Raw genomic sequence first — 56493 nt, forward strand, 5'->3', positions numbered from 1 at the left:
GCAGCCCGCCGCGCCGGCCCGCCCGGCCGCGAGCGCCCCGGCGCCCGCCAAGGCCGCCCCGGCGAAGGCCGAACCCGCGAAGACCGCCCAGCCCGCTGCCAAGAAGGACGATGTGAAGCCCGACGAGGCGCCCGCAGGCCCGGAACTGGTCACTCTCCGTGGCCCCTCCGCCGCTGTCGCGAAGAACATGAACGCCTCCCTGGAGCTGCCCACGGCCACGTCCGTGCGCGCCGTCCCGGTGAAGCTGCTGTTCGACAACCGCATCGTCATCAACAACCACCTCAAGCGGGCCCGCGGCGGGAAGGTCTCCTTCACCCACCTCATCGGGTACGCGATGGTGCAGGCCCTCAAGGCCATGCCGTCGATGAACTACTCCTTCCAGGAGAAGGACGGCAAGCCGACGCTGGTCAAGCCCGAGCACGTCAACCTGGGCCTGGCCATCGACCTGGTGAAGCCCAACGGTGACCGCCAGCTCGTCGTCGCGGCCATCAAGAAGGCGGAGACGCTCAGCTTCTTCGAGTTCTGGCAGGCGTACGAGGACATCGTCCGCCGCGCCCGCAACAACAAGCTGACGATGGACGACTTCACCGGGGTCACCGCGTCGCTGACGAACCCGGGCGGCATCGGCACCGTCCACTCCGTGCCCCGTCTGATGCCCGGCCAGGGCCTCATCGTCGGCGTCGGCGCGATGGACTACCCGGCGGAGTTCCAGGGCACCTCGCAGGACACCCTGAACAAGCTGGGCATCGCCAAGGTCATGACGCTGACCAGCACCTACGACCACCGCGTGATCCAGGGCGCCGCCTCCGGCGAGTTCCTGCGCGTGATGAACCAGCTGCTGCTCGGCGAGAACGACTTCTTCGACGACATCTTCAAGTCGCTGCGCATCCCCTACGAGCCGGTGCGCTGGCTGCGCGACATCGACGTCAGCCACGACGACGACGTCACCAAGGCGGCCCGGGTCTTCGACCTGATCCACGCCTACCGGGTGCGCGGCCACGTCATGGCCGACACCGACCCGCTGGAGTACGAGCAGCGCAAGCACCCCGACCTCGACATCATCGAGCACGGGCTGACGCTGTGGGACCTGGAGCGGGAGTTCGCCGTCGGCGGCTTCGCCGGCAAGACCATGATGAAGCTGCGCGACATCCTGGGCGTGCTGCGCGACTCGTACTGCCGCACCACCGGCATCGAGTTCATGCACATCCAGGACCCCAAGCAGCGCAAGTGGATCCAGGACCGGGTCGAGCGCGGCCACTCCAAGCCGGAGCGCGAGGAGCAGCTGCGCATCCTGCGCCGTCTGAACTCCGCCGAGGCGTTCGAGACGTTCCTCCAGACGAAGTACGTCGGCCAGAAGCGGTTCTCCCTGGAGGGCGGCGAGTCCGTCATCCCGCTGCTGGACGCGGTCATCGACTCGGCCGCCGAGTCGCGCCTGGACGAGGTCGTCATCGGCATGGCCCACCGCGGCCGGCTGAACGTGCTCGCCAACATCGTCGGCAAGTCGTACGCGCAGATCTTCCGCGAGTTCGAGGGCAACCTCGACCCGAAGTCGATGCACGGCTCCGGAGACGTGAAGTACCACCTGGGCGCCGAGGGCACCTTCACCGGCCTGGACGGCGAGCAGATCAAGGTCTCGCTGGCCGCCAACCCCTCGCACCTCGAAGCGGTCGACCCGATCGTCGAGGGCATCGCCCGCGCCAAGCAGGACATCATCGGCAAGGGCGGCACGGACTTCACCGTCCTGCCGGTCCAGCTGCACGGTGACGCGGCCTTCGCGGGCCAGGGTGTCGTCGCCGAGACGCTGAACATGTCGCAGCTGCGCGGCTACCGCACCGGCGGCACGGTGCACATCGTCATCAACAACCAGGTCGGCTTCACCGCCGCGCCGGAGTCGGCCCGCTCCTCCATGTACGCCACGGACGTGGCCCGCATGATCGAGGCGCCGATCTTCCACGTGAACGGTGACGACCCGGAGGCCGTGGTGCGGGTCGCGCGCCTCGCCTTCGAGTTCCGCCAGGCGTTCAACAAGGACGTCGTCATCGACCTGATCTGCTACCGGCGCCGCGGTCACAACGAGACCGACAACCCGGGCTTCACGCAGCCGCTGATGTACGACCTGATCGACAAGAAGCGCTCGGTGCGCAAGCTCTACACCGAGTCGCTGATCGGCCGCGGCGACATCACGCTGGAGGAGGCCGAGCAGGCCCTCCAGGACTTCCAGGGCCAGCTGGAGAAGGTCTTCACGGAGGTCCGCGAGGCCACCACCGCCCCGGCCGCCCCCGAGGTGCCGGAGCCGCAGGCCGAGTTCCCGGTCACCGTGGAGACCGCGATCTCCCAGGAGGTCGTCAAGCGGATCGCCGAGTCCCAGGTCAACATCCCCGAGCGGGTCACCGTCCACCCGCGCCTGCTGCCGCAGCTGCAGCGCCGCGCGGCCCAGGTGGAGGACGACACCATCGACTGGGGCACCGGTGAGACCCTCGCCTTCGGCTCGCTGCTGATGGAGGGCACCCCGGTCCGCCTGTCGGGCCAGGACTCCCGCCGCGGCACCTTCGGCCAGCGCCACGCGGTGCTGGTGGACCGGGAGACCGGCGAGGACTACACCCCGCTGCTCTACCTGTCCGAGGACCAGGCGCGCTTCAACGTCTACGACTCGCTGCTCAGCGAGTACGCGGCGATGGGCTTCGAGTACGGCTACTCGCTGGCCCGCCCCGAGGCGCTGGTCATGTGGGAGGCGCAGTTCGGTGACTTCGTCAACGGCGCGCAGACCGTCGTCGACGAGTTCATCTCCTCGGCGGAGCAGAAGTGGGGCCAGACCTCCGGCGTCACCCTGCTGCTGCCGCACGGCTACGAGGGCCAGGGCCCGGACCACTCCTCGGCCCGTATCGAGCGCTTCCTCCAGCTGTGCGCGCAGAACAACATGACCGTCGCCATGCCGACGCTCCCGTCGAACTACTTCCACCTGCTGCGCTGGCAGGTGCACAACCCGCACCACAAGCCGCTGGTCGTCTTCACCCCGAAGTCGATGCTGCGTCTGAAGGCCGCGGCGTCGAAGACGGCGGAGTTCACCACGGGCGGCTTCCGGCCGGTGATCTCGGACGAGGCGGCGCAGGCCGCGGACGTCACCAAGGTCATCTTCTGCTCCGGCAAGGTCTACTACGACCTGGAGGCGGAGCGGGTCAAGCGCGGCGCGTTCGACACGGCGCTGGTCCGTATCGAGCGGCTGTACCCGCTGCCCGGCAAGGAGCTCCAGGCGGAGATCGCCAAGTACCCGAACGCGGGCAAGTACCTGTGGGTGCAGGAGGAGCCGGCGAACCAGGGTGCGTGGCCGTTCCTGGGTCTGAACCTGATCGACCACCTGGACCTGTCCGTCGGCGCCGACGTGCCGCACGGTGAGCGGCTGCGCCGCATCTCGCGGCCGCACTCCTCGTCGCCGGCCGTGGGTTCGGCCAAGCGCCACCAGGCCGAGCAGGCCGCGCTGATCGCCGAGGCGTTCGACGCGTAACCCGTAGGCACGGGTGTGACGGCCCGGGGCCCCGCCGCGAACGACCGACGTTCGCTGCGGGGCCCCGGGCCTTTCCGATGGCGCGGCGGGATCAGACCGGCTGGGGTTCGAAGTCCCAGTACGGGCGGCGCCTGCGGCGTGCGGAGAGGGTGTGCGGGTGCTCGGCGCCCAGCGTCTCCGTGAGCTGCTGTACGGCCTGCTGCTCCAGCTTGGAGGCCTCCTGGCCGCGCCGCAGCGCCCGCAGGTCGTCGGCGAGCGCCGTCTTGGCGGAGAGCGTCAGCGGGTGGGTGTCGCCGAGCACCCGCTTGGCGCGCTCCAGGGTCTCCCGGCTCAGCTGTGCGGCGCTCTCCTCGTCGTCGACGCGGTTGCGCGCGCCGGCGGCGTTCAGGGCGCAGCCCAGCGTCCAGGGGTGCTCGGCGCCGACCGCCCGGGTCATGCCCCTGAGCGCTTCTTCGGCGATGGCCAGCGCGTTGTCCCGCTCGCCGAACTCCCAGCACACCAGGCCGGTGTTGCCGAGGGTGCCGACGGCGAACGGGTGGGACTCGCCGACCAGGCTGCGGTACCGGTCGGCGGCCTCCTCGCCCATCGCCCTGGCCTGGCCGAGGTCGCCGTGCTCGCGCAGGAACGTGGCGTAGTTGGCCTGCATCATCAGCGTCTCCGGGTGCCGGGGGCCGTGCACCCGGCGGGAGCGCTCCACGACGTCGCCCATCAGCGCGTCGGCCTGGGTGACGGCGCCGGAGCGGCGCAGGCACAGCGCGAGGTTGTGCTCGGCGCGCAGGGTCAGCGGGGTGTGCTTGCCCATGACCTGGTGGTAGAGCCGTACGTTCAGCTCCTGGCGGGACAGCGCGTCGGTGTAGTGGCCGAGCAGGCGCAGCATCCGGGCGTAGGAGTAGGCGGCGCCGAGGGTGAGGTGGTGGCGGGCGCGCAGTTCGCGCTCCCAGACGAGCAGCACCTCGCCGAAGAGTTCGAGCGCCTCCTGGTAGCGGCCCAGGGCGCTGAGCGCCGAGGCGAGGTTGCTGCGCGATGCGAGGGTGAGCGGGGCGTCGGGTCCGAGGAGTTCCGTACGGCCGCGGACGACCGACTCGAACATCTCCAGCGCCTGCCCGTAGGAGCCCAGCGCCATCAGGGTGCCGGCGAGGCCGTCCTGGGCGCGCAGCAGCGAGCCGTCGCCGGCCTCCCGTTCGGCGGCCAGCTCCTCGACGATGGCGCTGCCGACCGCTTCGGCCTCGCGGTAGCGGCCCAGCCTGCGCAGCATGTTGGCGTGCTGGTGGGTGATCACGAGCATGGTGCGCTGGGTGGGGGCGATGCGGTTGCGCCAGCGGGAGAGGAACTGTTCGCACAGCCGCAGGCCGATGCGGTACTCGCCGCGGACCCGCAGGTACTCGACGCAGTTCAGCAGCAGTTCCTGGACGGCGGTCTCGGGGCTGTCCAGGACGCCGGCCGGCTCCAGGTGCGGGATGAGGGCGGCGTACTGCTCCCAGGTACGGGTGTCGGAAGGGCTCTGCGGGTCGGCGGTGGCCAGCACCCGGCAGGCCGTGGCGGACATCGCGTCCCGCTCGTCCTCCGCCATGTCGCTGCGCAGGAACCGGTGGTAGAGCCGGTGCATCTGCGCGGTCTCGACGGCGGGGTCGGAGGTGGTCTGGGCGACCTGGTAGTCCAGGCGTACGGCGGTGGACTCGGTGAGCCGGCGCAGGGCGGTGTTCCAGGCGATGGGCTCGGCGGCGAGGTCGGCGAGGTATTCGGGCAGGTCGCCGCGGCGGGCGCGGGCGAGCATCGGTACCGGGATCGCGTCGGGCGCGAAGAACGCGAACAGTTTGAGCAGTTCGACGGCGGCGGGGCTGCGCTCGCGCAGCGTGTTCAGTGTTATGGCCCAGCTGGTCTGGAAGGCCATCGGGTAGTCGGTGGAGATGCGGATGCCGACCAGGCTCGGCTCGCCGCGGCGGATCAGCTCGATGTACTCCTTGGGCGCCATCGGGTTGGCGTCTAGCCAGGCGGCGGTCTGGGCGAGCAGCAGCGGCAGGTCCTGCACGGCCTCGGCGAGCAGGTCGGCTTCCATGGTGGTCAGCCGGGGCGCGCGCCGCCGCGCGTAGGCGACGGACTCGATACGGGTGAAGGGCAGCACCTCGATCTCCTGGGCGCTGCCGGAGCCGGACCAGTCGCGGGTGAGGGTGGTGATCAGGACGTGGCCGCGGCCGTCCGGCACCAGGTCCTCGATCTGCTCCATGTCGTCGGCGCTGTCGAAGATCAGCAGCCAGCGACGGTACGGGCGGCCGACCCGCAGTGCCTCGTGGACGGCGCGGATCCGGTCGCCCAGTTCCTGGCCGACCGGCAGCCCGAGGCGGGTGGCCAGCTCGGCGAGCTGTTCGCGGGCCGCGCCCCGGTTGGTGGCGCTGATCCACCACACGACGTCGTAGTCGTTGCCGAAGCGGTGGGCGTACTCGGCGGCGATCTGGCTCTTGCCGACGCCGGAGATGCCGTACAGGGCGATCCGGGTCTCCAGCGGCTGGCCGAGGCCGGGCACCGGGCCCGCCAGCTTGCCGTGCAGCTCCTCCAGCGCGGTGTCGCGGCCGGTGAAGCGGTTGTTGCGGCGGGGGATGTTCCAGATCTCGGGCGGGTCGTTGGGGAAGCGCGGCGCGTTGGCGGCCGGGTCGGCGGGGCGCCGGCCGGCGGCCGGGACGCCGAGGCGGTTCAGGACGCGGCGGTTGGCCTCGACGGCGTCCAGGTCGCGCAGGTCGGCGGGGCGCAGCACGGAGGCGGTGGCGGGCAGCCGCTGGGTGGCGACGCTGACGGCGGCGAACCGGTCGGCGTGGTCCGGCACGACCTCCTGGAGGGCGGTCGTCCACTCGTCGTGCGTCTTGGGGCCGAGTTTGAAGTACCAGTCGTCCAGCACCATCAGCAGGCGGCCCTCGGCCGCGAGCAGACCGGCCAGCTCCTCGGTGAGGGGGCTGTCGGCCGGGGGATCCCAGCGCAGCATGGTGGTGCCGTGGCCGAGCTGTTCCAGCTGGTGCGAAATCCATGCCGCCCACGGCCGGTTGAAGCCCGCATAGCTGATGGTGATGTGCTCTGCGGAGCCGGTGGTACCGGACTGATCGACCATGCGACCGTCTCCTCGGTATGCGGTGGTTCGCGCGGGCGCGAGCTGGCTGTTCGGCACGATAGCCCAAGTATCGCCCCGCACGGCGACGCCACGTCAGGTCTTGTTCGCCGTACGCCAGTTGACGGACACGGCGGCCGACGTGGTGACCGGCCGCGCCGGCCTGCCCGCACGGACCTCGGCGTCCAGCCGGGCGGCGATGTGCCGGATCACCCGTTCCAGGTCGGCGCAGTACACGGACGGGTTACGGAAGCCGCTGCCGCCGGCCCGGTAGCGGTGGGCGTAGTTGCCGCCGCCGCAGACCGTCATCAGCGCGCAGGCGCGGCACCGGTCGCACAGGCCGTCCGCGCCGAGCCGCCGGGCGGTCATCCCGGGGTGGCGGAGCGCCTCGTCGAAGCTGTTGCGGAAGACGTCCAGGCCGGTGGCGGCGGCTCCCTCGTACGCCGATTTGAGGGAGTCGACCTGCTCGATGGCGCCGTCGGTGTCGACGATGAGCGCGACGACGGGCGACAGGCCGACCGCCTCGCTGGTGCTGGGGCGGCCCAGCAGCAGTCCGATGATCTCGGTGAAGAGGCGGACGCGGGGCGCCGGCTCCCGCTCGGCCCACCACAGGTCGAAGACGGTGCACAGCCAGTCGCCGTACGGGGTGGGGCCCGCCGGGCCGGGCGGCAGCGGCGGGCGGCTGGTCCAGTTGGCGTGCGGGAGGAGGAAGTCGAGCATCGGCGGGCCGAGCGCGCGCAGCGAGCCGTAGACCCGGGCGGGGTCGGAGGTCAGGTCGATGGTGCACAGGATGCCGGCGAAGACGCCGGGGCGGCCGGCCAGCAGCCGGGCGGCGCGGGACGCCGCGGGCCAGGAGGCGCGGCCCGCGTGGTCGATGCGGCGGCGGTTGAGGCCGGGGGTGCCGCCGTCCAGGCTGAGGCCGACGCGGAAACCCGCGCCGGCCAGGGTGTCGAGGACCGCCGGGGTGAGGAGGGTGCCGTTGGTCTGTACGCCCAGGTGCGCGCGGCAGCCGGCGGGGAGCTCGGCGCGCAGCGCGGCCGCCTGGTCGAGGAGCGGTCCCGGGCCGGTGAGCAGGGGTTCGCCGCCGTGCAGGTCGATGCGTATCTCGTCCAGGCCGTGGGCGCGTACGTGTTCCGCTATGCGCCGGGCGGTCTGGCGTACGGTGCCGGGCGGGGCGTGCAGGGGGCGGTCGCGCCAGCTGCGGTCCGGGCTCGTGTAGATGTAGCAGTAGGTGCAGGCGAGGTTGCAGCGGCTGTGCGCCTTCAGGACGAACTGCCGGAAAGGGATCACGGCCCGCTCAAGGTTCTGGCCCATCACGACGCCGCCCCCCTGCCCGCGTCCGCCATCCGGGCACCCCGGAGACGGCCCGCTGTCGGCATACATGGCTCGGCCACCGGGGAACATGCACAGGGCATCGACAACTGGCCGGTTACGCGGCCTGGTTGTCCGGATACCGCTGCTCAGGAGCGTCGGCGCGCGACGCTCAGCGGTCGTCCTTGGGGTCCCCCGGGCCGTCGTCGTAGTACGCCACCGCCCGCTCGGCGGGGATCCAGGTACGCAGCAGGAGGGCCGTCACCTCCCCCAGCACCCGGTGGTCCGTCCCTGCGGCCACCTCGGCCACATCGACACCGCCGAAGTCCGGCAGCGGCTCGGCCGACGGGCCGGACGGCTCGGCCGGTGCGGCCGGGGCCGTACCGGTGACGGGGACTGTCGCCACGCTGTTCTCCTCTGGGCCGGGTGGACGGGTGTTTCCCGCGCGCCAGGGCACGGAAACCCCGGGCCGGCCGGGTCAGACGGTCATTCGGACGGGTCCAGGGCGCGCATCCGCTCCCTCGTGCGCCGGGCCTCGGGGCCGTTCTCCTCTGCGGCGCGCTGCCACTGCTCCCAGCTCTCCCGGTACGCCACCAGGGCCGCCTGCGGTCCTGCGGTGTCCTCCAGCACCCCGGCCCGCCGGTGGTGGGCGCGCGCCGCCAGCAGGGGGCTGCCGGCGCGGTCGGCGTCGGCCGCGGCCCGGCGGTAGCAGGCGGCGGCGCGGTCGTGCCGCTCCCGGGAGCCGAAGCGCCGGTCGAGCGCGAGCTGGACGTCGCCGACCTCCAGCCAGGCCTCCGCGGCGACGGCCGGGTCGTGCGAGCTGCGCGCGGCCAGCTCCAGGACCCAGTCGGCCTCGTGCAGGTCGGCGAGCGAGGGCTGCCGGTCGTGGCGCAGCCGCAGGGCACGGCCGAACAGCAGGCGGTGGGCACCCAGTTCGGGATCGTTCGGGGCGACCCGGCCGAGCGCTTCGCGCAGGACGTGCACCGCCTCGTTCGCCAGCCGCCGGCCCTGGTCGCCGGGGGGCTCCAGCCGGGCGCGCAGCAGCAGGGCCGCGCCGCGCTCGGCCAGCAGGGAGCTGTGTTCGGGCGAGTCGGGGGTCGTCAGGCGCAGCGCGGCGGCCAGCGCCTCGATCGCCTTGTCCAGAGCGTCGGCGTCGCCGGTGCGGGTGTGCACGGCGCGGTGCGCGGTGGCCGTACGGCTCAGGCTCTCCGCCTCCAGGGCCGGGTCGCGCAGTTCGCGGGCGAGCGCGCGGGCCCGGGCGAGGACGGGCAGGACGGCGTCCGGCCCGGTGCCCGCGCCGAGCAGCGAACGGGCCTGGGCCAGCTCCAGCAGTGTCTCGCAGACCGTGCGGTCGGCGGGACCGCCCTTGCGGCGCAGCAGGACCGTGGCGGTGTCCAGGTCGGCGGTGGCGCGCAGGGCGAGCGCCCCGGTGTGCGCCTCGGCGCCGGTCTCCGCGTCGGCGGCGCGGCGCGCCTGGTCCAGCAGGACGCCGCCGCGGGCGGCGTAGATCTCGCCGGGCACCTGCTCGCCGCTGGGCCACTGTTCGAGGAGGGTGGTCAGGGCGAGCTCGGCCTCGTCCAGCGGGTCACCGGGGCGGCCGGTGCGGGCTCCGGTGGCCGGGGGCAGCGCGGCCAGCCGCCGCAGCACTTCGGTACGCAGCACCATGCTCTCCAATACGCGGGGGTCCAGCAGGCCCATCAGCCCGCATGCGGTGTGCAGGTGGCGCGCGGCGTCCTCCAGCGCGCCCCGTTCACCGTCCGGGTACCCCGCGGCGCCGCGTTCCTGCGCGGCGGCGTAGCGCACCCGGGCGAGCACGATCAGAGCTCTGACGCGTGCTTCGCCGTCCCCGTCCGGCGACCGGGCCGGGTCGTCGCCGACGGCTTCCGCCGCCGCCCGGACCGACCGTTCCGCCTCCTCCAGGGCGTCCGGCTGCCGCCACTCCGCCCAGCCGTGCAGCAGCGCGCGGGCCAGGTCGGTGCCCGCGGCGGGCAGCTGCCGGGTCGCGGCGCGCAGCAGGCGCACCGCTTCGATCAAGTCGCGTACCGCGCCGTCCTGTTCGTAGCGGTCCAGCAGCGCGGCGCCCTCGGCGGCGGGCCCGTCGGGCGCGTACGGCGGCTGGACGGGAGTTCTGAGCGCCGGTTCGAACCGGCGCAGGACCCGCTCGGAGATCCGCGCGAACGGCTCGGGCACGGCGCGCTGCCCGGTGGCCGGTTCCCGGCCGCTGCCGGAGAGCATGGCGACCGCCACGGCCGGGAAGTTGCGGGCACTGCGGCCGAACGTGCGCTCGATGTACAGGGAACAGTGCTTGAGGACGAGGGCGGCCTCGCCGGCGCTCAGGCGGCTCAGCAGCTCGTCCCGCACGCCGGGCACGAACTCGTACCAGGGGCCGCCGGCCGCGCCCTCCCGGGCGGGACCGCCCGCCGGGTCGGGCAGCTGCTCGACCAGGCCGCTGAGCAGCACCTCCGCCAGTTCGGCGGGGCCGGTCTGGGGCAGCATGGCGCGCTGTACGAGCTGGATGACGGGCAGGGCGAGCGGTACGGCCGACAGATGGACGGCCAGGTGCAGGGCGTCCGGGGAGGCGGTCTGCTCGAACTCACGCACCAGCGCGTCGGGTTCGGGCCGTTCGACGCGGCGGGTGAGGTCCGTACCGAGGCCGTGGTCGCAGCGGACGACGGCGGCGGCGCCGCTCAGCGAGAGGCCCGACTCGGCCGCGGCCAGCCGGGCCCAGGAGCCGAGGGCGGCGGGCGCGGCCGACAGGACCGGCACGGCGCGCTCGCGCACGTCGCCCTGGGGGCGCCCGCTCGCGGACGGCGCGCGGCGGCGGCGCCGGGCGGGCCTGAAGCCGAGGGTGCTGTACGGGCCCTGGCGCCGTACGAGGGTGCCGGCGACGGCCGGGAGCAGGGTACGGGCCCACATCCGCTGCGGCAGCGGCTGCACCACGGCGAGCGGCGCGTCGGCCGCCCAGCGGTACAGCAGCCGCTGGATGCGCCCGTCGCGCCACAGCGGGCCCGCGCAGTCGCTGACGACGAGGGTGAGGTGGTGGCCGGTGGGGTCGTGCAGCTGGTCGGCGGGGCGCAGCGGGGCGTCCCGGCCGGGGCCGGCGGCGACGCCGACCTCGTCGCCGTGCGGGTGGAGGTAGTGGACCGTGACGTCGCGGAAGGCGCCGACCCGTTCGCAGACCTGCCGCAGGTCGTGCAGCATCTGCTCCCACACGGCCATGGAGGAGGAGCCGTCCATCAGCAGGCGCAGGCTCGCCGCGCGGCGGCGGACGCCGCGCAGCACCGGGATGATCAGCTCGGCGTGTGCGGAGAGGTCGGCGGTGGCGTCCTCGTCGAGTTCCTGGCGGGCCGGGGCGACCGGCGGGTGGTAGCGCTGGACCGGCCGCAGGGCGCGTTGCAGCGGCAGCAGTCCGGGGAAGGCGGAGGCGACGGGAATGCCGACCTCGCCCAGCCGCCCCTGGCCGGGGCCGAGGGTGCGGTCGTCCTGCGCGGGCAGCAGGTCCACCTCCGGGCGGCGGGGGCGGTCGCGCGCCGCGGGCTCCGTACGGCTCGGCGTGTCGCGGGCCGGTTCGCGACTGCGGGGGTCCACGGAGAATGTGGCTGGTTTTGGCCTCTGTGCGGTGGCCGGAACGGTCCCGTCGGCGGGTTCCCCGTCGCCCTCGGGGGGCGTGGGGGTGATCCACCGGGCCAGCCACAGGGCGTCCGCCATGGAGCGGGCGTCGGCGGGCAGCCCGGCCGCGCGCAGCCGCGCGACGATCTCACCGAGGGGGCCGAAGCCCGGTCCGCCGGCCGGCACCGCGGGTCACCTGGTCCGATCCAGGGGCCGCAGCAGTTCGGCCGTCAGGCGCCGCCGCGTCTCCTCCTCGTCCTCGTCCGCCCAGCCGGCCTTCTGCGTCAGGTGGATGGCGTTGAGCAGCTGGTCGACGGCGCGTACGTCGCCGGGCTCGCGGTCCAGGAAGCGGTCGATCAGCGACTCGTAGTCGGCGGCCGCGCTCTCGCCGAAGTGCGCCCGGACCATGTCGGCGAGCCGCTCCTTGTCCGGCGTGGGGATGTTCAGGTGGATGCAGCGGCGCAGCAGCGGGGCCGGGAAGTCCCGTTCGCCGTTGCTGGTCAGCACGATGAACGGGAAGGCGCGACAGCGCACCCGGCCGTCGCGGACGGTGACCCGGCCGCCGTCGTCGCCGAGCACCGGCACCTCGGGGGCGGATCCGGCCAGCCGTTCCAGCTCCGGAATCCTGAACTCCCCCTCCTCCAGGACGTTGAGCAGGTCGTTCGGCAGGTCGATGTCGCTCTTGTCCAGCTCGTCGACGAGCAGCACGCGCGGCTTCGCGGCGGGCAGCAGGGCCGTGCCGAGCGGGCCGAGGCGGATGTAGCGGCCGATGCCGCCGCCGGGCTCGTCCGGTGTGCGCGGGCGTCCCTCGGCCGGGCCCGGTCCGGGCTGCGCCTGGGCGGCGCGGGCGATCTGGAGGTCCTGGAGGCGGCCGATGGCGTCGTACTCGTACAGCCCGTCCCGCAGCGAACTGCGGCTGACGATCGACCAGTTCAGCACCCGGCCCAGGCCCAGCTCGTAGGCGACCGAATGCGCGAGGGTGGACTTGCCGCTGCCCGGGGCGCCGGTGACCAGCAGGGGACGGCGCAGGTAGAGCGCGGCGTTGACCAGCTCGCGCTCGGTCTCGCCCGGCCGGTGGTAGCTGGCCTCGCGGCGCTGCACGCCGAGCCTGCGCTCGGAGGCGTGGTCGAGGGCGGCGGGCGGTGCGACCGGCGGGCCGCCGTCGAAATCCCGCCAGGGAGGGGGCGGTGGTAACTGCTCGATGCCGTCGTGCGGAGCCCCCGCGCCACGGTAGATGAGCCAGTCGCTCACGTCGGAACTCCTCGTCGCCGGCCGGCCATCGGGCAGGGGCGAACGGGCCACGGAAGAGCAATCCCGGCAAGCGTCGGCATCCGCTCACCGCCCTCCCCGGACCCGTCTCCCTAGCAATCTCTCACGACGCTAGGACAGTAGCCAGCCGGACGGAAGGATGCGGGGCGTTTTCCGGTCTCCGGGGGCGTCATGGGGGCGACAATCGCGTGGTGCTGGAGAAGAGTTGGGGAATCGGGTTGCCCGGGTCGTCGTAGAGGAGCACGAGGTCGCGGGCCCAGGAGACGCCGCCCTCGGCGGCCTTGGCCCGCAGCTCCCGCACCAGTTCGGGAATCTCGGCGACCGACTTCGGCGCGCCGAGCAGCTGCGCCACCTCCCGGTGGAACTCGTCGCACACCCGGTCGCAGTCCCGCTCGTCGTGGCCCTCCGCGAGCCACAGGGCGACCGGGTGGCCGGTGTCCAGGGTCCAGCCGACGGCCTCCAGCCCCGTCCCGTCCGCGACCGACCGGCACAGCGCCGGCACCGCGCCCTCGTCCGCCTCCTCCAGCTGCCGCGACAGCCCCGCCACCGAGGCGCGGGCACCGGCCGGCACCCGCAGCGCGGTCAGCCGGCCCGCCGCGGCCAGGCCCTGCCAGCGCCGCAGCCAGGCCGGGTCCACCTCCTGGCGGCGCCCCTGGTCGCGCAGCACCACCGCGCGCGCCGGGCCCAGGGCGCGCAGGCGTGCGGCACGGCGCGTCGAGGCCGGTACGCGCCAGCGGTCCGCCGGCGTGTGCCACCGCTCCTCCGGCACCGCGACCTCCAGGCGCACCCGGGCGCCGCCCGCCGCGTCGTCGGCGCGCAGCAGCCGCGGACCGAGCCGTTGCAGCACCTGGTCGCAGGCCTGCTCGAAGGACACGCCGTCGCGCGACTCCTGGATCTCGACGCGCTGCCACCGGCCCTGCCCGTACCCTTCGCTGACCGACCAGTTGAACAGCTGCCGGCCGCCCGCGTCGGCGTAGAACAGCGGCTCGAACTCCACCAGCAGCGCGTCGGGGCGGCGCCGTACCGGGCCGATCCGCTCCCGGTCCCGCGGCAGCAGGACGACCGCCTTGGCCGTCACGAACAGTTCCAGCCGCTCGGCCGCCGCGCGGAGCACGGCGCCCTCGTCGCCGGGGACCTCCCGCGCCTCGTCGGCCGTGCGCTGCGCGACGATGCGCAGGTAGTGCACGAAGGCGCACAGCTCCGTGTACGGGTCGCTGCCCTGGTAGAGCGCGCCGTGCCCGTCCCGCCAGGTGCGCAGCGTCCACGGCCCGGCCCGGCCGGTACGGCCCCGCGGGTCCGCGCGGCCCAGCGCCTCGGCGACCGCGGCGGCCACCACCAGCGGGTCGCGCGGCGCGGGCAGCGACGCCAGCAGGTCGAGCGCCTGCAAGCGCTCCTGCACGCCCCACAGCCGGCCGCGCCCCGACATGATCGCGTGCTGGGCGTCGAACCAGGTGGGACCGCCCGGCCCGCCGAGGTCCTGCCCGGCCCAGTGCCAGCGGTCGTGCAGGCTCGTCAGCGCGTGGTACGGGTCGTCGCCGAGCCCGGCGGCGCCCGGCACCAGGTGGTGCGGCGCCAGTCCGCGCAGCTCGGTGACCGGCACCGCGAGGCCGAGCCGGTCCTCGCGGTGACTGCCCTTGACGATGCCGACGACCTCGCCGCGGTCGCAGTCCAGCAGCGGCCCGCCGGACGCGCCCGGGGTCACCCGGACGTCGGTGCCGAACTGGAGGCCGCGGGCGTCGCGGGCGCCGAAGCGGACGGCGATGAAGGGGTGGACGGGGGCGGCGTCCGGGCCGGGGGCGGGGCCGGCCCCCGGGCCGCCGGGTCCGGCGTCGTACGGGGCGCCTGCCGCGCCGCACGGGTCCTGGTCGTGGCCGCGGAAGATGAACGCGTCCTCCAGGAGCGCGGCCGGCTGGTCGCTGAGCCAGGCGCACGGGTGCCGGACCCCGGGGTCGAGGAGGCGCAGGAGAGCCAGATCCACGCGCGGGCCCGGAGCGGGCGCCGGGCCGCGCCCGGCCGCCTCCCGGCCGGCGCCGAAGGCTCCTGCGGTTTCCGGGACCTCCGGGGCTTCCGGGCCTCCCGGGGCTTCTGATGCTTCCGGGGCTTCCGGTCTCCCCTCCCCGGCCGCCCGCACCGGGGCCGGGCGGCTCAGGTCGTACTCCAGGCGCGCGGCGACCACCCGGCCGTCGAACGCCACGCCGATCTCCCCGTCCGGGCCGGTGGCGCGGCGCCGGCCGTCGCCGCTGGTGAGCACGTGGGCGCAGGTCAGCACCCAGCTGGGGGCGATGAAGACCCCGCTGCCCCACAACGGCGCCGGGGTCACACCGGGCGCCGGACGGATGGCGACGGTCGCCCGGCCCGCGTGCCCGAGGAGGTGCGCGTACTTCTCACGGTCCGCGCGCTCCCCCCGACCGGGCCCGTGGCCGCCTTCCGGGGGCGCCATCACTCACCCGGGTCGTGCGGCCCTCGGCCGTCGGCGCGGCCGCCCTCCACCGGTGCGGGGCCGGCATCGCCCTCAGAGGTCTCCCGCCGCCGCCAGGTGAGCGTCACCGACAGGTTGGCCTTGGCCTCGCCGTCCGCGAGCAGCGCCACCGCCCGGCCGGGCTTGGCCGCCACCTCCACGCCGAAGGTCACGCTGGTCTCGTCCGGCGCCACCCGTTCGGTCGCCTCGCGCAGGCTGGCCGCGACCCCGCCGACCAGGTCCCGCAGCCCCTCGACGCGCGCGCCGAGCGCTTCCCACGCCCCCACGTCGTCGTATTCCTCGTCCGGTCCCCCGGCGACGTCCAGCCGGGAGACCCGGGCCCAGACCGCCGTACCGTCGGGCAGCTCGATGAGATGTGCGCGATCGCGCATCACGGCCTCCTGCTCCCCCTGAGCGGCAGAGTCCCCCTGCCCCAGGGCCGTTGACAGGTGATCAGGTTATCCCCAGGGCGCGAGGGGCGCGAGGGGTCGCGGCGCCTGCCTATCCTGGCCGGGAACGTCCCGAAAACCTGGTGGAGAGCACGTGTATTTCACGGATCGCGGTATCGAGGAGCTGGAGAGCCGGCGCGGCGAGGAGGAGGTCACCCTCGGCTGGGTCGCCGAACAGCTGCGTACCTTCGTCGACCTCAACCCTGACTTCGAGGTCCCCGTCGAGCGGCTGGCCACCTGGCTGGCGCGGCTGGACGACGAGGACGACGACTGACCCTGTGGCGCGCCGCGCGCCCGAGCCCGGCCGTCCGGCGGTTTCCCCGCCGTGGCGGCCGGGCTCTTCCGCGTGCCCGGCGTCCGGCCCTGCCCTTGGACATCCCTCCGAGCGCGATATATCGTGTTGAGAGATACGCGATATGTTGCGTCGCCGTCGCGCCGGGGAGGCCAGAACATGTCAGAACGGGCCGAGTGGTCGGTCTCCGAGCCACGCACACTGGAGATCGAGGGGACCGTCACCACCCTGGAGGTGCGGGTGGTCGGCGGAACCGTCAACGTCGTCGGCACCACGGACGGCGGCACGGCACGGGTGGAGATCGGTGAGGTCTCCGGGCCGCCGCTGACCGTCCGGCGGGAGGCGGGGACGCTCACCGTCACGTACGAGGACCTGCCCTGGAAGGGCCTGCTGAAGATGTTCGGCCGCGGGCCCCGGCAGCGCACCGCGGTCGTCTCGGTCACCGTGCCCGCCGCGACCCGCGTCGAGGTCGGCGCGGTGGGCGCGAGCGTGGTGCTCTCGGGGATCTCCGGGCGTACGGAGCTGCGCGGCGTCACCGGCGACAGCACCCTGGTCGGCCTGACCGGCCCGGTGCGGGCCGAGACCGTGTCGGGCCGGGTCGAGGGGCAGGCCGTCACGGGGGATCTGAGCTTCCACTCCGTCTCCGGCGACCTGACGCTCCTGGAAGGGGCCGGCGGCTCCGTACGGGCCGAGTCGGTCAGCGGCGACATGGCCCTGGACCTCGATCCGGCGGCCGGAGGCACGGACGTGCGGCTGACCACGGTCTCCGGCGAGGTCGCCGTACGGCTGCCCGCGCCGGGTGACACCCGGGTCGACGCGAACACCACCAGCGGCACGGTCGCCAACGCCTTCGAGGACCTGCGCGTCAGCGGCCGGTGGGGGGCCAAGCGGATCACGGGCCGGCTCGGCTCGGGCAACGGCACGCTGAAGGTGACCACGGTCTCCGGAGGCCTGGCCCTGCTGCGCCGCCCACCGTCCGAGACCCCTGACGAAACCCCCGCCGACAGCGCCGGCCAGACCGGCAAGAAGGTGCTCTGAAAGCCATGCCCCCCGTCTTCGCCCACGGCCGTCTCCGCCTCTACCTCCTCAAGCTGCTGGACGAGGCCCCGCGGCACGGTTACGAGATCATCCGGCTCCTGGAGGAGCGCTTCCAGGGGCTCTACGCGCCGTCCGCCGGGACGGTCTACCCGCGGCTGGCCAAGCTGGCGGCCGAGGGCCTGGTCACCCACACCACCGAGGGCGGCCGCAAGGTCTACGCGATCACCGCGGCGGGCCGCGCCGAACTGGCGGACCGGGGCGGTGAACTGGCCGACCTGGAGCTGGAGATCCGGGAGTCCGTCGCGGCGCTGGCCTCCGACATCCGGGAGGACGTGAGCGGCTCCGCGCGGAACCTGCGCCGCGAGATGCGCGAGGCGGCGCAGCAGGCCCGGGAGGGCCGGCGGGGCGCCTCCGAGGGCGGCGGCGCGGAGCACGGGTTCCCCGACGCCGCCGAGTACTTCGAGGACCGCTTCGGCGACAAGGAGGGCTGGCGGCAGGCGAAGGAGGAGTTCCGGCGCGCCAAGGAGGAGTGGAAGGAGCAGGCGCGGCGGGCCAAGGAGGAGAGCCGGCGCGCGAAGCAGGACGCGCAGCGGGCCCGTAAACAGGCCCGGGACGCGCAGTCGTTCGTGCGCGACGAGGTGCAGCAGGCCATCAAGCGCGTACAGGAACAGGCCCAGGAACACGTACGTACCGGGGACTGGGCCGGTGCGCTGCGCGAGGCGCTGTCGGAGGTCTCGCGCGAGATGGGCCGCTTCGGCGCCGGGCCGGGGCCGGCCGAGGGCGGACCGGCGGGCGCGGACCACTCCGGCGGCGCGCGCGGGCAGCGCCCGGCGGACGCGGCAGATGCCGGCCTGACCGAGGAGGACGCCACGGCGGGAGCGGGCGGGACGGACGACTCGCGGACGGCACGGACGGCACGGACGGCGCGGACGGAGACCGGTGACCCTGCGGTCGCCGAGCCCGCGTGGGCGTCCGAGCCCGGCTCCGGCGACCCGGCCCGGGACTTCGACCGGCTGCTGGACCGCTTCCGGGACGACCTGCGGGACGCGGCGCGCGACCACGGCGTCAGCGCCGAGCAGTTGAAGGACGTACGCAGCCGTCTGTCGTCGACCGCCGCGCACGTCGGAGCACTGCTGCGTGACCCGGAGGCATATGCGGCCGGGCAGGAACCCCCGCACTGACCGCTCCGGCTGATCGCCCGTCCGTCACGCACAGTTGTCGGCGAGGGTCTGGATTCACCGCACGTAATCGGGGAACTCAGACCCTCGCACGGCTTTTTGCCCGACGACGGGATCTGCCGTAGGAAATCGCAGACCTGTGGCCGTGTCCGCCTTTACAGTCAACTCTCCTTGTCTGAACGGATCTTGAAGGCCAAGAGGTAAGCGATGTCGGAATACCCTGCCGTGGCCCGCCGGATGTGGCGCCAGCTGGAGCCCGTCCACGCCATTCTCTACTTCGCACCGGAGGCGTTCGAGGAGGCGGCGGCACTCGGCTACGACACCGATTCCCGCTGGCCCAGCTACTTCGCCTGGCGCACGGCGCCGCTCGGTGCGGCGGGTCCCGAGCTGGTGGCCGCGACGTTCTACAGCTTCAGTCCGCGGATGATCGCCCGGTACGTGCCGGCGATCTGGTCGACGGCGGCGCCCGGCAAGGTCCTGGACGCCCGGATGCAGGCGGTGGACCGCATAATGACCGGTCTGACGAGAGCCGCCCGGATGTCCGCCGCGCAGATCGCCGAGGCGGCCCGGCTGGCCCGGCAGGCCGCCGAGAACGCCTCGACGGCCGCCCGCCCGCTGGCCGCCGCCAACCGCGACCTGCCCTGGCCGGACGCCCCGCACCTGGCGCTCTGGCACGCCATCACGGTGCTGCGCGAGCACCGCGGCGACGGGCACGCGGCGGCCCTGCTGACCTACGACCTCGAACCGTGCGAGGCACTGGTGTCGTTCGCCGCGATCGGCGCCGTGCCGAAGGCCAACTTCAAGGGGCGCGGCTGGACGTCGCAGGAGTGGAGCGCCGCGCACGACCGGCTGGCCGCGCGCGGCTGGATCGACCCGGCCGGGCGGCCGACGGACCGGGCGCGCGAGGGCCGGGACGACGTCGAGCGCATGACGGACCGGCTGGCCGCCGCGCCCTGGCGGGCGCTGGGCCGGTCCCGCGCGGAACGGCTCGCCCAACTGCTCAATCCGCTGCTGGGCGCGGTCTCCGAGGCCGGGCTGCTGCCGCGGCACGGTACGTCGGGGATCGGGGCGGTGAAGGTCGCGTACCCGTAGCGGGCGGCGGGCCTTTGTCCGCCCGCCCGCACCCGCCCGCCCCGCACCCGCCCGCCCCGCACCCGTCCGTCACGCCACCGCGGCGGGCCCCTCACCCCGCCGCGGCCCGCTCCCCCAGCGCCCGTACGACATCGGCGTGCTCGACGCCGTGTTCGGCCAGTACGGACGCGGCGAGGCCGGGACTGGACACCATGGCGAGCAGCAGGTGTTCGTCGCCGATGTGCTTGTCGCCGCGGCCGAGCGCGACGCGCAGCGACCGTTCCAGTACCGCCTTGGCCTCCGGGCGGAACGGTCCGCGCAACGAGCGCCCGCGGCGTCCCTTCGGCGCGGAGGCGGAGTCCAGCGCGCCGGCGCCGTGCGCCCGTTCCACCCGGGTGACGACCTCCGCCACGTCGATGCCGAGCCCGGCCAGCGCCTCCGCGTCGGCGGCCGTCAGGCCGCCCCGCCGGCGGGCCTCGTCCAGCGACCGTTCCACGGACGCCCGGCGCTCGCGTACCCCGAGGGCGGCGAGCGCCTCGGCGCCCGGGGAGCCGCGGCCGTCCAGCAGGGCGAGCAGCAGCTCCCCCTCGCCGACCGTGCCGGGGCCCGGCCGTACCGCGTAGGAGGGGGCGCCGCGCACCACGTCGCGGGCGCTCGCCGTGAACCGTTCGAACATCAACGCCTCCCGTGCTTCTTGTGGACCGCCTGCCTGCTGACGCCCAGCTCGGCGGCGATCTCCTGCCACGACCAGCCCTTCACGCGGGCGCTGCGCACCTGTACGGCTTCCAGCTGCTCCAGCAGCCGGCGGAGCGCGGCCACCGCACGCAGGCCGATCCGGGGGTCCTGGTCGCCCGCCCGCTCGGCGAGCTTCGTTGCTTCGCTCATGATGTCAATGTAGGTTGACGCACGCCTCGCGTCAACGGTGGTTGACGGTCGGCCACTGTCGTGGACGGCCGGCGACGCGCACCGGCAACAGGTCCGCCATCGGCATTCCACCGCCGTCACCCATGCCGACGAGTCGATTCCCGGCGTCCGCCGACCCGGAGCGTTTCGAGCCGTCCCGATACGGGCGCCACCGCGGCTACGCCGTCCGGCGGACCCCCGGGCGACACCCCGGCCGGTTCAGGCGAAGATCCGGTCGAGGTGGTAGTCGATGGTGTGCCGGACCTCCGCCATCGTGCGGCGCCCGTGCAGTACGTCGAGGCCCAGCCCGGAGACACCCGACACCAGCAGGTCCGCCTCGCGTGCGGGATCGACGCCGGGCCGTACGCCACCGGCCTCCCGGATCAGGGTGGCGACCAGGGACTCCACCACCTGCTCGCCGTGCAGGAAGACCTCGGCCATCGCCGGATCGGTCAGACTGCGGACGAAGTACGCCGTGAACACCCGCAGCGCCAGCGCGCGTTGCGCGTCCAGCGGGAGGAACTCGACCAGCACGGCGCGCAGTACGGCCCGCAGATCCCCGGCGTCGTGCAGGTCCGCCATGCGCGCGCGGGCCCGCCGGTCGTTCTCTTCGTGCAACATCCGCAGCGACTCGACCAGCAGCCGGTGCTTGCTGCCGAAGTAGTACTGCACCACCCGCAGCGACACCCCGGCCTCCGCCGCGACCTCGCGCATGCTCGCCGACTCCAGGCCACGGGCGGCCGCGATCCGCCAGACGGCCTCGGCGACCTCACGCCGCCGCCGCTCCCGCGCGCCGCCGGCGGGCGGCCGGGTGACCTCTACGGCCTCCACGGGCGCGGAGCGTTCGCGACGGTCCTCCGCAGCCGTACGGGCCGCCTTCTTGCGCCGCCGGTACGCCTTCGCCTGGCAGCTCCGCGAACAGTACGCGGGCGGGCGGCCGCGGACCGCCTCGGGCAGTCCGGCACCGCAGATCCGGCACTCGGCCGTCTTTTCGTCACGCACACGTAGAGCGTACCGCGCCACGAGGAAGCGTGACGAATATCAGACGAGGCAGGGTTAGTCAAGGCAGGGAGGGCGAAACTTTGATACGGTCGTATCCACGAGCGGAGACATACCGGCACGGAACGGGGAGACGACCATGAATGAAGCCTGGTACCGACTGCTGTCCATCCTGGTGTTCACCGCGGGCTTCTGGGAGGGCCCGGCGGCCGTCCTCCACCGGATCATCGGTGACGACCGCGGCCACCCCATGCGGCCCGTCAACTACCTCGACGCGCCATGGAACTTCGTCGCCTCGGGCGCGGCGATCGCCGTCACCGTCGTCCTGCTCGCCGTACTGGACAAGGGGCGCGAGAAGGCACTCGCCCGCGAACGCGGCGCCGGGGACGCCCGCGCGCACGCGGGCGCGCACACGGACTGAGCGCCCGCGTCCGCGCCCGCCTGCGGCCGTCACACCGGCTCGTAGACCTGCCCGGTCTGTCCGCCCTCGACCGACCGCACGTACGCCGCGGCCACCTGCGCCAGGTCGACCGGCTTGACGCCGGGGAAGAAGTCCCCGTACTCCGCGAGGGATTCGGTGAACACGGTCGGACCGACGGCGTTCACCCGCTGCGGGGCGATGTCGAGCGCGGCGGCCCGCACGAACGCCTCCACCGCACCGTTGGCCATCGCCGCGGCGCTGCCGGTGGGGATGGGATCGCGGGAGCTCACCCCGGTGATCAGGGTGAAGGAGCCGCGCCCGGCGATCCGGGCGGTGCCCTGGCGCACCAGCTCGATCTGGCCGAGCACCTTGCCGCGGAAGCCCGCCGCGTAGTCCTCCGCGGTCATCGCGGCGACCGGCTTGTACGGGGTGTCGCCGGCCGCGCTCACCACGGCGTCCAGGGTGCCGGCCCGTTCGGCGGCCCGGTCGTACGCCTCGGTGACCTGCGCCGGATCGGAGATGTCCAGCCGCAGGTCGCCGCCGCGGCGGCCGACCGTGATGATCTCGTGGCCGCGTCCGGCCAGCGTCTCGTGTACGGCGGCGCCCAGCTTGCCGGTCGCGCCGATCAGCAGAATCCTCATGCCGCCGACGCTAGGCCGGGCCGTCCGGGAGAGGGAAATACCTTCCGTACGGGATTTATGCTCGGGGGACATGAAGGGTGGGCGGCCCCTGGCGGGCGGCCCGGCCGGGGCGCGGACGGAGGCGTGCGGTGAACGTGGAGTTGCGGCATCTGCGGGCGCTGGCCGCCATCGGGGACGAGGGCACGATCACCGGCGCGGCGGCGGTCCTGCGCGTCAGTCAGCCCGCGCTCTCGCGCACCCTGGAGCAGTTGGAGAGCCGTCTGGGCACCTCGCTGGTCGAGCGGACCACCCGCCGGCTGCGGCTCACCCCGGCGGGGCGGCGGCTGCACGAGCACGCCCACCGCATCCTCACCCAGCTCGACGACGCGCTGGCCGAGGCGGTGGCCGGGCCGCGCCCGCTGCGCGTCGGCTTCGCCTGGGCCGCGCTCGGACGGCACACCGTGCCGCTGCTGCGCGAGTGGCGGGACGGTCATCCCGGCGAGCCCGTCGAGGTGCACCGGCTCGACGACGCGGAGGCCGCGCTGCGGCGCGGCACCGTCGATCTCGCCTTCCTGCGGACCGTCCCGGCGGACGACGGGGCGCTGGACACCGTGGCGCTGTACCGCGAGCCCCGGTTCGCCGCCCTGTGCGAGAGCGACCCGCTGGCCGAGGAGGCGGCGGTCTCGCTGGCCGGCCTGACGCACCACGCCATCGCCCTGTGCGCCACCGCGTGCACCACCAGCGCCGCGCTGTGGCCTGCCGGCCGGCGTCCACGCAGCACCTTCGAGGTCGCCAACGTCGACGAGTGGCTGACCATGATCGCGACGGGGGCGGCGGCCGGGGTGACGGCCGAGGCCACCGTGCACAGCCATCCGCACCCGGGGGTCCGTTACGTACCGGTCACCGACGCCGGCCCGGTCACGGTCCTGCTGGCCCGCCCCCGGACGGCCACGCACCCCGCCACCGACGCCTTCACCACCCACGCGCGGCACACCCTGCGCTGTGCCGGCGCGACCGGCACCCCGGGTACGGACGCTACGCGGACGCCTCCGGCCGCCGGGCGTCCGGATCCGCCGTCCGTACGGTGAGGGTGACGACGGCCGTGACCCCGTCGGCGTGCAGCGAGACGCCCGCGTCCGCGGGCATCAGCGCGGCGTCGTACCGCTCCAGCGTCGTGCGGGTGTGACCGGAGCCGGCCCCGGACAGCCGCGTACGGCCGGAGTCCGGTCCGTCCAGCCACGTACGCCCGGACAGCGCGACCACCAGCCGCGCCCGCCGCTCCCCGGACGTGTCCCCCACGTCTCCCACGTCCCCCGGCCGCGACTCGGCGGCGCAGCGGACATAGCTCCCCCGTGCCACCTCCACGATCGCCGTCGCACGCCCACGCCGCAGCATGACATTGAAGTTGACGACCGGCCCGTCCAGGAGGCGGCAGCCGGTCGGTGCGTCGCCGGGGAAGGCGAACGGGCAGTACGGGCCGGGCAGTACGTGGCGGGTGCCGTCGACGGTCAGTTCCAGTCCGGCGCCCTCGGCCACCGTCAGGACGCGGTCCACGCCGGGCAGCGCGGAGTACGGGCCGTCGCGGCCCACCTCGGCCAGGCTCACCCGCCAGTCGAAGGCGTCCCAGCCCGCGCCGGGCGGTGCGGCGGCGATCTCCCGCGTCACCCCGCCGCCGTTGCTCCAGGCCGTCGCCGTCCGCCCGGCCGCACGCAGCACCCGCACCCGTCCCGCCTCTCCCGGTCTCTCCCCCGCCTCAGACCGTCAGGACGACCTTGCCGAACATCTCGCCCTCGGCCAGCTTCGCGAAGCCCTCGCGGGCCCGGTCCAGCGGCAGGGTGGTGTCGATGACGGGCCGGACGCCCTTGGCCGCGCAGAAGTTCAGCAGCGAGGCCAGCTCGTCCTTGCTGCCCATGGTCGAGCCGACGACCTTCAGCTCCAGGAAGAAGATGCGGTTGAGTTCGGTGCGCTCGGGGTGGAAGCCGCTGGTGGCGCCGGAAATGACGAGCGTGCCGCCGGGCTTGAGCGACTTCACCGAGTGCGACCAGGTGGCGGCGCCGACCGTCTCGATCACCGCGTCCACCCGCTCGGGCAGCCGCTCGCCGCTGGGCAGCGCGGCCTCGGCGCCCAGCTCCACGGCGCGCTTGCGCTTGTCCTCGCTGCGGCTGGTGGCGAAGACCCGCAGCCCGGCCGCCGCGCCCAGCACGATGGCCGCGGTGGCCACGCCGCCGCCGGCGCCCTGGACGAGCACGCTGTCCCCGGGCCGTACCCCGGCGTTGGTGAACAGCATCCGGTACGCGGTCAGCCAGGCGGTCGGCAGGCACGCGGCCTCGGCGAAGGACAGCTCCTTCGGCTTGGGCAGCACGTTCCAGGCGGGGACGGTGACCTGTTCGGCGAAGGTGCCCTGGTAGCGCTCGGTGAGGATGGAGCGCGGCTCGTCCGGGCCGACGCCGTGGCCGCTCTGGCCGATCACCGAGTGCAGCACGACCTCGTTGCCGTCCTCGTCGGTGCCGGCCGCGTCACAGCCGAGGATCATGGGCAGCGCCTCCTCGCCCAGGCCCACGCCGCGCAGCGACCACAGGTCGTGGTGGTTGAGGGAGGCGGCCTTGACGTTGACGGTCGTCCAGCCGGGGCGCGCGCCGGGGGCGGGGCGTTCCCCCAGTTCGAGGCCGTTCAGCGGCTGGTCGCGGTCGATGCGGGCGGCGTAGGCAGCAAACATGATCCCAACGTAGGGCGCACGGGGGCCGGGCGGTACCGGACCGCGGTGTGACACGCGCCGCGCCGCGGTCAGTCCCTCGCCGGCGCCGGCGCAGTGAAAAGGCCCCGCCCGGAGGCGAGGCCTTCCCACGGACGCGGGGTCAGCGGCGCGCGACGCCCTCCGCGCGGGCGGCGGCCGCGACCGCCGAGGTGACCGCCGGGGCGACCCGCTCGTCGAAGGGCGACGGGATGACGCACTCGGCGCTCAGGTCGTCGGCGACCACCGAGGCCAGCGCCTCGGCGGCGGCCAGCTTCATGCCCTCGGTGATCCGGCTGGCGCGGACCTGGAGGGCGCCGGCGAAGATGCCGGGGAAGGCCAGCACGTTGTTGATCTGGTTCGGGTAGTCGCTGCGGCCGGTGGCGACGACGGCCGCGTACTTGTGCGCGACATCCGGGTGGATCTCCGGGTTGGGGTTGGCCATGGCGAAGATCAGCGCGTCCTTCGCCATCTTGGCGACCGCCTCCTCCGGCACCGTGCCGCCGGAGACGCCGATGAAGACGTCCGCGCCGTCCAGGGCCGTCTCCAGGGAGCCGCTCAGTCCGGCCTTGTTGGTGAAGGAGGCCAGCTCGCGCTTGACGTCGGTCATGTGCTCGTCGCGGCCGGCGGTGACGATGCCCTTGCGGTCGCACACCGCGACGTCACCGATGCCCGCCTCGACGAGGATCTTGGCGATGGCGAACCCGGCCGCGCCGGCGCCGGAGATGACGGCGCGCAGCTGTCCGAGCGAACGGTTCGTCAGCTGGGCGGCGTTGCGCAGCGCGGCCAGCGTGACCACGGCGGTGCCGTGCTGGTCGTCGTGGAAGACCGGGATGTCCAGGCGCTCCTGGAGCTTGCGCTCGATCTCGAAGCAGCGGGGCGCGGAGATGTCCTCCAGGTTGACGCCGCCGAAGGACGGCGCCATCCGCACGACGGTCTCGACGATCTCGTCGGCGTCGGTCGTCGCCAGGGCGATCGGCACCGCGTCCACGCCGCCGAACTGCTTGAAGAGGATGGCCTTGCCCTCCATCACGGGCAGCGACGCCTCGGCCCCGATGTCACCGAGGCCCAGCACCGCGGTGCCGTCCGTGACGACGGCCACGACCTGGGACTTCCAGGTGTAGTCGTGCACCAGCTCGGGTTCTTCGGCGATGGCGCTGCACACCTTGGCGACGCCGGGCGTGTAGGCGAGGGAGAGGTCCTCGCTGTCGCGCACCGGGACGGTCGCCTGGATCGCCATCTTGCCGCCGCGGTGCAGGAGGAAGGCGGGGTCCTGGCACTGCCGCTGCCCGCCGTCCGGTCCGGAGCCGGGCGCACCCTTGGCGTCCGTGTCCGCGTGCGTGTTGCCGCCGTCATGGGCCTGGGCGGTCTTGGCTGTCACTGGTTCAACCCCTTTGTTCGTCAATCAGTTGAGGGTGTCCACTCCCTGGTCAAGGGGTGGGCGGGCACCGCGTCCGTGCCCTGCGCGACGGATGGCCGTCCCGCGGGGGGAGGTACGGACGCCGGGCGCGCCGCACGCGCGCCCTGAGCCCCGGATGAGGGGTGTAACGAACCTTTCTACCGGACGGGCGCGGGCCCCGACGAGTCGGATTCGTTACCCATGGGTCACCTCTGGGGTCACAACTTCGGCATTAGGGGTGAACACCGCGAACCATAGGAAGTTCCCCGCGCTCTGTCCGTACTGCGAGACGCGGACCCGTACGGCCGGGCCCTTCGCCCTCCAGTTGGCGCGCACCACCCTAGGGACACCTGGGTTGTACGGCTTCGTCCCCCTCCGTTATCCGATTTTGACCTGGACGGCAGTCCGGATAGCGGTGTCCGGATGGCAAGATTCCGTCACCGAACGAGGTCGCGACGCCCGAAGGTGTGTGCCCGGCCCCTGCTCAGTCGGCATCTCCCTCATCCGCAGGAGGATCAGCATGACCGCACGCCCCACCCGTCGCCCGGCCCCCGGCAGGTCTCGTTCAGCCGTGGCCGCCGCGACCGCGGTCGCGGCCTCGCTGCTGCTGCTCAGCGCCTGCGGCGACCAGACCGACGCGGCGATCGCCAAGCGCGAGGCGGCCAAGAACCGCAACCCCGACGCCCCGCTGTACAAGCTCCTGCCCAAGGAGATCCAGGACAAGGCAATGATCCAGGTCGGTTCGGACATCACCTACAAGCCGGTGGAGTTCCGTACCGACGGCAAGGTCACCGGCATCGACCCGGACCTCGCCGCCGCGCTGGGCGAGGAGTTGGGGGTCAAGCTCAACTTCAACAACGCCACCTTCGACACCCTCATGGGCGGCATGAAGTCCAAGCGGTACGACATCGCCATGTCGGCGATGACCGACACCAAGGCCCGCCAGCAGGGCGTGGACAGCACCACCGGCAAGAAGGTCAGCGACGGCGTCGACTTCATCGACTACCTCGACGTCGGCGTCTCGATCTACACGCAGAAGGGCAAGACCCAGGGGATCGACGGCTGGGAAGCGCTGTGCGGCAAGAAGATCGCGGTGCAGCGCGGCACCGTCTCGCACGACCTGGCCAAGGACCAGTCCAAGAAGTGCGAGGAGTCCGGTACGGACGCGATCTCCATCGAGGCGTTCGACAACGACACCGAGGCGCAGACGCGGTTGCGCACCGGCGGCGTGGACGCGGTCTCCAGCGACTACCCGGTCGCGGCGTACGCGGTCAAGACCTCCGGCGGCGGCAACGACTTCCAGCTGGTCGGCGGCGCGCCGGTCAAGGCCGCCCCGTACGGCATCGCGGTGCCCAAGGACAGCCCGAAGCTGCGCGACGCCCTGAAGGCGGCCATGGAGGCCATCGTCAAGAAGGGCAGCTACGCGCAGGTGCTCAAGAAGTGGAACGTCACGGACGCCGCGGTCAAGGAAGTGAAGCTCAACGGCGGCAGCTGAGCGCCTGCCCGAGCCCCGCCCGCCCGCGTGCCCGCCCGGCCGCGCACGGCCCGTCCCTCCCGCCGAACGCTGAAAGGCAACACCCGTGTCAGTTGACGTCGACAAGCCGGCCCAGCCGCCGGCGGACGCCCCGCCGCCCGCTCCCGAGCCGATCAAGGCCATTCCCGTCCGGCACTACGGGCGCTGGGTCGCGGCGCTGGTCGTCCTCGTGCTGCTCGCCCTGCTCGTGCGGGCCTTCGCCGCCGGCAAGGTCAACTGGGGCGCGATACCCGAGTACATGTTCAACGCGGACATCCTGCGGGGTCTGCGCAACACCCTGATCATCACGGTGCTGTCGATGGTCATCGGCATCGTCCTCGGCGTGGTCCTGGCCGTGATGCGGCAGTCGAAGAACCCGGTGACCTCGACGGTCGCGTGGTTCTACGTCTGGTTCTTCCGCGGTACGCCGGTCTACGTCCAGCTGTTCCTCTGGTTCAACCTGGGCCTGGTCTTCCAGTACATCGACATCATGCCGATCTACAAGGACGAGTGGTCGGACTTCATGACCCCGTTCCTGTGCGCGCTGCTGGGCCTCGGGCTCAACGAGGCCGCGTACATGGCGGAGATCTGCCGCGGCGGCCTGCTCGCCGTCGACGAGGGACAGACCGAGGCGGCGCACGCGCTGGGCATGAGCCACGGCAGGACGCTGCGCCGGATCATCGTGCCGCAGGCGATGCGGGTGATCGTGCCGCCGACCGGCAACGAGGTCATCAACATGCTCAAGACCTCCTCGCTGGTCATCGCGGTGCAGTACTACGACCTGCTGCAGTCGGCGCAGAACGTGGGCCGCGACGCCGGTCCCGTGGTGGAGATGCTCGTCCTGGCCGCGGTCTGGTACCTGATCGCCACCTCGGTGCTCAGCGTCGGCCAGTACTACCTGGAGCGCTACTACGCCCGCGGCGCCAGCCGCCAGCTGCCGCCCACGCCGGTCCAGCGGCTGCGGGCCAGGCTGTCCGGCGGTGCCAACCGTTCGTCGGCCGGAGGTGCCGCATGACCAGCAAGTCCACCCCCATGGTCAAGGCCGAGGGCGTCCACAAGTCCTTCGGCACGGCCCACATCCTCAAGGGCATCGACCTGGAGGTCGCGCCCCGTGAGGTGTTCTGCCTGATCGGCCCGTCCGGCTCCGGCAAGTCGACGTTCCTGCGCTGCATCAACCACCTGGAGAAGATCAACGCCGGGCGGCTGTCGGTCGACGGCGAGCTGGTCGGCTACCGGGAGGCCAACGGCAAGCTGTACGAGCTGCGCGACCGCGAGGTGGCCGCGCGCCGCCGTGACATCGGCATGGTCTTCCAGCGCTTCAACCTCTTCCCGCACATGACGGCGCTGGAGAACATCATGGAGGCGCCGGTCCAGGTCAAGGGCGAGTCCAAGGCGACCGCCCGGGAGCGCGCGGGCAAGCTGCTGGACCGGGTCGGCCTGGCCGACAAGGCCGGCAACTACCCCTCGCAGCTCTCCGGCGGCCAGCAGCAGCGCGTCGCGATCGCCCGCGCGCTGGCGATGGAGCCGAAGCTGATGCTCTTCGACGAGCCGACCTCGGCGCTCGACCCGGAGCTGGTCGGCGATGTGCTGGACGTGATGAAGGACCTCGCGTCGGACGGCATGACGATGATCGTCGTGACGCACGAGATGGGCTTCGCGCGCGAGGTCGGCGACTCGCTGGTCTTCATGGACGACGGTGTGGTGGTCGAGTCCGGGCACCCGCGCGACGTGCTGGGCAAGCCGCAGCACGAGCGCACCAAGTCGTTCCTGTCGAAGGTGCTCTGACCCGGCGGGCAGGGCCGTACGCCCCACGCGACGGGCGGTACGTACGGGCGCGGCAGGCGCTCCGGTACGTACCGCCCGATCGCCGGACGAACCGTACGCGCGCTACTTCAGCCCGAGGACCAGTGCGTCCGAGGGCGAGCGCCACACCGCGCGTGCCTCACCGAAACCGGACTCGCGCAGCACCTCGCAGTGCCATGCCACCGAAGGGGTGTCACCGTCGGCGTGCTCGCCGTAGATCTCGAAGCGCTCGGCGGTCGGCCCGGCGAGCACCGGGTCGGCGGCCGCCTTGTCCCACCAGGCACGCCAGTCCAGGGCGCCCGCCGCCTTGGCCTCCTCCTGCCGCGCGTGCCGGAAGGCGCGCTCGGCCGCGTCGATGCGCGGAGTGTCCCCTTCGGGCATGTGGTCGGCGTTCATGAAGACGCCGCCTTCCCTGACCAGCCCGCCGAGCTGCCCGTACAGCCCGCGCAGCGGCCCGGTGTGCATCCAGTGAAGGGCCGTGGCGGTGAGTACGGCGTCGTACGAGTCGTGGGGCAGGGCGTCGGTCCACCGAGGGTTCTTGAGGTCCGCGCGGACGAACGTCACCCGGTCGTCACCCGCGAAGTGTCCGCCGGCGATGGCCAGCAGGGCCGGGTCGAGGTCCACCCCCACGCTGACCGCCTTGGGGAAACGCTTGAGCAGCCGGTCGGAGATACTGCCCGTGCCGCAGGCCAGGTCCAGCACCCGCGGCTCGGTGCCCACCAGGGCCTCGACCATGTCCAGCATCACGCGGAACCGCTCCTCGCGGTCCGGCATGTACCACTCCTGCTGGCGGTCCCAACTGTCCTGCCACCCCTGCCAGTCAGTACCGACGACGGTCTCGGTCATACCGTTACCTCCAGGCCGTAATACCCTCGTAGCAACAACACCTCTTACGAACACTAGACCGCGCCCGTAAGGACTACAAGTGGAACTGGCCTATTACTCGGACTATGCCGTTCGCCTGGTCAACACCGAGCAGCCCGAGCGCGGCGGCGACACCCTGACCTCGGTCGAGGCCGTCCGCGAGCTGTTCGGGCCCGCCCAGCAGATGGCCCGCCGGGCGAACGAGAGCGACGTGACCCGCCTGCGCGGTGTACGGGCCCGGCTGCGCGCCGTCTTCGAGGCGGCGGACGAGGGGGACGAGGTACGGGCGGTGGACCTGCTCAACGCGCTGATGATGGAGTTCCCGGTCAGTCCGCAGGTCTCCGGGCACGAGTTCCGCGACGAGGACGGCCGCCCCAAGTGGCACCTGCACATCGCCGACCACGCGGCCAACGCCACCGCCGGCTACACCGCTACCGCCTCCATGGGCCTGGCCTTCCAGCTCACCGAGCTGGGCGTCGACCGGCTCGGCATCTGCCAGGCACGCCCGTGCCGCAACGCCTACCTCGACACCTCGACCAACCGCTCCCGGCGCTACTGCTCGGACCGCTGCGCGACCCGCGCCAACGTCGCCGCCTACCGGGCCCGCAAGCGCCTGGACAGCGAGCGGTCGGCCCGTACCGGGCGCACCGCCGAGACCACCCAGGACAGCGCGCCCGACAGCGAGCGCTGAACACCGCGCGGCGGCCGCACCCGCACCCAGGCACGCGCGATCACCAGCTCGTCGGGCACCACCCCGAACTCGCGGCTGTCGTTCTCCACGAACGGATTGTCCCCCTGGACCCACCAGCCGCCGTCGCGCCGCTCGACGGCCCGTTTGACGATCAGCAGGTCCTGCCGGAACGGGTGCCGCAGGACGACCACGTCACCCGCCCGCACCACCGCCCCGTACTGCACCACCAGCTGGTCGCCGGGCCGCAGCGTCGGCACCATCGACGGGTTGTAGACCTCGGCCAGGCCGAAGGCCCGCAGCAGTCCGCCGCGCTCCCGCCCGTGCTCCTCCCCCTGCTCCGGCCCGCGCTCTTCCACCCGCTCCGGCATCCCCGTCACACCTCCCGGTCCCAGCCCGGCGACCACCACGGCCCGGACGCCCGTCACCGGTCCCATCCTCCATCAGACCCGGCCCGGAACCGGCCTTTTGCCCTAAGACCCCGAGCCACCCGAGAAAAGCCTTCCCGCGGCGAGTAATCTCGCACCTGAGAAGACGATCACGAGGAAGGACTGAACATGCTTTCCCGCCTGTTCGCCCCCAAGGTGAAGGTCAGCGCCCACTGCGACCTGCCGTGCGGCGTGTACGACCCGGCCCAGGCCCGTATCGAGGCCGAGTCGGTCAAGGCCGTCCAGGAGAAGTACCAGGCCAACGAGGACGCGGACTTCCGTACCCGCGCCGTCCTCATCAAGGAGCAGCGCGCGGAGCTGGCCAAGCACCACGTCTCGGTGCTGTGGAGCGACTACTTCAAGCCGCCGCACTTCGAGAAGTACCCGGAGCTGCACCAGCTGGTCAACGACACCCTCAAGGCGCTGAGCGCCGCCAAGGGCTCCAACGACCCGGCGACCGGTCAGAAGGCCCTGGATTACATCGCCCAGATCGACAAGATCTTCTGGGAGACCAAGCAGGGCTGACCCGCCCCGCGCCACGGCGGCCGCCCGTCCCGGCACCGGGATGCGCGGCCCCCGTGGTCCGCACCAGCACCGCACCCGGTCCGCGGGGCGCCCACCACAGGCGCCCGCGCGGGCCGGGTGCGGCTGTTTCCGTGTTTCCGCACGTTGGCACGTCCGCGTACCCGCCGCCCGGCCCGGCTTTCGATAGGCTCGGAACGTGACGACAGACCGCAGCGCAGCGGACCATTTCGAGGTCGTGGCCCTCGCGTCGTCCGCGGGCGGCATCAAGGCCCTGACCGCAGTCCTCGGCGGCCTGGGACCGGACCTGCCGGTTCCGGTCCTGGTGGTGCAGCACCTCGACCCACGGCACCGCACCATCATCGCCGAGGTGCTCACCCGGCGTACCGCGCTGCGGGTCAAGCTGGCCGAGGCCGAGGAGCGGGCCCGGCCCGGCACGGTCTACATCGCACCCCCCGACCGGCACCTCCTGGTGGGCCCCGGGGGTACGCTGACGCTCTCCGGGAGCGAACTGGTCCACTTCCTGCGTCCCTCCGCCGACCTGCTCTTCGAGTCGGTCGCCGGGGCCTACGGGGCGCAGGCGGTCGGCTGTGTGCTGACCGGGACCGGCAGCGACGGCGCCATGGGGGTGGACGCCATCAAGTCACGCGGCGGCACGGTGATCGCGGAAGATCCCCGTACGGCCGAGTTCAAAGGAATGCCAGAGGCAGCGGTGGGTACGGGATCGGTCGACTTCGTGCTGCCCCTGGAAGAGATCGCCGCGGTGATCCGCGGTCTTGTCGAGACCAAGAGGCAGTGATGGGTCAAGCTCGGGATGTCGAGACGGACGAGGAACTGGAGCAGCTGCTCGGGTTTCTGAGGGACGCCCGCGGATTCGACTTCACCGGCTACAAGCGCTCGTCGCTGGGCCGGCGCATCCGCAAGCGGATGGCGGACGTCGAGACCGAGTCCTACGCGGACTACCGCGACCGCCTGGAGACGAACGCCGACGAGTTCAACGCGCTCTTCAACACCATCCTGATCAATGTGACGTCCTTCTTCCGCGACCCGGACGCCTGGACCTTCCTGCAACGCGAGGTCGTACCCGAGCTGCTCGCGGACACCCCCGCCGACGAGGAGATCCGGGTCTGGAGCGCGGGCTGCTCCAGCGGCGAGGAGGCCTACTCCCTCGTCATCATGTTCGCCGAGGCACTCGGCGTCGAGGAGACGCTGAACCGGGTCAAGATCTACGCCACCGACGTGGACGAGGAAGCGCTGCGCGACGCCCGCTCCGGCCTGTACACGGCGAAGGCGCTGGAACCCCTCTCCCCGGAGCTGCGCGACACCTACTTCGAGCAGAACGGCACCCGTTTCAACTTCCGCACCGACCTGCGGCGCCGGGTCATCTTCGGGCGGCACGACATCACCCGGGACGCCCCGATCTCCCGGCTGGACCTGCTGGTCTGCCGCAACGCCCTGATGTACTTCAACGTCGAGGCGCAGCGGCAGATCATCGACCGGTTCCACTTCGCCCTGCGCGAGCGCGGCTTCCTCTTCCTCGGCAAGGCGGAGATGCTGCTGAACGACGCCGAGCGGTTCGAAGTGCTCAGCATGCGTCAGCGAGCCTTCCGCCGGCGCCCCGGGGACGCCGGTCCGCCGTACCACTCGTCACCGGCGAAGGTCCGGGTGGGGGTGGGCCCCGAGAAGCTGACCACCGCGGCCCGCAGCCGGCAGCTGCGCGACCTGATCCTGGACGCCAACCCCGCCCCGGCCATCGCGGTCGACGGCGAGGGCACCGCCGTACTGATCAACAGCCAGGCGCGGGCCCAGTTCGGTCTGACCTCCAACGACATCGGCCGGCCCTTCCAGGATCTGGAGATCTCCTACCGCCCCGTCGAGCTGCGCTCACTGATCGAGCAGGCCACCCACGAGCGCCGCACCCTGCGGGTCAACGGCGCCGAGCGGCGGGTCGGCGAGGAGATCCAGTACTTCGACATCCTCATCCAGCCGCTGATGGGCTCCAACGGTCTGCTGGCCGCCACCAACATCACCTTCTCCGACGTCACCGTCGCCACCCAGCTGAAGTCGGAGAACAAGCGGGTACGCGAAGACCTGGAGACGGCGTACGAGGAGCTCCAGTCCACCAACGAGGAACTGGAGACCACCAACGAGGAACTCCAGTCGAGCATCGAGGAGCTGGAGACGACCAACGAAGAGCTCCAGTCCACCAACGAGGAGCTGGAAACCACCAACGAGGAACTCCAGTCGGGCAATGAAGAGCTGGAGACGATGAACGAGGAGATGCGCACCCGCACCGAGGAACTGGACGAGGCCCGTGCCTTCCTCGAAGGGGTCGTCACCTCCATCGCCGCGGGCGTGGTCGTCCTCGACAAGGAGCTGAAGGTCAAGAGCTGGAACCGCGGCGCGGTGGACATGTGGGGCCTGCGCCCGGACGAGGTGATCGACGAACCGTTCTTCTCGCTGGACTTCGGGCTGCCCACCGAGATGCTGCGCCCGGCCGTGGAGAAGTGCCTGGAGTCCGGCAAGCGGACGTCGCCCTCGCGGGTCTCGGCCGTCAACCGGATCGGACGGCCCATCACCTGCAACGTGCTCTGCTCCCCGTTCGACCGGCACAACGGCGGGGTCGTCCTGCTGCTGGAGGCGGACCGCGGCGATAGCGGCGACTGAGCGCCACCATGGGCGTACGCTGAGAACATGGTTTGGGGCCACCGCAGGGACGTCCAGGCACAGCTGGCGCGTCGCCGTGCGGCCAGGGCACGCCAGCGCGCTGAGCATGCCGTGGTCTGCGCCGAACAGCAGGAGATCCTGGCCGCCTCGGCCGGCGGGGACCTCCACCTCCATCTGGCGGACGCCTACCGGCGGTCGGCGGAGTGCCACCTGTCCTCGGCGCGCCTCCAGGACGCCTACGCCGACCGCTTGTCCGCGTGGCACGGGGACGAGACCAGCCGCCCGCGCTTCATGACCGGCGTCGCGGAGGCGTGCGGGACGACGAGCGCGGCGCTCACCCTGATGGGCTCCGACCACGACCAGCTCTCCGTCGCCTCGTCGGACGCGTCCGCCCGGGCCGCGCAGGACCTGGAATTCGTGCTCGGCGAAGGTCCGGCGCACGACGCCTCGGTGGGCGGCTGCCTGGTCTCGGCGGCCGGCCGGGCCATCGAGAGCCGCTGGCCCGCCTACGGACCCGCGCTGGCCTCCCTGGGCATCCGCGAGGTGCTCACGGCTCCGTTGCGGGCCGAAGGCAGCTGCATCGGCGCGCTCGCGGTCTTCGACCCGGGCGGCGGCACGGCCGCCGCCGACACGCTCACGGTGATCGCCGACGCACTGACCCGTACGGTGCTCCTCGGCCCCGACGCCGACCCCGAGCTGTACGAGGACGCCGACCACCGGGACTGCATCCAGCAGGCCGCCGGAATACTCTCCGTCCAGGCCGGCTGCCGGGTACAGGACGCGCTCGCCATGATCAAAGCGCGCGCTTTCGCCGACGGGCAGCCCCCGGACGCCATCGCCGAGCAAATCGTACGCGGCACGCTGAAACTCGCCCAGGGCAGCTGAACCCACCGAGGGGACCCCAACCCATGACCCCAGCTCCGCTCCACCTCGCCTCCGTCTTCGTGGAGCTGGCGGGCGGCGGAGGGCAGGGGGCGCCCGGCGTCCCCTCGCTGCTGAACCGGCTCACCGACCGCAGCAAGGAACTCCTCGCGGTCCGGGCGACGGCCGTGACCTTCTCCCCCCGGGCCCGTGCCGCCCCCTGGGTGGCGGCCTCCGACGCCGACGTACGCCGCCTCGAAACGGACGCGGTCGCCTGGGGCGAAGGCCCCGGCCCCGCCTGCCACCGCACCGGCCGGGCGCTCGGCGGTACGGCCCTGAGCGGAGCGGTGGCCCGGCAGCGCTGGCCCCGCTACGCGCCCCGCGCGCTCGCACTGGGCTGCACCCACACCGCCGCCCTGCCGATACGGGGTCATACCGGCCCGGTCGGCGCCCTGGTCCTGCTCGCCACCCGCCAGACCGCGCTGACCGGTGACCTGATGGCACTGGGCCAGTCGCTCGCCGACTTCGCCGCCGTGACGCTGCTGCGCGAGCACGAGGTGGAGGCGAGCCGCACCCTCGCCGCCCAGTTGGAACACGCCCTGACCACCCGGGTCGTCATCGAACAGGCCAAAGGAGCGCTCACCGCGCGGCACGACCTCTCCCCCGACGCCGCCTTCACCGTCCTGCGCGGCTACGCCCGTTCCCACCGGCGGCTGCTGACCGACGTGGCCCGCGAGGTGGTCGAGGGCGGGCTCGACCCGGAGTAGCGTCGCGCGCGCTCCGGGCAGGCCGTCCCGCCTGACCCAGCCCGGCGGGCACGCCCGCCGTCGTCCTCCAGGAGACGGCCGTACGCACCGGGTCGGGTCCGGCCTTCGCCTCACGTCCCGATCGGCAACGGCCCGTCGTGCCGTACGAGCCACTCGCGGTACGCGGTGCTCTCCCAGGCCACTTCCATGTAGGAGGCGGTCAGGTCGGCGAAGAGGGCGTCGGCGGGGACGGCCGGGGCGGCGCCGGGACGGTGGGCCATGAAGAGCCGGACGGCCAGCGGGTCGCCGCGCAGCGGGCGGACGACCATGCCGTGCCGGGGCCGGGAGGTCGGCTGGCAGGGGGCGACCACCTCGCCGGCCGCGACCAGGTCGGCCGCCGTGAGGTAGTCCCCGTGCACCACCCGGGGGTCCAGGCCCGCGGCCGCGAAGACCCGGCGCAGCCCCGTCCACTCGCCGTCCACCGACGGGTCGACCATCCACTGGTCACCGGCCAGCTCGGCGAGTTCGACCACCGGGTGGCGGGCCGCCGGGTGGTCGGCCGACAGGGCGACGAACTGCGGCTCCCGGGCGATCAGTTCCCGCTCGACGAGCCCGTCGGGCCGGCGCAGCGGCGCTCCCTCCACCTCGTGCACGAAGGCGACGTCGAGCTGGCCCATCGCCACCATCTGCAACAGCGCGTTGGCGGACACGTCGATACGGATGGCGGTGTCCGTGTCCGGCAGCCTGGCCCGCAGCCGTCGCAGCCAGCCCGCCACCGCCCGGCTGCTGGTGCTGCCGATGCACAGCCGGGATCCGCCGGCCCGCAGGGAGGCGGAGGCGATCTCGTCGACCAGTGCGCGCATGTCGGCCACTATCGGCCGGGCCCGGCTCAGCACCGAGTGCCCCAACGGCGTCGGCCGGCTGCCGGTCCGCTCGCGGAAGAACAACTGGCCGCCCAGGGCGTTCTCGATGCGGCGGAGCTGGGTCGTCAGGGAAGGCTGGGTCATGCCCAGCTGCCGCGCGGCCTTGCGTACGCTGCCCGCGTCGGCGATCGCGCACAGCGCACGAAGGTGCCTCACTTCGAGCTCCACGACCGGAGCATAACGACGTTTGCGCACGTCACACCAGACTCTTCGGGCACGCTCGGTCCGGCTTCCCCCTGGGGGTATCACCTGGTGCTATCACCACATGGCATCTCCGCGCCCTGGGTGATCTCGAACAGACTCTCCGGCACCAAGAGTTCATCCGCAGGGCCCCGGCCGCCGCCCCACACGGCGGCCGTACGGCCCCACGGACGATAAGGAGTCCCCCCCACATGAGATCTCCCAAGACGGCTCTGTCGGCAGCACTGGGCCTGGGCCTCGCCGCCACGCTGGCCGCCGCGGCCCCCGCGACGGCGACCACCGTCTCCGCCGCCCCCCAGACCCACCGGGTCACCGCCGCCGCGTACGCCGGTTCGGCCGCCGAGCAGGCCGACACCAAGGCGTTCTTCCAGGCCGTCATGAAGTCGGTCAAGGCCAAGCAGGCGGCCCACCCGAACCTGAAGGCCGTCACCGTCACCTACGACGCGAGCGCGGCCCCCACGTTCAAGAGCCAGATAGCGAAGAGCGCCCAGATCTGGAACGGCGCGGTGCAGAACGTCAAGCTCCAGGAAGGCAGCGGCGGCGACTTCCAGTACCGCGAGGGCGACGACGCGCGCGGCTCCTACGCCAGCACCGACGGCCACGGCAAGGGCTTCGTCTTCCTGGACTACAAGCAGAACCAGGAGTACGACTCGACCCGCGTGACCACGCACGAGACCGGCCACGTGCTGGGCCTGCCGGACCACTACGAGGGTCCGTGCAGCGAGCTGATGTCCGGCGGCGGCCCCGGCCCGTCCTGCACGAACTCCCAGCCGGACCAGACCGAGCGGGCCAAGGTGGACCAGCTCTGGGCCAACGGCCTCCAGGGCATACGTCCCTGACGGTCCGCGCCCCCGGCAGGTCCGGTAAGGCGTGACAACGCCACGGCCCCCGGAAACTACGGCGCGCGAGCGCCGCGGTCCGACAACGTCTACGCGCGCGGCGGGCTCCCCGGAGCCCTGCCGCGCGCGTACGCGTTCCGCGCCGCGCGCCCGGCGGTGTTCGTACCGTTGCGCCGTGCCTCAGTGCGCCAGCTCCCTGCTCCACGCCTCCAGTTCCGGTTCTCCGTCGTCTGACCGGCGCAGCCGGCCCGTGGGCTGCCACCCCCACGCCCGTACCGCGGAGCGCGCCGCACCGTTCGCCGTCTCGACGAGGGTGACGACCGCCGTCGCGTTGCTGCGGATCAGCAGGGTCTCCTGGAGCCGGGTGGCGACGTGGCCGCGCCGGTGCGCGGGCAGCACCATCAGCTCGGCGACGACGAACACCCGCCCCGACGCGGTCAGTTCCTCCAGCTCACGCGGTACCTGTCCGTTGAAGCCGTGCCACCACCGGCCGTCCCGCTCGGCGGGGAAACCGTAGGCACAGCCGACCAGCGCCGGGTCGCTGGCGATCACCATCTCGAAGCCGGGGCGCTGGATGTGCTCCGCGAACCGCTGCAGAAAGGCCCCCCGTCCGCGGAACTCCTCGCCCGAGGGGCCGCGGTACGCCTCGACGTACAGGTCGGCGACGGCCTCGCGTTGTGCCTCGGCCTGCCACCTGGTCAGGCGCCGTAAGAAGACTTCTGCCATCCGGTCCTCCACAGGGTCCAGGAAATCACCTTCGGTTGAGGAAGTACTCCATGACGAGGCCGCTGTCGAGCGTGCCGTCGACGACCTGGCGGGCCAGGTCCGGCAGCCGTCGGCGGTGGGCCCGGGCATAGGCCCGGAAGACCGTGAACGCCTCGTCCACGGTCGTCGTCCAGCGTTCGGCGAGCATGCCTTTGGCCTGTTCGATGACGACACGGGAGCTGAGCGCGTGCTGCAGCTGGGTCCGCTCGGCGTGGCTGCGCTCCAGGCTCTTGCACTGGACGGCGGTGACGGCCAGCAGGTCGGCCAGGGAGCGGACGAAGGCGCCGTCCTGCTCGCCGAGCGGTGCGGCGGTGCCGGAGAAGAGCGCCAGGACGCCGACGGTCCGGGAGCGCAGGCGCATCGGCAGGGCGTGTGCCGTCACATGGCCCCGTTCCCGCGCGAGGGCGGTGAAGTGCGGCCAGCGCGCGGCGGTGCGCGGGTCGGACAGGGCGATGTCCGTCTCGGCGGTGCCGCTGCGGTAGCAGTCGTCGTACGGGTCGCAGGCGTCCTGCGGGCCGTCCGGGCCGAGCAGCCGGGCGGTGTCGCCGGACTCGGCGACCACCCGCAGCCGGTGGTGCGCGTCGGCGAGGAGCACGGCGGCCGCGTCGGTGCCGAACAGGGCGGCGCAGTGCGCGCACAGACGGCTCAGCAGTTCCCCGCAGTCGACGTCGCCGACGAGTCCCTCGGGTAAGTCCGCCCACACCTGTGTCAGGGGTTCTTCACGGGCCATGGAAACCATCCCTTCCGCCTTCGACCGGTCGTGGCCCGTGTCCATCGTCTCTCGGATCGAAGCCGCACGGCTACTATGCCTCCGGCAAGCCTCCGGCGGGAGACCGCCTGCACCGTGGACCTCGGGTTCTGTGGCCGAGCCCCCGGTGGGGGCGCCGGACACGCGGGCTACGGCGAGCAGTTCGCCATCTGGTCGCAGCGTGCGTCCCGCACGCTCGCGTAGCGGGGGAAGCGGCCGGTCAGCCGGGTCGCCCTGAGCAGGATGGCGATGCCGCGGTGGGCGTGCACGACGCGCAGCCAGCCGCCCTGCTCGACGGCCCAGCTCTGCGCGGCGCACAGTTCCCGTAGCCCGGAGCAGTCCATGAAGGTCACCGCCCCGAGGTCGACGATCACCCGGGGCGGGCCGGTGGCGCGACTGTGCCCGCGCCGCAGCAGGGTGCGCAGGCGCGGGGCCGTCATGAGGTCCAATTCCCCTTCGGGCCGTACGACGTTGATTTTGTTGACACCGATCCGGTGGTGAAGGTCCATAGCGATCCCGCCCCTGAAATCAAACATGCCGCACTGACTGTTCTTCGTGCGAACCGGGGTCCGGGGCACCGCGCCATCAGCGTATTCCGGCTGGGCGTCGGGCGGCGGTGAAGAAAGGTTCCGTTCGAAACTCGGCCTCATTCGTTCACTCGCACGGGGGCCGCGTCGCACGGGCGAGCGCCATCCGGCCCACCCGGCCCGCCCGGTCACCCCCGTACCACTCCGGGCCCGCACAGACCTGCTCGAACCTGTTCAGACCTGCGCAGGGCCGCTCAGCCCCACAGCGCTTCGGCGAGAGCCGCACCGGCGGACACCGCGGCGAGGCCGGCGGCCACACTCGCCGCCACATTGGCGGCAGCCCGCCACCGCGCCCCGTCGGCGGCCAGCCGCAGCGTCTCGTACGAGAAGGTCGAGTACGTCGTCAGCGCTCCGCACAGGCCCGTCCCGAGCAGGAGGTACAGGTCCGAGGAGGCGGCGCCCGCCGCCACGGCACCGGTGACCAGGCCCAGCACCAGCGAACCCGCGACATTGACCGTGAACGTCCCCCAGGGGAAGGCCGTGCCGAGCCGGGACTGCACGAAACGGTCCGTCAGGAAGCGCAGCGGCGCACCGGCCATCCCGCCGGCCACCACGAGCAGCCAGTTCACCGCGCACCTCCGCGCCGGGTCAGGGCGTACCGGGTGCCCGCGTGCGCGGCCCACACCGCCGCCAGCGCGGCGAGCAGGGTGGCCGCCAGGTAGGCCAGGCCGAGCGGGAGCCGTCCGGTGTCGGTCAGATGCCGGACGTCCGCGGTGTACGTGGAGAAGGTCGTGAACCCGCCGAGGACGCCGGTGCCGAGGAACGGGCGCAGCAGCGGGTGGGGCGCGCCCCGCTCGGTGATCAGCGCCATCAGGACGCCCATCAGCGCGCAGCCGACGGCGTTGACCAGGAGGATCGTCGCGGGGAACGTCCCGGGGGCGGTGGGCCACAGCAGCGTGGCCCCGTACCGGAGGGCCGCGCCGACGCCGCCGCCGAGCGCGATTGCGCCGACGGCCGGCCATTGGCCCTGCCAGGGGGGCTGTGTACGGGAGTGGGCCGGGGCCGGGCGCTCTGCGGACGGCTCGGAAGCGCCGGTATGCGGGGAAGGCCGACCGGCGACGTGCGGGTCGGCGGCGTGCGCACCGGCAGGGTGCGGGGCGGATGAGCCGGGTGTGGCGTCGGTCGTCGCCGGGCGGGGGGCTCCGGTGGTCATACGTCTCCTACTCGCGCGGTGCGTGCAAGCAGGGACCGTTGGCGGCCTCGGACGGCCGCGGTTGGGGTCCGGCGGGCCCCACCGCCGGGCGGTGATCCGCGGATCACCGGCGCTTTCAGAGTAAACCCGGCTGTTTGACACCGCCAAACATGGGATGTTCCCATCACCGGTGGAATCGAGGGAGAGGACGGCGACCATGCCGTTGCGCAGCACCGCCCGCACCAGCCTGGTGGACCTGGTCATCGAGCAGATGGAACAGCTCATCACCGACGGCGAATGGCAGGTCGGCGGAAAGATCCCCGCCGAACCCGTCCTCGTCGAGACGCTCGACGTGGGCCGCAACACCGTCCGCGAGGCGGTCCGCGCCCTTGTGCACACCGGGATGCTGGAGCCGCGGCAGGGCGACGGTACGTACGTACGCGCCAACAGCGACTTCGGCGCGGCCGTGCAACGCAGACTGCGCCGGGCCGCCGACCTGGAGGCGTACGAGGTCCGGGCCTCCCTGGAACGCGACGCGGCCCGCTACGCGGCGCTGCGCCGCACCGACGACGACCTCGCGGCGCTGCGGGCCGCCCTCGCCGAACGCGACCGCGCCTGGGAGAACAGCGACGTCACCGCGTTCATCGACGCGGACATGCACTTCCACCGGACCGTCGCGGCCGCGGCCCACAACAGCGTCCTCGCGGAGCTGTACGAGCACCTCAGCGACGCCCTGCGCGCCGCCCTCCAGGCCGTCGTCCGCAGGCCGCTGCCCGATTCCGTCCGCCACCAGTTCGACGCGCACACCGCCATCGTCGACGCCATCGAGGCCCAGGACCCGGACGCCGCCGAACAGGCCGCGCTGGCCCACCTGACCGAGGCCATGGACGCGCTGCGCGCCACCCGGCCCGACGACGAGGCCCCAGCGGCTCCCCGCGCACGCGAAGCAAGCCCAGGAGAAGAAGACCATGCATGACGACGGACCGGCCGCCACCGTGAGCGCCGCCGGCACCGGCACCAGCACCGGCGGTGCCGCGCGGCCGGACGCACCCGCCGACGGACCCACCGACGGACCCGCCGACGCACGTGCCGACGCACCTGCCGGGGGTGCCGCACCGCCCGCCCCCGCGCCGGGCGCCACCGGACGCCGCGCCCTCTACCTGGGCGCCGGCGTCATCCTGCTCGCCCTCAACCTGCGCCCCGCCCTCGTCGCCGTGTCCCCGCTGGCCGGCACCATCCGCGACGCGAGCGGCATGTCGGCCGCGGCCACCAGCCTGCTGACCGCGCTGCCGCTGCTCTGCTTCGGCCTGCTCGCCCCGATCGCGCCGCGGCTCGGCCGCCGCTTCGGCATGGAACGCTCGCTGCTCGGCACCATGGCGCTGATCTGCGCGGGTACGGCGCTGCGGCTACTGGACTCGGTGGTGGCGCTGTTCGCCGGCACGATCGTCATCGGCGCGGGCATCGCCGTCGCCAACGTCCTGCTGCCCGGCCTGATCAAGCGCGACTTCGCGGCCAGGTCCGGGCTGATGACCGGGCTCTACTCCATGTCGCTGTTCGGCGGTGCGGCCCTGGCGGCCGGTGTCACCGTGCCGGTGCAGCGCGCGGCCGGACTGAGCTGGCAGGCCACACTGGCGTGCTGGGGCTCGCTGGCGGTGATCGCGCTGGTGGTGTGGCTGCCGCAGACCCGCAGCCGTACGCGGACCTCCGCCTCCGCCGCCCGTGAGGCGGCCCACCCCGTACGCGGCCTGTGGCGCTCCCCGCTGGCCTGGCAGGTCACCGCGTACATGGGCCTCCAGTCGCTCAGCTACTACGCGGCGGCCGCCTGGCTGCCGACCATGCTCACCGACGCCGGGCTGAGCGCGGGCGACGCGGGCTGGATGCTGTCGTTCTCCTCGCTGCTGGGCATCGTGGGCTCCTTCCTCGCCCCGGTGATCGTCGGCCGACGGCTGCCGGCCGGTGCGCTGGCCACGGTCGGCGCGGTGCTGTGCGCGGCCGGTTTCGCCGGGATGCTGGCCGCCCCGGCCGGCGGCGCGTACGTGTGGATGACGCTGCTGGGCCTCGGCCAGGGCGCGGCGATCAGCCTGGCCCTGCTCTTCATCGTCCAGCGCGCCCCGGACATCCGGCACACCGCGCAGCTGTCCAGCATGGCCCAGTGCTTCGGCTACATCCTGGCGGCCACCGGCCCCGCGGTCCTCGGCGCCGTGCACGACGCCTCGGGCGGCTGGACGGTACCGGTGGCCGTACTCCTGGCACTGCTCGTCCCCCAGGTAGTCATGGGCCTCGGCGCCGCACGCCCGCGGCATGTGGCCGGGCGGTGAGCCGGTGGGGCGCCGGGGGCCGGGGGGCGGGGCCCGGGGGCGGGCGGTGCCTCCGGTAGGTCGCCGGGCTCCGGGACGTCGAGGGGCGGTGACCCGGTATGTCGCTGGGCCCCGGGATGTCGAGGGGCGGCGACCCGGTACCTTGCTGGACCCCGGAATGTCGGGCGGGCGGTGACCCCGGTACGTCGCCGGGCCCCGGAATGTCGAGGGGCGGTAACCGGGTACGTCGCTGGGCCCCGGAATGTCGGGCGGGCGGCGACCCCGGTACGTCGCCGGGCCCGGGCGGGGACAAGGCCGGACGCTGACCCGGCCCTCGCCGGACGCCGACCCGGCCCTCGGCGGACGCCGACCCGATACGTCGCCGGGGTCGGTACGTCGCCGAGCGGTAGCCCGGTACGTCGCCGGGCCTCGGTACGTCGCCGGGACACAGGCTGTCGCCGGACGCTGCCCCGCTACTCGCCGGGAGCTGCCTCCGGTAAGTTGCCGGGCCCCGGCACATCGTCGAACGCCGCCCCAGCACTGGCCGGACCCCGTGTGCCGCCAGGGCGCCGCCCCGGCGCTCACCGCACCCGGAATGCCATCGGATGCCGCTCGGGCTCCCACCGGCCCCCGGTGTGCCGCCGGGCGTCGCCCCGGCGCCTCACCGCGCGCCGCCTCCCGTACGGACGCGCCGGAGTGGGCCGGTCCGTACGGGCGGGAGGTGTGCGGAGCCGCCGTCATGCCTCCCGCCTCGCCGTACGGCCGGTCCATACTGGTGCGGTGTCGGTGATCAGCAACCTTCGTAAAGCGGTCCGGCTGCCGCAGCAGCAGCGCCGTGGTGTCGACCTCAGCCACCCCGCGCGGTCACCGCTGGGCACCGCCGTGGTGAACTGCGCCGTCTACGAGAACGGGGTCCGCCAGCCCGGCGACCACCCGGCCGAGGACGCCGTCCGCCGGGTCCGCGGCTCCGGCGACGGCTTCGTGTGGATCGGACTGCACGAGCCGTCGGAGAAGGAGTTCGCCGGCGTCGCCGACCTGTTCGGACTGCACCCGCTGGCCGTCGAGGACGCGGTGCACGCGCACCAGCGGCCGAAGCTGGAGCGCTACGACGACTCGCTGTTCACCGTGTTCAAGACGGTCTGTTACGTGGACCACGACCGGCTCACCGAGTCCAGCGAGGTGGTGGACACCGGCGAGATCATGGTCTTCACCGGCGCCGACTTCGTCATCACCGTCCGGCACGGTGGCCACGGCTCGCTCGGGCCGCTGCGCGAACAGCTGGAGGCGGACCCGGAGCAGCTGGCCATCGGCCCCTCCGCGGTGCTGCACGCCATCGCGGACCTGGTCGTGGACGACTACCTGGACGTCGCCGCCGCCGTGCAGGACGACATCGACGACGTCGAGAGCGAGGTCTTCGCCGAGAGCCCGCGCCGCACCCGCGACGAGGAACGGCGCGGCGGCACCAAGGGCCCCGGCACCGGCGCGGGCCGCATCTACCAGCTCAAGCGGGAACTGCTGGAGCTGAAACGGGCCGTGGCGCCGCTGGCCCGCCCGATGCAGGCCCTGGCCACCCAGCCGATGGCGCTGGTGGACCCGCACATCACCACGTACTTCCGCGACGTGTCGGACCACCTGGAGCGGGTCACCGAGCAGATCAACGCCTTCGACGAACTGCTCAACTCCATACTCCAGGCGCACCTCGCGCAGATCACCGTGGCCCAGAACGAGGACATGCGGCGAATCAGCGCCTGGGTCGCGATCCTCGCCGTCCCGACGATGGTGTGCGGCATCTACGGCATGAACTTTGAGTACATGCCGGAGAAGCACTGGACCTTCGGCTACCCCCTGGTCATGGCCGCGACGGTCACGCTCTGCTTCCTCATCCACCGGGGCTTCAAGCGGAACGGGTGGCTGTAGGGCGCCTGACGCCTCCTCTCCTGACACGGGCTCCTCAGGCCAGATATCCGTCCGGGCGGACCAGGAAGGTGTCGCCGGGCTTCGCCGCATAGCCCGCGAAGGCGTGGCCCTCGGCATCGACGACATACCGTCCGCGGCCGCGCCGTCCACCGTCGGATATCTCGCGGCTGGGCTCCTCGCCGGGTCGCAGTACGGCGTAGGCGTGCTCCTCCTCCGGAGCGGGCGCGCCGAAGACCAGCCGGGTGAAGTGCGGGCCGCGGAAGAGGTCGAAGAGGCGGACATGCTTGCCGTCCGCGTCGAGCAGCGGGGCGTCCGGGGCGCGGTCGCCGGTGACGAGGACACCGGTGGCGTCCGGGGCCCGGTAGGTGATGTCGAGGCCGTAGCCCTCCTCGCCGCGCTTGTGGGCGTCGGCGCTGCCCTCGACGTACTTGTCCAGCAGGTCGGTGCTGAGGCCGAGGACGCGGGCCGCGACGGCCCGCCGCTCGGTCTCGTAGCTGTCCAGGGCGGTCTCCGCGGCCAGCTTCCAGCCCAGGTTGTAGGCGTCCTGCACGCCGGTGTTCAGGCCCTGTCCGCCGGTCGGCGGGTGGACGTGCGCGGCGTCGCCGGCCAGGAAGACGCGCCCGACCCTGTACCGCTCGGCCAGCCGTACATTCGGCCGCCACACCGTCGACCAACCGTGTCCGGTCAGGCGCACACCGGCCGAGAACCGGTCGAGGGCGGCCTGCATCGTCTCCAGGGAGGCGTCGTCGCCCTCGACCAGCGGCGAGATGAACTGGAACTGCCCGGTGCCGGGCAGCGGGGTCAGCGCGACACCCGCCACGGGGTGGTCCTCCGCGGCGAACCAGTGGCCGGACGTGAGGTCGAGGTCCGGCGCCGTCACATCGCCGACCAGCGCGCGGAAGGTCTCGTCGGTGGTGCCGGGGAAGGCCACACCGATGGCCTTGCGGACGGAGCTGGCGCCGCCGTCGGCGCCCACGAGGTAGTCGAAGCGGGCCGCCTCACCGGTGGCCAGCCGCGCGGTCACCCCGTCCGCGTCCTGTTCCAGGCCGGTCAGTGCGGTGTCCAGCTCGACGCGGACGCCGAACTCCCGCAGCCGCGCCCGCAGTATCCCCTCGGTCTGCGACTGGCCGAGCACCCACGGATTCGGACACGGCACGCCGGGCCGGGGCTCGCGCAACTCGGCCATCCAGTGCTCGCCCACGAACCGGCCGCCGAGGTGCACGCGCAGCGGCGCCGGCGGCGCCCCGGCGGCCCGTACGGCGTCCAGCACACCGAGGTCGTCGAAGACCTCCAGCGTGCGCGGCTGAAGGCTGTCACCGCGCGATCCGTCGAAGTACGCGGTCGCCTTGTCGACGACCCGCACCCCGACGCCGCGCCGGGCCAGTTCGATCCCCAGGGTCAGCCCGGTCGGGCCGCCGCCCACCACCAGCACTCGCATGATGAATCTCCATTCGCTGAATGTGCATTCATCGTGAGGCTGCTAGCGTGCGATGTCAAGAGAGCTGGAGGAGACGTGAAGCGCGCGGAGCAGGCGGTCGAGACGAGGGCGGCGCTGATCGAGGCGGCCAAGCGCCTGTTCGCCGACCGCGGCTACCTGAACACCAAGATCACTGACATCACGACGGAGGCCGGCCGGGCCGCCGGCTCCTTCTACCGCCACTTCACGAGCAAGGAAGACCTGCTCAGGGCGCTGCTGGACGAACTGTCCGCGGCGAGCGACGCCTACGCCGGAACCGACCAGCACAAGTCGGACTTCACCGACCCGGAAGCGATCCGCTACCACGTGGCCAGCTGCTGGCGCGTGCACCAGGAGCACGCGGCGACCATGGTCGCACTGCGCCAGGCGGCGCTGGTCAGCGAGGACTTCACCCGCACCTTCGACCAGTTCCGCCGCGCCCAGCTCGAAGACCTGGCCGACCACCTGGAACACGTACAGAACCTGCCGGCCTCCCCCGAGACCACCCTGCTGATGATGAGCGCGATGCTGGACGCACCCGCGCAGCTGCTGCCCGGGATGACCGAGGACGAGGCCATCGAGGCGACCACCCGCTTCCTCTACCGCGCGCTGAACGGCAGGGACTACACGCCGTAGGTACGGGCGCGCGGTCCCTGCCGATGAAGGGCCGGCAGGCCGAGTGGGAGCCGGTGAAGGGCTGATGGGGCCGGCGGGAGGCCGTCCGGGTCAGTGGACCAGCGTGCGCTCGGCGTCAGAGGTCCGGCGCCCGTCCTCGGGCCCGGCCCCGGCGGGCAGCTCCGCTCCCCCGCCCGTACCCGTACCGGGCTCGTCCGCCGTACCGGGGTCCTCCGCCGTACCGGGCCGGCCGGCCGTTCCGGACCGACCCGCCGTACCGGACTCGTCCGCCGTACCGGATCCACCCGCCATACGGGTCTCCCCGCCCGTACGCGGCTTCCCCGGCAGCAGGAACAGCAGCAGGAAGATGACCACCAGTCCGGCCGCCACCCACCACAGCGAGGTGACCGTCGCGTCGACGACCGCCGCCCTCGGGTCCCGGCCGGCCGCTCCGTCGAGGACACCGAAGAAGGCCACCGACGACAGACCGAGCCCGAACGCCATGCCCAGCTGACTCGTGGTGTTGAAGACCCCGGACGCCGATCCGGAGTGTTCGGACGGCACCTCGGAAAGGGCCGCGTCGGTGATCGGCGCGACGATCAGGCCCATGCCGCCGCCCATCAACAGCAGGGCCGGAGCCATCTGCCAGGACGTCAGGTCCGTGCCGTACCGCGAGGCCCCGGCGATGTAGAGCAGCACACCGCAGAGCATGATCAGCGCGCCGGCCTGCATCACCTTGCGTCCGAAGCGCGGTATCAGCTTCTGTACGGAGACACCGGCCGCCGCCGAGCAGGCGACCGAGAACGGCACTCCGGTCAGCCCGGAACGCAGCGGGCTCCAGCCCAGGCCGAGCTGCATGCACAGGGTCCAGACGAGGAAGAACAGCCCCGAGAGCGCCCCGAACGTGAGCTGCACCCCGGCACCCGCGACGAACGTCCGGAGCCTGAAGAGGGAGAGTTCGACGAGCGGCGAGCCGTCCTTGCGGGCCTTGGCGCGCTCGTACCGTACGAAGGCGGCGAAGACGAGCGGACTCGCAGCCATCGACACGAAACCCCATGCGGGCCAGCCCATTTCGCGGCCCTGGGTGAGCGGATAGAGCACCATCAGGAGGGCGAGCGCGGCGAGGACCATGCCGCCGAGGTCCAGACGCAGCGCCTTGGGAGCGCGGGACTCGGCGATGAAGCGGCGCCCCAGGAGGATGCCGGCGACGCCGACCGGCAGGTTGATCAGGAAGATCGGCCGCCACTGGAGACCGAGGATGTCCCACTGCGTCAGCAGCGCGCCGATCAGCGGACCGCAGACCGCGCCCAGCCCTATGACGGCGCCGAACATGCCGAAGACCTTGCCGCGTTCGTGCGGAGGGAAGGTGACGTGGATGATCGCCAGCACCTGCGGCACCATCAGCGCGGCCATCGCGCCCTGGAGGACGCGGGCGGCGATCAGCATCCCCGGGTCGGCGGCGATGCCGCACAGCGCGGAGGCGACGGTGAAGCCGCCCATACCGAGCAGGAAGAGCCGGCGGCGGCCGTGGATGTCGCCCAGCCGGCCGCCGGTGATCAGGCCGACGGCGAAGGCCAGCGCGTAGCCGGCGGTGATCCACTGGACGGCGCCGAACGTGGCGCCGGTGTCCCGCTGGATGCTGGGCACGGCGATGTTGACGATGGTCGCGTCCACCAGGTCCATGAACGCGGCGGTCAGCACGACGGCGAGCGCGATCCAGCGCCTGCGGCCGGTGGCGTCGGCCGGGCCGGACGTGCCGGGTACACCGGCCGGGCCGCTCGCGCCGGGCGTACCGGAGGTATCAGCCGGATCGCCCACACCGGGCGGATCGCTCGCACCAGGCATACCAGGCGGGTCGGACGCACCGGGCATGCCGGGGGCGGTCGTGGGCGGGGTGGGCATGCGGTGACTCCTGGGGTTTTCAGGACGGGAGCGGAGCCCGGGGGCCCGGACACCCGGGTCTTCCGGGGCAGGCCTCGACGGGCAGACCTCGACTTTACGGTCCGTATAGGACAGCTCCGGTCCTACTGAACCCGGCATCATCGACGGCATGAGCGAGACCTCGGCACGCCTGCTGAACCTCCTGTCCCTTCTCCAGACACCCCGCGAATGGCCCGGCAGCGAACTGGCCGGCCGCCTACGGGTCACCACCCGCACCATCCGCCGCGACATCGAGCGGCTGCGCGACCTCGGCTACCCGGTGCACGCCACGATGGGCGCGGAAGGCGGTTACCGGCTCGCGGCGGGCACCGCGATGCCCCCGCTGCTGCTGGACGACGAGGAGGCGGTGGCCATCGCCGTCGGGCTGCGCTCGGCGGCCGGCCACACCGTCGACGGCATCGAGGAGGCGTCCGTACGGGCCCTCGCCAAGCTGGAACAGGTCCTGCCGTCCCGGCTGCGGCGGCGGGTGGGCACACTGGGGACCGCCACCGTACCGATGCCCGCCGGGGACGGCCCGACCGTCGACCCCGCGCACCTGACCGCGCTCGCCGCGGCCGTCGCCAACCGGGAGCGGCTGCGCTTCACCTACCGGGCGGGCGACGGTGTCCGCTCCAAGCGCCTGGTGGAGCCGCACCGGCTGGTCGCGGCCGGGCGCCGCTGGTACCTGGTGGCGTACGACAACGAGCGCGAGGACTGGCGGATCTTCCGCGTGGACCGGCTGAGCGAGCCGTACCCCACGGGGGTACGCACGCCCCCGCGCGAGCTGCCCGCCGAGGACGCCGCCGCGTTCGTCACGGAGCGGATGCAGGGCATGGGGCCCGGTCGCGCCGCGGTGGTCACGGTGCGCGCGCCCGCCGCCGAGGTGTGTGACCGGCTGGGGCGCGCGGTGGCCTCGGTGGAGCCGCTGGGCGAGGGGGTGTGCCGGGTGCGCACCCGGCCCGATTCCCTGGAGTGGACGGCGTTCCGGCTGGCGATGCTCGGCAGCGAGTTCACGGTGCACGAGCCACCGGAGCTGGCGGAGTACCTACGGCGGCTGGGCGGGCGGGTACTGCGGGCGGCCGACGGGGAGGGTGATGCGGGGTCAGGTGGGACGAAAGGGAACACCAGGCCCTCCGAGGCTGTCGAGGCCGATGAGGCAGCCGAAGCGGGTGAGGCAGTCGAAGCCGGCGAGTTCCCCGTCTCCCGCGAGAGTGCACCCCCGCATACCCGGGAGGGGTAGCACTCATACCCCCTAGGGGTATACAGTCCAGACAGTGGACGACGGCGACCCTCCGCCGTCACCCCCGCCCCCCAAGGAGCAGCCATGACCACCACCGTCGGCGAGCACGGCATCGAGCTGGAGATCGGCGGCATGACCTGCGCCTCCTGCGCCGCCCGTGTCGAGAAGAAGCTCAACCGGATGGACGGCGTCACCGCCACCGTCAACTACGCGACGGAGAAGGCGAAGGTCACGTACGAGGACGGCGCCGGGATCGAAGTCGCCGATCTGATCGCCACCGTCGAGAAGACCGGCTACACGGCCGCCGTCCCGGAGCCCCCGGCCCCCGCCCCGCCGCCACCGGATCCCGACGCGGGGCCGGTACCGGCCCCGGCCCCCGAAGCGGGCGCCGACCCGCTCGCGTCGCTGCGGCAGCGCCTGACCGTCTCGGTGCTCCTGGCCGTACCGGTGATCCTCATGGCGATGGTCCCGGCGCTGCAGTTCACCAACTGGCAGTGGCTGTCGCTGACCCTGGCGGCGCCGGTGGTGGCGTACGGCGCCTGGCCGTTCCACAAGGCCGCCTGGACCAACCTGCGGCACGGTACGGCCACCATGGACACCCTGGTCTCCATGGGCACGCTCGCCGCGCTCGGCTGGTCGCTGTGGGCCCTGTTCTTCGGCCACGCCGGGATGCCCGGCATGACCCACCCGTTCACGCTGACCATCGAACGCGGCGACGGCGGCAGCAACATCTACCTGGAGGCCGCGGCCGGGGTCACCGCCTTCATCCTGGCCGGACGCTACTTCGAGGCCCGCTCCAAGCGGCGGGCCGGGGCCGCGCTGAAGGCGCTGCTGGAGCTGGGCGCCAAGGACGTCGCGGTGCTGCGGGACGGGCGCGAGGTGCGCGTACCGGTCGGTGAACTGGCGGTCGGCGACCGCTTCGTGGTCCGTCCGGGCGAGAAGATCGCCACCGACGGCACGGTCGTGGACGGGTCCTCCGCCGTGGACGCCTCGATGCTCACCGGTGAGTCCGTTCCCGTCGAGGTCTCCCCCGGCGCCCCGGTCACCGGCGCCACCGTCAACGCGGGCGGCCGGATCGTCGTCGAGGCGGCCCGGATCGGCGCCGACACCCAGCTGGCCCGGATGGCGCGGCTGGTCGAGGACGCGCAGAACGGCAAGGCCGCCGCCCAGCGCCTGGCCGACCGGATCTCCGCCGTCTTCGTCCCGGTCGTCATCGCCCTGGCCCTCGGCACCCTGGGCTACTGGCTGGCCACCGGTGCGGGCGCGGTCGCCGCGTTCACCGCCGCGGTCGCCGTACTGATCATCGCCTGCCCGTGCGCCCTGGGGCTGGCCACGCCGACCGCGCTCATGGTCGGCACCGGCCGAGGCGCCCAGCTCGGCATCCTGATCAAGGGGCCCGAGGTCCTGGAGACCACCCGCCGCGTCGACACCGTCGTCCTGGACAAGACCGGCACGGTCACCACCGGCGCGATGACCCTCACCGGCGTCCACCTGGCCGAGGGGGTGGCCGAGGCCGAGGCGCTGCGGCTGGCCGGCGCCCTGGAGCACTCCTCCGAGCACCCCATCGCGCGGGCCATCGCCGCCGCGGCGGCCGAGCGTACGGGTGAGCTGCCCGCCCCCGAGGACTTCGCGAACGTACCCGGGCTCGGCGTCCAGGGCGTCGTCGACGGCCACGCCGTCCTCGTCGGCCGTACCTCGCTGCTCGCCGAGTGGGCCGTCGAACTGCCCGCCACCCTGGCGGACGCCAAGACCGCCGCCGAGGAGGCCGGGCACACCGCGGTCGCCGTCGCGTGGGACGGGGAGGCGCGCGCCGTGCTCGTCGTCGCCGACGCGGTCAAGCCCACCAGCGCCGAGGCGGTCCGGCGGCTGCGCGCCCTCGGCCTCACTCCGGTGCTGCTGACCGGCGACAACGCGGCCGTCGCCCGCTCGGTCGCCGCCGAGGTCGGCATCGACGCGGAACAGGTGATCGCCGATGTGCTGCCCGAGGACAAGGTCGCGGTCGTCCAGCGCCTCCAGAAGGAGGGCAGGTCGGTGGCCATGGTCGGCGACGGCGTCAACGACGCGGCCGCCCTCGCCCAGGCCGACCTGGGCCTGGCGATGGGCACCGGCACGGACGCCGCCATCGAGGCGGGCGATCTGACGCTGGTACGGGGCGACCTGCGCGCCGCGGCGGACGCCATCCGCCTCGCCCGCCGCACCCTCGGCACCATCAAGGCCAACCTCTTCTGGGCCTTCGGCTACAACGTCGCCGCGCTGCCGCTGGCCGCCGCCGGGCTGCTCAACCCGATGATCGCCGGAGCCGCGATGGCCTTCTCCTCGGTCTTCGTGGTGGCCAACAGCCTCCGGCTGCGCCGGTTCGCACCGCTCGGCTGAGCGACGGACGACGGGAGAACCGAAAGCGGGGCCTCCGGCCGGCCCGTACAGCGGAGCGAGCGCTGTACGGGCCGGCCGTCGTCGTGCGCGGGATCACGGTCCCGGCCCGGAGCCGCCGGAAGCGTCCGCCGCACGCCGTCCGTGGCTTCCCTCCAGTTCTCGCCCCCGAAGATTGGCGGTTCTCGCTACGTCCTCAGCAGCCGCACCCCCAACACTGGACGGAAACCGTCCGCACACGCTCAGGGGATCCCATGACGGGCTCACGCGTCCTGTCTCTCGGCCACTACCAGCCCTCCGAGGTGCTCACCAACGACGACCTCGCGAAGATCGTCGACACCGACGACGCCTGGATCAGCAGCCGTGTCGGCATCCGCACCCGGCATGTCGCGGCCCCCGACGAGAGCGTGGACGCGATGGCGGCCGCCGCGGCGGCCAAGGCGCTCGCCGCCAGCGGCCTGTCCTCCCAGGACATCGACCTCGTCCTGGTGGCCACCTGCACGGCCGTCGACCGCAGCCCCAACACCGCGGCGCGGGTCGCCGCCCGGCTCGGCCTGCCGGCCCCCGCCGCCATGGACCTCAACGTCGTCTGCGCGGGCTTCACCCACGCGCTGGCCACCGCCGACCACGCCATCCGGGCCGGTTCCGCCGTCAACGCGCTGGTCATCGGCGCCGAGAAGTTCACCGACGTGGTCGACTGGACGGACCGTTCGACCTGCGTGCTCGTCGGGGACGGCGCGGGTGCCGCGGTCGTCACGGCGGCGGCGGAGCCGGAGATCGGCCCGGTGCTGTGGGGTTCGGTCCCGGAGATGGGCGGCGCGGTGCGCATCGAGGGCAGCCCGGCCCGGTTCTCCCAGGAGGGCCAGGCCGTCTACCGCTGGGCCACCACCCGGCTTCCGGCCATCGCCCGTCAGGTGTGCGAGCGCTCCGGCATCGAGCCGGAAGACCTGGCCGGAGTCGTGCTCCACCAGGCCAATCTGCGGCTGATCGAGCCGCTCGCGGAACGTATCGGCGCGGTCAACGCCGTGATCGCCCGCGATGTCGTCGAGTCCGGCAACACCTCGGCCGCCTCCGTGCCGCTGGCCCTGTCCAAGCTGGTGGAGCGGCGGGAGATCCAGTCCGGCGCCCCGGTGCTGCTCTTCGGGTTCGGCGGCAACCTGTCGTACGCGGGGCAGGTCATCCGGTGCCCGTGACACCCGTAGCGGTAGCTGTCCCGCGCCCGTAGCGGCGCCCGTACCGTACCGGTGTCCGATTCGTTCAAGACCGGGCCGTCCGGTGCTCCCTACGCTCCCCGTATGAGCAACGAAACGCACCCTTTCCCCGGTTCCACCACACCGCGTCTGGCGGCGATCGGCATCGTCGTCGCCGACATGGCGGCCTCGCTCGCCTTCTACCGCCGTCTGGGCCTGCCGGTCCCAACGGAGGCCGACACCGCCCCGCACGCCGAGGCGACGCTGCCCGGCGGTCTGCGTCTGATGTGGGACACGTACGCCGTCGCGCGCTCCATCGATCCCGGGTGGACACCGCCGGGTTCCGGCACCCCTACGGCGCTGGCCTTCGAGTGCGCGGGCCCGGCCGAGGTCGACAAGGTGTACGCGGAGCTGACCGCCTCCGGGTACGTCGGCGAGAAGGAACCGTGGGACGCGCCCTGGGGGCAGCGGTACGCGGTGGTCCAGGACCCGGACGGGCACGGAGTGGACCTGTTCGCCGCGCTGGCTTAGGCGCGGGCCTACGGGACAGCACGCGAGTACGGAGCGCCCCGGGCCGGCCGCCGCGAGTACGGGCCCCCGGAGCCCGCCACCGCGAGTGCGGAGTACCCCGGAGCCCGCTGCCTCGGCTACACCACCTCGCGCAGGTACAGCGCCCCGCAGGAGTGGCAGAAAGGTTCGCCCGCAGCCGTGCCCCAGGCGTCCGAGGGCTGCACCGCCGCATCCGGTCGCAGTTCGCGTCCGCACATCGACTGGGTACCGTCCAGCCGCACCATGTGCCACAGCTTCACCGGGGCGTCCGTCTGCGGCGAACCGGCCTCCGCGCCCGCGGTGTCCTCGGCGTACTCGGCGTACTCGGCGCGCATCTCGTGCTCCATGGCGACGCACCTCCTCGCCCCCACGATGCGCCCGGGGCGGCGCCGCCCGCCACCGGGCGGCCGGCTCAGAACACCGACCAGCCGGTCAGCGACGTGAAGTGGTCCAGCGCCGCCGCGCCCGCGACCGAGTTGCCGCGGCTGTCCAGGCCGGGGCTCCACACGCACAGCGTGCAGCGTCCCGGTACGACCGCGACGATCCCGCCGCCGACACCGCTCTTGGCGGGCAGTCCCACCCGGTACGCGAACTCCCCGGCCGCGTCGTAGGTGCCGCAGGTCAGCATCACCGCGTTGATCCGCTTGGCCTCGCGGGCCTCCAGCAGGCGGCTGCCGTCGGCGCGCAGGCCGTGCCGGGCCAGGAACCCGCCGGCCGCCGCCAGGTCGCGGCAGCTCATCTCGATCGAGCACTGCCAGAAGTAGTGCTCGATGACGCTGGGGACGGGGTTCTCCAGGTTGCCGAAGCTGGCCATGAAGTGGGCGAGTGCCGCGTTGCGGTCGCCGTGTTCCGCCTCGGAGTCCGCCACGGCCTGGTCGAAGGCGAGATCCGGGTTGCCGCTCTCCTCGCGCAGGAAGTGCAGCATCGTGGTGCTGGCGTCGCCGGTCAGCGTCTGCAGCCGGTCGGTGACGACGAGCGCGCCCGCGTTGATGAAGGGGTTGCGCGGTACGCCGTTCTCCCACTCCAGTTGCACCAGCGAATTGAACGGCGTGCCCGACGGCTCGCGGCCGACCCGCTTCCAGATGTCCTCGTTGTCGTTGGCCATGACCAGCGCCAGCGAGAAGGTCTTCGATATGGACTGGACGGAGAACGGGACCTCCCAGTCCCCCACCCCGTACACCTCGCCGTTGATGTCGGCCACCGCTATGCCGAAGCGGTCCGTCGGCACCTTTTCCAGTGCCGGTATGTAATCGGCAACCTGCCCATGTCCGACATACGGCCTCGCAAAGGCCGCTACCTCCTCAAGAA

At 73.0% G+C, this 56493-nt stretch carries 51 protein-coding genes (1 of these 51 only partly in view); 25 read left to right on the forward strand and 26 right to left on the reverse strand.

The window, feature by feature from the left end; all coding sequences use genetic code 11:
• On the forward strand, nt 1-3502 hold a 3502-nt coding region (locus JXZ78_RS33425; protein ID WP_238783541.1), incomplete at its 5' end, for a multifunctional oxoglutarate decarboxylase/oxoglutarate dehydrogenase thiamine pyrophosphate-binding subunit/dihydrolipoyllysine-residue succinyltransferase subunit.
• Between the two features lie 91 nt (nt 3503-3593).
• Here JXZ78_RS33425 and fxsT read toward each other — a convergent pair.
• From fxsT to JXZ78_RS33460, 7 genes are all read right to left on the reverse strand, one after another.
• Nucleotides 3594-6599, reverse strand: a complete 3006-nt coding sequence (gene fxsT, locus JXZ78_RS33430) for an FxSxx-COOH system tetratricopeptide repeat protein (protein WP_030017197.1) — start codon at nt 6597-6599, stop codon at nt 3594-3596.
• A 93-nt stretch (nt 6600-6692) separates the two neighbouring features.
• Nucleotides 6693-7910, reverse strand: a complete 1218-nt coding sequence (locus JXZ78_RS33435; RefSeq protein ID WP_238783542.1) for an FxsB family cyclophane-forming radical SAM/SPASM peptide maturase — start codon at nt 7908-7910, stop codon at nt 6693-6695.
• 169 nt (nt 7911-8079) lie between these two features.
• On the reverse strand, nt 8080-8313 hold the full coding sequence (locus JXZ78_RS33440) for a YxD-tail cyclophane-containing RiPP peptide (RefSeq protein WP_030017199.1): 234 nt from the start codon (nt 8311-8313) through the stop codon (nt 8080-8082).
• Between the two features lie 80 nt (nt 8314-8393).
• Nucleotides 8394-11702 (reverse strand): SAV_2336 N-terminal domain-related protein, encoded by a 3309-nt coding sequence (locus JXZ78_RS33445; protein WP_030017200.1) that lies wholly within the window; start codon nt 11700-11702, stop codon nt 8394-8396.
• 6 nt (nt 11703-11708) lie between these two features.
• Nucleotides 11709-12767: an AAA family ATPase gene (locus JXZ78_RS33450; protein ID WP_030017201.1), complete on the reverse strand. Its 1059-nt coding sequence runs from the start codon at nt 12765-12767 to the stop codon at nt 11709-11711.
• 187 nt (nt 12768-12954) lie between these two features.
• Complete coding sequence (locus JXZ78_RS33455; protein ID WP_050501966.1) at nt 12955-15225, reverse strand: VMAP-C domain-containing protein; 2271 nt, start codon at nt 15223-15225, stop codon at nt 12955-12957.
• Entirely contained in the window at nt 15225-15635 is a 411-nt protein-coding gene (locus JXZ78_RS33460) for a CU044_2847 family protein (protein WP_030017203.1), read from the reverse strand. The genes JXZ78_RS33455 and JXZ78_RS33460 overlap by 1 nt, the downstream gene beginning before the upstream one ends.
• 151 nt (nt 15636-15786) lie before the next feature.
• Between JXZ78_RS33460 and JXZ78_RS33465 the strand changes: the two genes are divergently transcribed.
• From JXZ78_RS33465 to JXZ78_RS33480, 4 genes are all read left to right on the forward strand, one after another.
• Nucleotides 15787-15966, forward strand: a complete 180-nt coding sequence (locus JXZ78_RS33465) for a DUF6104 family protein (RefSeq protein WP_030017204.1) — start codon at nt 15787-15789, stop codon at nt 15964-15966.
• Between the two features lie 177 nt (nt 15967-16143).
• Nucleotides 16144-17022: a DUF4097 family beta strand repeat-containing protein gene (locus tag JXZ78_RS33470; protein ID WP_030017205.1), complete on the forward strand. Its 879-nt coding sequence runs from the start codon at nt 16144-16146 to the stop codon at nt 17020-17022.
• Nucleotides 17023-17027: 5 nt separating this feature from the next.
• Nucleotides 17028-18203 (forward strand): PadR family transcriptional regulator, encoded by a 1176-nt coding sequence (locus JXZ78_RS33475; RefSeq protein ID WP_030017206.1) that lies wholly within the window; start codon nt 17028-17030, stop codon nt 18201-18203.
• 204 nt (nt 18204-18407) lie between these two features.
• Nucleotides 18408-19292 carry an SCO6745 family protein gene (locus JXZ78_RS33480; protein ID WP_030017207.1) on the forward strand — a complete coding sequence of 295 codons (885 nt, stop codon included), beginning with the start codon at nt 18408-18410 and terminating at the stop codon, nt 19290-19292.
• Nucleotides 19293-19383: 91 nt separating this feature from the next.
• Here JXZ78_RS33480 and JXZ78_RS33485 read toward each other — a convergent pair whose 3' ends face one another.
• From JXZ78_RS33485 to JXZ78_RS33495, 3 genes are all read right to left on the reverse strand, one after another.
• On the reverse strand, nt 19384-19947 hold the full coding sequence (locus JXZ78_RS33485; RefSeq protein ID WP_030017208.1) for a Clp protease N-terminal domain-containing protein: 564 nt from the start codon (nt 19945-19947) through the stop codon (nt 19384-19386).
• The gene (locus tag JXZ78_RS33490; protein ID WP_030017209.1) at nt 19947-20156 is read right to left on the reverse strand and encodes a helix-turn-helix domain-containing protein; all 210 of its coding nucleotides are present in this window, start codon (nt 20154-20156) and stop codon (nt 19947-19949) included. The genes JXZ78_RS33485 and JXZ78_RS33490 overlap by 1 nt, the downstream gene beginning before the upstream one ends.
• 237 nt (nt 20157-20393) lie before the next feature.
• Nucleotides 20394-21176: a TetR/AcrR family transcriptional regulator gene (locus JXZ78_RS33495; RefSeq protein ID WP_238783543.1), complete on the reverse strand. Its 783-nt coding sequence runs from the start codon at nt 21174-21176 to the stop codon at nt 20394-20396.
• Nucleotides 21177-21312: 136 nt separating this feature from the next.
• Between JXZ78_RS33495 and JXZ78_RS33500 the strand changes: the two genes are divergently transcribed.
• Entirely contained in the window at nt 21313-21594 is a 282-nt protein-coding gene (locus JXZ78_RS33500; protein ID WP_030017211.1) for a hypothetical protein, read from the forward strand.
• 29 nt (nt 21595-21623) lie between these two features.
• Here JXZ78_RS33500 and JXZ78_RS33505 read toward each other — a convergent pair whose 3' ends face one another.
• Entirely contained in the window at nt 21624-22235 is a 612-nt protein-coding gene (locus JXZ78_RS33505; protein ID WP_030017212.1) for a short chain dehydrogenase, read from the reverse strand.
• Nucleotides 22236-22363: 128 nt separating this feature from the next.
• On the opposite strand from JXZ78_RS33505, the gene JXZ78_RS33510 reads away from it, so the two are divergent.
• Nucleotides 22364-23302, forward strand: coding sequence for a LysR family transcriptional regulator (locus tag JXZ78_RS33510; RefSeq protein WP_050501967.1), 939 nt, complete (start codon nt 22364-22366; stop codon nt 23300-23302).
• Here JXZ78_RS33510 and JXZ78_RS33515 read toward each other — a convergent pair.
• The 3 genes from JXZ78_RS33515 to JXZ78_RS33525 form a co-directional block, all read right to left on the reverse strand.
• Nucleotides 23250-23936 carry a HutD/Ves family protein gene (locus tag JXZ78_RS33515; RefSeq protein WP_030017214.1) on the reverse strand — a complete coding sequence of 229 codons (687 nt, stop codon included), beginning with the start codon at nt 23934-23936 and terminating at the stop codon, nt 23250-23252. The genes JXZ78_RS33510 and JXZ78_RS33515 overlap by 53 nt on opposite strands.
• A 31-nt stretch (nt 23937-23967) precedes the next feature.
• The gene (locus JXZ78_RS33520) at nt 23968-24930 is read right to left on the reverse strand and encodes a zinc-binding dehydrogenase (RefSeq protein WP_030017215.1); all 963 of its coding nucleotides are present in this window, start codon (nt 24928-24930) and stop codon (nt 23968-23970) included.
• 139 nt (nt 24931-25069) lie between these two features.
• Entirely contained in the window at nt 25070-26326 is a 1257-nt protein-coding gene (locus tag JXZ78_RS33525; RefSeq protein WP_030017217.1) for an NAD(P)-dependent malic enzyme, read from the reverse strand.
• A gap of 538 nt (nt 26327-26864) precedes the next feature.
• On the opposite strand from JXZ78_RS33525, the gene JXZ78_RS33530 reads away from it, so the two are divergent.
• The 3 genes from JXZ78_RS33530 (at nt 26865) to JXZ78_RS33540 (ending at nt 29642) form a co-directional block, all read left to right on the forward strand.
• A complete protein-coding gene (locus JXZ78_RS33530) occupies nt 26865-27839 on the forward strand; it encodes an ABC transporter substrate-binding protein (protein WP_030017219.1) in 975 nt (324 codons plus the stop codon).
• Nucleotides 27840-27924: 85 nt separating this feature from the next.
• On the forward strand, nt 27925-28872 hold the full coding sequence (locus JXZ78_RS33535; protein ID WP_030017220.1) for an amino acid ABC transporter permease: 948 nt from the start codon (nt 27925-27927) through the stop codon (nt 28870-28872).
• A 17-nt stretch (nt 28873-28889) separates the two neighbouring features.
• Nucleotides 28890-29642 (forward strand): amino acid ABC transporter ATP-binding protein, encoded by a 753-nt coding sequence (locus JXZ78_RS33540; RefSeq protein WP_078623906.1) that lies wholly within the window; start codon nt 28890-28892, stop codon nt 29640-29642.
• A gap of 102 nt (nt 29643-29744) precedes the next feature.
• Here the strand turns inward: JXZ78_RS33540 and JXZ78_RS33545 are convergent, their stop codons facing one another.
• A complete protein-coding gene (locus JXZ78_RS33545; protein ID WP_030017223.1) occupies nt 29745-30506 on the reverse strand; it encodes a class I SAM-dependent methyltransferase in 762 nt (253 codons plus the stop codon).
• A 79-nt stretch (nt 30507-30585) separates the two neighbouring features.
• Here JXZ78_RS33545 and JXZ78_RS33550 point away from each other — a divergent pair, with 79 nt between their 5' ends.
• Nucleotides 30586-31215, forward strand: a complete 630-nt coding sequence (locus JXZ78_RS33550) for a CGNR zinc finger domain-containing protein (RefSeq protein WP_030017224.1) — start codon at nt 30586-30588, stop codon at nt 31213-31215.
• Here the strand turns inward: JXZ78_RS33550 and sodX are convergent.
• Entirely contained in the window at nt 31119-31583 is a 465-nt protein-coding gene (gene sodX / locus JXZ78_RS33555; RefSeq protein WP_033036972.1) for a nickel-type superoxide dismutase maturation protease, read from the reverse strand. The genes JXZ78_RS33550 and sodX overlap by 97 nt on opposite strands.
• A 186-nt stretch (nt 31584-31769) precedes the next feature.
• Between sodX and sodN the strand changes: the two genes are divergently transcribed.
• The 5 genes from sodN (at nt 31770) to JXZ78_RS33580 (ending at nt 36457) form a co-directional block, all read left to right on the forward strand.
• Nucleotides 31770-32165, forward strand: coding sequence for a superoxide dismutase, Ni (gene sodN, locus JXZ78_RS33560; RefSeq protein ID WP_030017226.1), 396 nt, complete (start codon nt 31770-31772; stop codon nt 32163-32165).
• 196 nt (nt 32166-32361) lie between these two features.
• On the forward strand, nt 32362-32961 hold the full coding sequence (locus JXZ78_RS33565; protein WP_030017227.1) for a chemotaxis protein CheB: 600 nt from the start codon (nt 32362-32364) through the stop codon (nt 32959-32961).
• Entirely contained in the window at nt 32961-34829 is a 1869-nt protein-coding gene (locus JXZ78_RS33570; protein WP_238783544.1) for a CheR family methyltransferase, read from the forward strand. The genes JXZ78_RS33565 and JXZ78_RS33570 overlap by 1 nt, the downstream gene beginning before the upstream one ends.
• A gap of 27 nt (nt 34830-34856) precedes the next feature.
• Complete coding sequence (locus JXZ78_RS33575) at nt 34857-35714, forward strand: ANTAR domain-containing protein (protein WP_030017230.1); 858 nt, start codon at nt 34857-34859, stop codon at nt 35712-35714.
• Between the two features lie 23 nt (nt 35715-35737).
• Entirely contained in the window at nt 35738-36457 is a 720-nt protein-coding gene (locus JXZ78_RS33580; protein ID WP_030017232.1) for an ANTAR domain-containing protein, read from the forward strand.
• Nucleotides 36458-36567: 110 nt separating this feature from the next.
• On the opposite strand, the gene JXZ78_RS33585 is transcribed toward JXZ78_RS33580, so the two are convergent.
• A complete protein-coding gene (locus tag JXZ78_RS33585) occupies nt 36568-37527 on the reverse strand; it encodes a LysR family transcriptional regulator (RefSeq protein WP_238783545.1) in 960 nt (319 codons plus the stop codon).
• Between the two features lie 224 nt (nt 37528-37751).
• Between JXZ78_RS33585 and snpA the strand changes: the two genes are divergently transcribed.
• Nucleotides 37752-38399, forward strand: coding sequence for a snapalysin (gene snpA / locus JXZ78_RS33590; RefSeq protein ID WP_030017234.1), 648 nt, complete (start codon nt 37752-37754; stop codon nt 38397-38399).
• A 180-nt stretch (nt 38400-38579) separates the two neighbouring features.
• On the opposite strand, the gene JXZ78_RS33595 is transcribed toward snpA, so the two are convergent.
• The 5 genes from JXZ78_RS33595 to JXZ78_RS41190 form a co-directional block, all read right to left on the reverse strand.
• Nucleotides 38580-39125, reverse strand: coding sequence for a GNAT family N-acetyltransferase (locus tag JXZ78_RS33595; protein WP_238783546.1), 546 nt, complete (start codon nt 39123-39125; stop codon nt 38580-38582).
• A 25-nt stretch (nt 39126-39150) separates the two neighbouring features.
• The gene (locus JXZ78_RS33600; protein WP_030017236.1) at nt 39151-39894 is read right to left on the reverse strand and encodes a GAF and ANTAR domain-containing protein; all 744 of its coding nucleotides are present in this window, start codon (nt 39892-39894) and stop codon (nt 39151-39153) included.
• Nucleotides 39895-40061: 167 nt separating this feature from the next.
• Nucleotides 40062-40421, reverse strand: a complete 360-nt coding sequence (locus tag JXZ78_RS33605; RefSeq protein ID WP_030017237.1) for an STAS domain-containing protein — start codon at nt 40419-40421, stop codon at nt 40062-40064.
• A gap of 272 nt (nt 40422-40693) precedes the next feature.
• Nucleotides 40694-41068, reverse strand: coding sequence for a fluoride efflux transporter CrcB (gene crcB / locus JXZ78_RS33610; protein ID WP_030017238.1), 375 nt, complete (start codon nt 41066-41068; stop codon nt 40694-40696).
• Entirely contained in the window at nt 41065-41652 is a 588-nt protein-coding gene (locus JXZ78_RS41190) for a fluoride efflux transporter FluC (RefSeq protein WP_078623902.1), read from the reverse strand. The genes crcB and JXZ78_RS41190 overlap by 4 nt, the downstream gene beginning before the upstream one ends.
• Before the next feature lie 196 nt (nt 41653-41848).
• Here JXZ78_RS41190 and JXZ78_RS33620 point away from each other — a divergent pair, with 196 nt between their 5' ends.
• The 3 genes from JXZ78_RS33620 (at nt 41849) to JXZ78_RS33630 (ending at nt 45845) form a co-directional block, all read left to right on the forward strand.
• On the forward strand, nt 41849-42607 hold the full coding sequence (locus tag JXZ78_RS33620; protein ID WP_050501969.1) for a FadR/GntR family transcriptional regulator: 759 nt from the start codon (nt 41849-41851) through the stop codon (nt 42605-42607).
• Nucleotides 42600-43949, forward strand: a complete 1350-nt coding sequence (locus JXZ78_RS33625) for a CynX/NimT family MFS transporter (protein WP_030017241.1) — start codon at nt 42600-42602, stop codon at nt 43947-43949. Before JXZ78_RS33620 ends, JXZ78_RS33625 begins: the two co-directional genes overlap by 8 nt.
• Nucleotides 43950-44714: 765 nt before the next feature.
• Entirely contained in the window at nt 44715-45845 is a 1131-nt protein-coding gene (locus JXZ78_RS33630) for a magnesium and cobalt transport protein CorA (protein ID WP_033036976.1), read from the forward strand.
• Between the two features lie 34 nt (nt 45846-45879).
• Here the strand turns inward: JXZ78_RS33630 and JXZ78_RS33635 are convergent, their stop codons facing one another.
• On the reverse strand, nt 45880-47283 hold the full coding sequence (locus tag JXZ78_RS33635) for an FAD-dependent monooxygenase (RefSeq protein WP_030017243.1): 1404 nt from the start codon (nt 47281-47283) through the stop codon (nt 45880-45882).
• A 75-nt stretch (nt 47284-47358) separates the two neighbouring features.
• Between JXZ78_RS33635 and JXZ78_RS33640 the strand changes: the two genes are divergently transcribed.
• On the forward strand, nt 47359-47937 hold the full coding sequence (locus JXZ78_RS33640; protein ID WP_030017244.1) for a TetR/AcrR family transcriptional regulator: 579 nt from the start codon (nt 47359-47361) through the stop codon (nt 47935-47937).
• A gap of 90 nt (nt 47938-48027) precedes the next feature.
• Here JXZ78_RS33640 and JXZ78_RS33645 read toward each other — a convergent pair whose 3' ends face one another.
• A complete protein-coding gene (locus JXZ78_RS33645) occupies nt 48028-49761 on the reverse strand; it encodes an MFS transporter (protein WP_078623907.1) in 1734 nt (577 codons plus the stop codon).
• 205 nt (nt 49762-49966) lie between these two features.
• On the opposite strand from JXZ78_RS33645, the gene JXZ78_RS33650 reads away from it, so the two are divergent.
• The 4 genes from JXZ78_RS33650 (at nt 49967) to JXZ78_RS33665 (ending at nt 55167) form a co-directional block, all read left to right on the forward strand.
• Nucleotides 49967-51076, forward strand: coding sequence for a helix-turn-helix transcriptional regulator (locus JXZ78_RS33650; RefSeq protein ID WP_078623903.1), 1110 nt, complete (start codon nt 49967-49969; stop codon nt 51074-51076).
• Between the two features lie 84 nt (nt 51077-51160).
• Nucleotides 51161-53449 carry a heavy metal translocating P-type ATPase gene (locus tag JXZ78_RS33655; protein WP_238783547.1) on the forward strand — a complete coding sequence of 763 codons (2289 nt, stop codon included), beginning with the start codon at nt 51161-51163 and terminating at the stop codon, nt 53447-53449.
• Between the two features lie 251 nt (nt 53450-53700).
• Entirely contained in the window at nt 53701-54639 is a 939-nt protein-coding gene (locus tag JXZ78_RS33660; RefSeq protein ID WP_030017247.1) for a beta-ketoacyl-ACP synthase III, read from the forward strand.
• A gap of 102 nt (nt 54640-54741) precedes the next feature.
• Nucleotides 54742-55167 carry a VOC family protein gene (locus tag JXZ78_RS33665; protein WP_030017248.1) on the forward strand — a complete coding sequence of 142 codons (426 nt, stop codon included), beginning with the start codon at nt 54742-54744 and terminating at the stop codon, nt 55165-55167.
• A gap of 116 nt (nt 55168-55283) precedes the next feature.
• On the opposite strand, the gene JXZ78_RS33670 is transcribed toward JXZ78_RS33665, so the two are convergent.
• Nucleotides 55284-55532: a hypothetical protein gene (locus JXZ78_RS33670; protein ID WP_030017249.1), complete on the reverse strand. Its 249-nt coding sequence runs from the start codon at nt 55530-55532 to the stop codon at nt 55284-55286.
• Nucleotides 55533-55597: 65 nt separating this feature from the next.
• Nucleotides 55598-56493, reverse strand: partial view of a glutaminase gene (locus JXZ78_RS33675; RefSeq protein ID WP_030017251.1) — the 3' portion only. 16 nt of this gene lie beyond the right edge of the window; the window shows 896 of its 912 coding nt (coding positions 17-912); the start codon falls outside the window, past its right edge — the gene reads right to left on this strand; the stop codon is at nt 55598-55600.

The organism is Streptomyces monomycini (assembly GCF_022271435.1).
Taxonomy (GTDB): domain Bacteria; phylum Actinomycetota; class Actinomycetes; order Streptomycetales; family Streptomycetaceae; genus Streptomyces; species Streptomyces monomycini.

Coding starts and splice junctions, on each gene's coding strand:
- fxsT (WP_030017197.1), bottom strand. CDS start 6,599: ATGGTCGATCAGTCCGGTACCACCGGCTCCGCAGAGCACATCACCATC.
- JXZ78_RS33435 (WP_238783542.1), bottom strand. CDS start 7,910: ATGGGCCAGAACCTTGAGCGGGCCGTGATCCCTTTCCGGCAGTTCGTC.
- JXZ78_RS33455 (WP_050501966.1), bottom strand. CDS start 15,225: ATGGCGCCCCCGGAAGGCGGCCACGGGCCCGGTCGGGGGGAGCGCGCG.
- JXZ78_RS33460 (WP_030017203.1), bottom strand. CDS start 15,635: ATGCGCGATCGCGCACATCTCATCGAGCTGCCCGACGGTACGGCGGTC.
- JXZ78_RS33470 (WP_030017205.1), top strand. CDS start 16,144: ATGTCAGAACGGGCCGAGTGGTCGGTCTCCGAGCCACGCACACTGGAG.
- JXZ78_RS33475 (WP_030017206.1), top strand. CDS start 17,028: ATGCCCCCCGTCTTCGCCCACGGCCGTCTCCGCCTCTACCTCCTCAAG.
- JXZ78_RS33480 (WP_030017207.1), top strand. CDS start 18,408: ATGTCGGAATACCCTGCCGTGGCCCGCCGGATGTGGCGCCAGCTGGAG.
- JXZ78_RS33485 (WP_030017208.1), bottom strand. CDS start 19,947: ATGTTCGAACGGTTCACGGCGAGCGCCCGCGACGTGGTGCGCGGCGCC.
- JXZ78_RS33490 (WP_030017209.1), bottom strand. CDS start 20,156: ATGAGCGAAGCAACGAAGCTCGCCGAGCGGGCGGGCGACCAGGACCCC.
- JXZ78_RS33500 (WP_030017211.1), top strand. CDS start 21,313: ATGAATGAAGCCTGGTACCGACTGCTGTCCATCCTGGTGTTCACCGCG.
- JXZ78_RS33505 (WP_030017212.1), bottom strand. CDS start 22,235: ATGAGGATTCTGCTGATCGGCGCGACCGGCAAGCTGGGCGCCGCCGTA.
- JXZ78_RS33520 (WP_030017215.1), bottom strand. CDS start 24,930: ATGTTTGCTGCCTACGCCGCCCGCATCGACCGCGACCAGCCGCTGAAC.
- JXZ78_RS33530 (WP_030017219.1), top strand. CDS start 26,865: ATGACCGCACGCCCCACCCGTCGCCCGGCCCCCGGCAGGTCTCGTTCA.
- JXZ78_RS33540 (WP_078623906.1), top strand. CDS start 28,890: ATGGTCAAGGCCGAGGGCGTCCACAAGTCCTTCGGCACGGCCCACATC.
- JXZ78_RS33545 (WP_030017223.1), bottom strand. CDS start 30,506: ATGACCGAGACCGTCGTCGGTACTGACTGGCAGGGGTGGCAGGACAGT.
- sodX (WP_033036972.1), bottom strand. CDS start 31,583: ATGCCGGAGCGGGTGGAAGAGCGCGGGCCGGAGCAGGGGGAGGAGCAC.
- sodN (WP_030017226.1), top strand. CDS start 31,770: ATGCTTTCCCGCCTGTTCGCCCCCAAGGTGAAGGTCAGCGCCCACTGC.
- JXZ78_RS33570 (WP_238783544.1), top strand. CDS start 32,961: ATGGGTCAAGCTCGGGATGTCGAGACGGACGAGGAACTGGAGCAGCTG.
- JXZ78_RS33575 (WP_030017230.1), top strand. CDS start 34,857: ATGGTTTGGGGCCACCGCAGGGACGTCCAGGCACAGCTGGCGCGTCGC.
- JXZ78_RS33580 (WP_030017232.1), top strand. CDS start 35,738: ATGACCCCAGCTCCGCTCCACCTCGCCTCCGTCTTCGTGGAGCTGGCG.
- snpA (WP_030017234.1), top strand. CDS start 37,752: ATGAGATCTCCCAAGACGGCTCTGTCGGCAGCACTGGGCCTGGGCCTC.
- JXZ78_RS33595 (WP_238783546.1), bottom strand. CDS start 39,125: ATGGCAGAAGTCTTCTTACGGCGCCTGACCAGGTGGCAGGCCGAGGCA.
- JXZ78_RS33600 (WP_030017236.1), bottom strand. CDS start 39,894: ATGGCCCGTGAAGAACCCCTGACACAGGTGTGGGCGGACTTACCCGAG.
- JXZ78_RS33605 (WP_030017237.1), bottom strand. CDS start 40,421: ATGGACCTTCACCACCGGATCGGTGTCAACAAAATCAACGTCGTACGG.
- JXZ78_RS41190 (WP_078623902.1), bottom strand. CDS start 41,652: ATGACCACCGGAGCCCCCCGCCCGGCGACGACCGACGCCACACCCGGC.
- JXZ78_RS33620 (WP_050501969.1), top strand. CDS start 41,849: ATGCCGTTGCGCAGCACCGCCCGCACCAGCCTGGTGGACCTGGTCATC.
- JXZ78_RS33625 (WP_030017241.1), top strand. CDS start 42,600: ATGCATGACGACGGACCGGCCGCCACCGTGAGCGCCGCCGGCACCGGC.
- JXZ78_RS33635 (WP_030017243.1), bottom strand. CDS start 47,283: ATGCGAGTGCTGGTGGTGGGCGGCGGCCCGACCGGGCTGACCCTGGGG.
- JXZ78_RS33645 (WP_078623907.1), bottom strand. CDS start 49,761: ATGCCTGGTGCGAGCGATCCGCCCGGTGTGGGCGATCCGGCTGATACC.
- JXZ78_RS33650 (WP_078623903.1), top strand. CDS start 49,967: ATGAGCGAGACCTCGGCACGCCTGCTGAACCTCCTGTCCCTTCTCCAG.
- JXZ78_RS33655 (WP_238783547.1), top strand. CDS start 51,161: ATGACCACCACCGTCGGCGAGCACGGCATCGAGCTGGAGATCGGCGGC.
- JXZ78_RS33660 (WP_030017247.1), top strand. CDS start 53,701: ATGACGGGCTCACGCGTCCTGTCTCTCGGCCACTACCAGCCCTCCGAG.
- JXZ78_RS33665 (WP_030017248.1), top strand. CDS start 54,742: ATGAGCAACGAAACGCACCCTTTCCCCGGTTCCACCACACCGCGTCTG.
- JXZ78_RS33670 (WP_030017249.1), bottom strand. CDS start 55,532: ATGGAGCACGAGATGCGCGCCGAGTACGCCGAGTACGCCGAGGACACC.